A 45,481-nucleotide genomic window follows, 5' to 3' on the forward strand; every position below is an offset into this window, starting at 1 on the left:
CTCGTACATCGCCCGGAACTTCCAGGTCGTGTCCACGTGCAGCAGCGGGAACGGCGGCTTCGACGGCCAGAACGCCTTCGCCGCTAGGTGCAGCATCACCGCGCTGTCCTTGCCGATCGAGTACAGCATCACCGGACGCTCGCACTCCGACACCACCTCCCGAAGAATCTGGATGCTCTCAGACTCCAACCGCTCCAAATGCGTCAGGGTCTGCGACGACAAGCGCGGCTCCGCGGGTTGGGCGTGGGGTGCGGCGGTGTGGGTTCGGACCTCGGCGTCCATCGGCGACCTTACAGCAAACATCGATATCCGCCTGTGCGATGGCACAGGCGTCCGGCCCGGCGGCGGAGTTAGCCGCCACGCCCCGGAGGCGCAAGGCGAGGGGTTGCCAGGAATTCTCGGCGGGCTGGCAGGTGGGCTGGGCGCGTTCCGCGTCAGCCCGGACATGCGATGCCGCTTGGCGGCTCCGCGGAATGGCGCCACAACCGCGTTCGACGGAAGCGCGTACCCGCCTTTCGAGCCGGAAAACCGGCCGGGGGCGGCCGGGGGCGGCAGGGGGAAAAGGGTCTCATGGCTTCGGACGTGGCGGCGCCGGCAAAGGGCGGCTACAGGTATTTCGTCGTCTGGCTGCTGGCGGTCGTCTACACCCTGAATTTCCTGGACCGGCAGATCGTCTCGATCCTGGCCGAACCGATCCGGACCGACCTCAACCTCACCGACACCCAGCTCGGCATGCTGAGCGGGATCGTCTTCGCCCTGTTCTATACAGGCTTCGGCATTCCGATCGGCTGGCTGGCGGACCGGGTGAACCGTGTGTGGATCATCTCCGGCGCGTGCGCGCTCTGGAGCCTGTTCACGGCCCTTTGCGGCACGGCGACCAATTTCGTCCAGCTCGCCCTCTACCGGATGGGGGTGGGGATCGGGGAAGCCGGCGGTTCGCCGCCATCCTATTCGCTGATTTCCGACTACTTCAAGCCGGAGGAACGGGGCACCGCACTGGCGATCTACTCCCTGGGCGTGCCGGTCGGGTCGATGCTGGGGTCGGCGCTGGGTGGCTGGATCGCGGCCGAGCATGGGTGGCGGGTGGCGTTCTACGTCATGGGCGTGCCGGGTGTCGTGCTGGCGGGACTGGTCATGCTGCTGGTGCGCGAGCCGAAGCGCGGCGGGCTGGACGTTCTGGCGGCGGGGCAGGCCGAGGCGACCAGACCCCCGTCCATCGCGGAGGCCTTCGCCGGCTTCTTCGGCAACCGGACGCTGTTTCTGACGGCGCTGGCGGCGGGCCTTTCGGCCTTCGTCGGCTATGCGGCACTCACCTGGAACCCGCCGTTCCTGATCCGCGTGAAGGGCATGAGTCTCACGGAGGTGGCCGCCTACTACAGCCTGGTCCTCGGGATCACGGGGATGATCGGCACCTTCGGCGCCGGCTGGTTGGTCGACCGGCTGAGTCGGCGCGATGCGCGCTGGTTCGCCTGGCTGCCGGCGATCGCCTTCGTGCTGACCGTACCGTTCTGGTTCGGCCTCATCTATGCGCCGACGTGGCAGATCGCCCTTGTCTGCGTGGCGATTCCGGCCCTGCTCAACAACTGCTATCTCGCGCCGGCCTTGGCGGTTGTGCAGAATTCCGTTCCGGCCAACCGCCGGACCATCTCGGGCGCGGTTCTGCTCTTCGTGCTCAATCTCATCGGCCTGGGTATCGGCCCCGTCTACGTCGGCCGCATCTCGGACGCGGCGAAGGCGGAGTATGGCGACCAGTCCTTGGCCATCGGCTTCCTCTGGCTGATCCCCGTGGTGTTCGTCACCATCGGCGCGCACCTGATCGCAGCCTGGTCGATCGGTCGGGACCGTAAGCTGGCGGCGGCCGGAGCCTAGGGGCGCTCAGCCGCGCGGGTGGCGCGGAGCAGGGTCAGGGCGTCCCACAGGCGCCACAGGCGCAGCCGGTAGAGCATCCCGATGGCGGACAGGCGTTGCCCCACCGTGTTCAGTTCGGGACTCGTCAGCACCTTGGGGGTATGCGCCACGGCCGAAAGGGGCATCAGGAGATTGCGGACCAGCCAGCGGGAGCGTTGGCTCCTTTGGCCGGCCATCAGGCCGAAGGTCTCGGCGTTGATCCGCCGCCACTTGCCCGAAAGCTGCTCCCAGGTGACACGTGCGGGGTGGCCGATGGCGGCTGCAGGCACATAGCCCAGGCGCGCGCCGGTCGCGACCGCGCGGCGCGACCAGTCGACATCCTCCGAGAGGCCGACGCCGAACGCGCCGACCCTGTCGAAGAGAGGACGGCGACAGAACATGTTTCCGGCGCCGGTGAACCCCTTCTTTTCGATGTAGGTCTTGAAATCGAAGGCGAAGACCCGCTCGAACGCCTCGGCCGGCGTCATGCGCTCGGGGTCCGAGACCAGCACCCGGACGCGCCCTCCGACGAGGTCGAAGCGGTCCAGGGCCTTGACGCCTTCCTCCAGCCACTGGGGCTCGGCCACGCAATCGGAATCGATGAACGCCAGCACGTCGCCGCGCGAAGCGGCGACTGCGCCGTTGCGCGCCGGCCCCGCGCCCTTCTCCGTGATCACGACGATCCGGGCCCGTCCCCGGACCACCGCTTCCACCGCGGCCAGTCCTGCCGGCGAATTGTTGTCGCCGATCACGATCTCGAAGCGGTCTTTGGGATAGGTCTGCGCGTCCAGCGCCGCGAGCCCGATCTCCAGCCCCCCCAGATCCTGATAATGGGGCATGATGACGCTGACGAACGGCAGGGCCGCAGTAGTTGCTGTCGTCATGGCGTTTCCCTGATCGACCAAGATGTGCGCGACTCCTTACGCGTAAACCCTGCGCCATGGGTAAATTGCGCGCGCGAACCTCGCCCCGTGCGTTCACGCGGGCTCCCTTCGCGTGCTAGAGGGCCGTCGCGACGTTACGTCAAGGTGGCGCCGCGGCAGGTGGAGGGGCGCGGCTTGGCCAATATCCGTTCGATCGAGGAGGCCGACCTTCCCGCCGTCGTAACGCTCATGTGCGAGAGCTTTCCGCGCCGCGACCGGGCCTACTTCGAGACTGGCCTGCAACGGCTGGCGCAGCGCGAGATCCCGGAGGGAACAGAACCCTATGGCCTTCTGATCGACGACGATGGCGTGAAGGGCGCGGTGCTGGCGATCTCGTCGTGGCATGGCTCGGCCGAGAAGAGGCAGCTATTCGTCAACATCTCTACCTGGTGTGTGGCGCCCTCGCACCGGGGGGAGATGGCGCGTGAACTCTATCGTCGCGCCGGCGAACGAGACGACGCGGTGAATACAAATCTTTCTGCGGCAGCTCACACGTTGAAAACCCTGGGACGGTTCAACTTCCGGCCCTGGACGACCGGCCAGTTCATCGGTGTCGCCTTCCGCAGCCATCGCAAGGCAGCCAGGATCCTTTCGCCCGAGCAAGCGCTCCTGCGGGGACTGCCCCAGAGCGAATTCAAGAAGCTGCAGGATCATGTTTCCCTGGGCGGGCTGGCGATCTGCGTCGCCACCGCCGACCGCATCATGCCGATCATCCTAGTGCGTCGGCGGGTGCAGAAGGTCGTGCCCGCCGCGCAGTTGATCTACTGCGAGAATGTGCCGTGGCTACTGGAGCACGGGGGCGCATTGCTCTGGTGGTTGCGTGCCCGTGGCTTCATAGGTCTCATCATCGACGCCAACGAGCCGCCACCCGGGATGGTGGGCAAGTTCTATCCCGGCAAGGCCGCCAAGTACGTTCGAGGCCAGGAACCCGCTATCGACGTGGACCACACCTATTCGGAGCTGTTGTACTTGGGGTTGTAGATAGCCCTCAGCGTAGTCGCTTGAGTGTCGATTTCAGATTCTGCTTCTGCTGACGAACATATGAGTAGCGCTCGGCTACGCGCTGCTGCACCGTTTCCTTGGTCCAACCGGTGGTGTAGCTGATCCGGGGCACGAACCGCTGGTTCTGCGGACCAGCTCTGGTCTGATCGCTGTTATAGATTCGAGTGTAAGTCTTCAGGGCTCCGAGGACGCGCCGGTCGTAGCTGCCGAACGGAATGGCGAAGCGATCGACGGGCCTGCCCAGCGCTTCGCTCAGGGTCTGCTGCGAGCCTGAGGTCTCCTGGCGGAGGGTCGCAGCGTCGGCGCGGCGCAGGTCTACATGGTTCCGGCCGTGGCTCCCGACGACCATGCCCATGACCTCCAAGCTCCGCAAGCCTGCGCCGTCGAGATATCGCGGGTCGTCCAGACGGCCGGAGCAGGCGAAGAATGTCGCCGACAGGCCTCGATCGGCCAAGATGGGAGCCGCGATGTCGAGGTCGCTCCGGTTGCCGTCGTCGAAGGTGATCTCGATCGAACGCCCCTCGCGGAGCAAGTCGGCCATGGCGTCGGCCAGGTGCATGAAGAGGTCGGTCGGACACCAGTACGGCGCCTCGTCCGCCGGAACCCCCGCGTGCGGTACGCCAATCCCGTGGAAGTTGAAGACCGTTCTCTCCAGGGGGGGCTGATGATCCGTCACGTCCCTCGTTCCTAACCGTACTTCACGGCGAAGGGATGTCCGTCTGCCGCGAAATTCGCACGGAGAATGCGGCGGAGGCCGCGGTGAAGTCCAGATTTAAGTATCGGAGATCGACGGTCTCAGGTCTCCTGGCATGTATGTCCGAAAATCGCGAGACTTGCCGCGACCGAGTGCTCATCCTGTCTGCATGGAGATGGACTTCGAAGCCTGCCGGCGCGCCTTCGTCACCCGCGACCCGCGGTTCGACGGCCGCATCTTCGCCGGGGTGAAGACCACGGGCATCTACTGCCGGCCGATCTGCCCGGCGCGGACGCCCAAGGCCGGGAACATGACCTTCTATCCTACCGCCGCGGCGGCGCAGGAAGCCGGATTCCGGCCCTGCCTGCGCTGTCGGCCTGAGGCCTCGCCTGATCTCGGCGCCTGGCGGGGAACGTCCAACACCGTCTCGCGGGCCCTGGCTCTCATCGAAGGGGGAGCGTTGGACGGCGACGATGTGGATGCGCTGGCCACCCGTCTGGGCGTGGGCGAGCGCCAGCTTCGCCGGCTGTTCCGCCAGCATCTCGGCGCTTCGCCGGTCTCGGTGGCCCAGACGCGGCGCGTACTGCTGGCCAAGCAGCTCATCCAGGAGACGCGTCTCCCGATGACAGAGGTGGCGCTAGCGTCCGGCTTTGGCAGCGTGCGCCGGTTCAACGAGACTTTTCAACAACTCTTCCGCCGCCCGCCGGGGCAGCTGCGCCGCTCGCGTCAGGCCGAGACACCGGCGGCCGATGGCGTCACCGTACGCCTGCCTTACAAGCCGCCCTACGACTGGGACGGGGTCATCAGTTTCCTGGCCGATCGTGCGATCCCGGGCGTGGAACGTGTGGAACCGGGACGATATGCGCGGACGCTGTCGATCGATGGTGTCCGGGGTGTGGTCATCGTCACGCCGCGCGGCGACGACGCGCTGTCGGCGGAGATCCGGTTTCCGCGGCTCCAGGCCCTTCCGGCCGTGATCGCACGTATTCGCCGCGTGTTCGACCTTTCGGCGGACCCCGCGCTGATCGGCGCGCATCTTTCGCAGGACGCCACGCTTGCGCCGCTTGTGGCGGCGCGGCCGGGACTCAGGGCGCCGGGCGCATGGGACGGGTTCGAGCTCGCCGTACGAGCCATCCTCGGACAACAGATCACCGTGGCCGCGGCGCGCAACCTCGCCGCCAAACTGGTGGAGGTCTATGGTGACGCCATCCATGATCCGGCCGCCGCGGCGCTGGGGCTGGACCGGGTCTTCCCGTCGCCGCGGCGGCTTGTGGGCCAGGATATCGCCGCCCTCGGCATGCCGCGCGCGCGGGGCGCGGCCCTGGAGGGGCTGGCCCGCACCGTCGCCGCCGATCCGGCGATCTTCACCCCGCGGGCCGATCTCGCCAGCGCCATCGCCGCCCTGACCGCTCTTCCGGGCGTCGGCGAATGGACCGCACAGTACATCGCCCTTCGGGAACTTCGCGAGCCCGACGCCTTCCCCCAGGGTGATGTGGGCCTGATGCGGGCGCTGGCCGGCGATGAGGGGACACGCCCCTCCGCGGCTGAACTCCTGGCTCGCAGCGAGGCCTGGAGACCCTGGCGGGCCTATGCCGCACAATACCTCTGGGCCGGAGATCCCGGCCCGGCGCCCCGAAAAACAGCCCGTCCGAGAGCGACCGATGACCGACAAGCCGCCGCCTGAAATCCTGACCCTTGAGCGTGTGCCGACGCCGATCGGCGAGGCCCTCGTCGTCAGTGACGAGGCGGGCGTGCTGCGCGCCTTCAACTGGCGCGACTATGAGCCGGCCATGCGCCGCTGGCTGTCGCGCCGGTACGGCTCCGTACCTGTCTCCGAGGGGCGCGGGCCGCTGCGCATGAAGATCGAAGCCTATTTCTCAGGCGACGTGGGCGTCCTGGGCGTAATCCCGTGGCAGGGGGCGGGCACGGCGTTCCAGCGATCGGTCTGGGCAGCGCTCTGCAGCATCCCGCCCGGGGAGACGCTGAGCTACGCCGGCCTCGCCGCCCGCATCGGCCGCCCCACCGCTGTTCGCGCCGTGGGGCTCGCGAACGGCTCCAATCCCGTGTCGCTGGTGGTTCCCTGCCACCGGGTGATCGGGTCGAATGGATCGCTCACAGGCTATGGCGGCGGATTGGAGCGGAAGCGCTGGCTACTGGAGCATGAGGGTGCGCGGTTCGTCGGCGCGCCCTAGTCACATGCGGCTGTTACTCGTCGTACACTTATGGATAAGCTCTTTGGCGCCATTGCTGCGGACATCTGAATTGTGAGCTGTGTGGAAGCCTGATGACTGGGACCGCGACTGAGGTGGCCGGAAGCTCTGAAACGTCAACCATACGGTCGATCTACGACGACAAGCCGCTCAGCTACTTTTCAAATGCTCGGCTCGACATCGTGCGTCTTCTGCCCGCTGATCCACACGCCGCCGTTCTTGAGCTTGGATGCGGCGCAGGAGGCACCGGCAGGGCTGTCCTGGAAGCGGGGCGTGCTGGCCGGTACGTGGGAATCGAACTCAGTCCGTCCGCGGCCGAAGTCGCCGACAAGCACCTGACTGAGGTGCTGGTCGGCGATGTCGAAGCTATCGATCTCCGGCCTCTCGCGGACGCCTTCGATGTCTTGATCATCAGCGAAGTGTTGGAGCACCTCACGGATCCCTGGCGAACCTTGCAACGCCTCGCGGGCTGCCTGAAACCTGGGGGACGTGTCTATGCGAGTTCTCCAAACGTCGCACACTGGTCGGTGATCCGCAGCCTTCTTCGGGGGCGCTTCGACTACGGCGAAAAGGGCGTGATGGACCGGACACATCTGCGCTGGTTCACGCCGGCGACCTATGGGGAACTGTTCCGCTCGGCGGGGTTGGAGGTGCTTGAACTCGGGCCGGTCACACCGCTCCGCTCGAAATCGCTTCTGTTCGATCGACTGACGGCAGGACGCCTGCGGCACCTTCTTCACACGCAAACCATGGTCGTCGCGCGACGGCCACTGACTGCAGACGCCTAACGGGGGGCATCCAGTTCCATCAGTTCAAACCCGATGCGCCGGGCGATGACGGAGGGATCGTCGCACGGCTCAGGGGGCCGTTCGCGTCCCTTGTGACGGCGACGGATCCGCCAATCGCGCAACATCAGCGTGAACGGTGATCGCGTGATTGGACAGACGAGGTTCGGAACCGGCAGCTGGGCGCGCCACTTGCGCTGCATATAGCGATAGGCTTGACGATAGCCGCCGTCGAGCGCCACGACGGCGCGGCTATGATGGACGGCGGGCGTGTGCACGACATAGCTGCGCAGGTCCCTCGCCTTGGCGGAGAGCACGGCGTCGGCCGCGTACAGGTGAAAACTGGGGAGTTCAGGGTCGAAACGCAGTTCCGAGCGCCGATTCACGAAAAGCAGCATCTCGTCGAGCGTCTCGATCTCGACGGGAGTCTCGAACGGCTTTCCAAGCACCGCACCGAGGCCGGATGACCACGTCCTTCCGCGGAATGTCCCGGCTCCATCCAGGCCGGATACGCCGGCCAGCGCCCAGTTCCGGTCCAATATGTCGAGCTTTGAGACTTGTTCCAGGGCGCCTTCGAGGAAGCCCATTGGCAGGTACACGTCTTGGTGGGCGAAGATCAGGACCCTGGCCGCCGTCTCGTCCAAGGCCTTGTTGTAGGCTTCTCCGGCGGTGCGGAAGCCCTCGTAGGTCCGCAGGTTCAGACGCCCTTCCGAGATGTCGGGCGACCGCGCCAGGCAGTTCGATAGAACGGCGTGATTGTTCACCGCAGCGGCGATCTCAAGGTCGGGAACTGCGCCGGAACGCTGTGTCATGTCGCCTGGCTCTCTCCAGTTGGCGTGCTGGGTCAATGGCGTGCCGCCAAGATTGCGCGCGCTCGAGCGACCGCTGAATGCTTGAGGTCAGAAGGCAGGTTCATCCAACTCGTTGCGGCCGACGCGCCGACCAAGCTGGCCGCGCCCACCCACCAGGCCAAGTCGCGCACATCTAGATGCTCGCATAGCACTAGCGCAGCGAGGAGTAGAAACAGGTTGAAAGCCAGAAGGACGGGATTGTGGAAACGTCGCCCTGACACGGCGGCAAGCAGGACATAGTCAAGCATACACCGGCCTGCGAACACCATAGCACAGCCGATAAGGCCCATATGGCTCATCGCCCAGTAGAGGCACCCCAAATAGATGGGTATCTCTATGAGGTGCATCTTGGGCGGAAGGTCCGGACGCCCAGAGGCCTGTAGGAATATGAAGGGCACCAGCGCGAAGGCGTTCGCCCAGTAGCCTAGGAAGAGGAGGCGGCCAGCAGGTGCGGCTTGCCCGCCGATCTCGGGGCCGACCCAGATTCCCAGAAACGGTTCGAGCAGGAGAACCCCGACCAGGACAATCGGGCTGACGATACAGGCCAGGGTCTGGGTAGAGCGTCGGGCCAGTACGTCCCGCCGCTGCGGGTCGCTGGCGGTCATCCGGGGAAACAGGGCGTTTACGAGCGCGCCAGGAACGATCGCGATCCGCTGGGCAAGTTGGAATGGCACCGTATAGATGGCGAGCGCGGCCGAACCGAGAACGCCGCCGATGGCGAAGCGGTCGGCGATGATCAGCACCGGGCCTATGATCGAAGTGAGGTTCGCCCAACCGCCAAACTTCAGCAGTTGTGGAATTTCAGCCTTCTCGAAGCGGGGGCGCAGGCCCTTTAGCAGTTCCGCGTGCGCTCTGTAGCCAAGAGCGACGATCGCTGCGAGGCGGGCGCCTATCGCGGCCGCCAGCAGAAACGGCAGGTCAGGCCCGTGGAAATAGGCGACCGAGAGAGGCAGAAGCTGGAATAGCGCCGTCGAGACCACCGAGATCGCGTTTGTCTCCAAGAACTTCTCTCGGCCTTGGAGGGCTCCGCTGAGCACGCCCGTGAGCGTAGCAATGGGAACGGCTGTCGCCAGCAATGGAACACCGGCCATGATCTCCGGTCGAAGAGCATCAGGAGTCTTCAGGACGTTCTGAAAGAAGAAGCCAGCTACGCCCCAGAGGACGAACCCCCCGGCGACGCCCATACCCACGTTGACGCAGAGTGCGGACCAGAGCGCAGCGGCGCGCGCTTCCCTGGGCGCCTCGCGGAGGCTAGCGATCCGGAAGGACGTCGCGCGCCCCAAGCCCATGTCGAACAGGCCAAAGTAGCCGAGCAAGATCCAAGCGATGGCCAGGACACCGTATCGATCTGGGCCGACAAGCTTCAAATAGAGCGGGACAGTGAGCAGCGACAGCGCGATGGGAACCAGCGAGCCGATGAGATTGTAGCCCGCGTGACGCTTGACGCTCAAGGTGATCGTCCATGGCTGTGGTCCGGGCGCTTCAGCACGCCGAGTCGACCGGACCCATAGGTAAGGTGTCGAACCCTCCCGTTAGACCCGGTGAGTTGCAAATGTCTTGCCTGACGCGACTGATCGGAAGGCGAAGCGACCTGCCGAGAACGGCGGGAAGATCGACCTCGAGGTGTCCATTCGATCTTCGGGCATGTGACAGCAAACGCCCGGTCCGATGTCGAGCCTGGGGTCATTAATCCGCGATAAACCCTCTATTTTAGCCGGCCCATAATTCGATGGTTCTACGTTGCCCGTCGATGGGCGTCCGCAGAAGAGGCGCGTGAAGCAAGGACCTCTTGGCGTGGCGACAATTCTCGTAAACAGCACCAGTTCACTTGTCAGTGCGCTCAACGCAGCGAAGAGTGGCGATGTCATCAAGCTGGCTTCGGGAACCTACTCGGGCTTCACCTACGGCAACAAGTCGTTCGGTGAAGGGGTGACGATCACCTCGCTCGATCCGACCAAGCCGGCGGTCATCACGGACTTCACCCTGAGCAACGTCCAGGGGGTCACGTTCACCCAACTGGAATTGGCGACGATCGATCGATCGAAGGAAGTTGCTGAAGGCTTGAAGCACTTTGCCTTCAAGATCCAGAAGAACTCGAGCGACATCACGTTCGACAAGGTGAACGTACATGGTTCTCTTGACGGGAATCCGGGTAATGATGTCTATGGGATACAAATCCGGGACAGCAAGAATATCACCGTTAGAGATTCGGAATTCCACGAACTTCAAAGGGCTTTGGCCATTGGTCAAAGCCAGAACGTAGTTGTGGATGGAAATACGGTATACAATATCAGATCCGATGGATTCAATTTCGCGGAAGTCGTAAATATAGAAGTAACTAATAACACTTTCAGAGATTTTAACCCGGCTAAGGGGGACCATCCGGACGCAATTCAGTTTTGGACTTCCAGTACAAAAACTCCAACGACAGATGTTCTTATATCTGGAAACATAATCCTTCGGGGAGATGGAGAATATACTCAAGGTATATTCATGAGGGATGAGGTGGGGACGCTTCCATACCAGCGTGTCACTATCTCAGATAACCTCATCGTTGGAACTGGATACAACGGGATTCGAATCCAGGGCGCCGAGGATCTTACGCTCGCCCGTAATGAGCTTATCTCGTTCGCGGGTGACAATCAGACGCTCATCCTGATCCAGGGGGCGGATCGCGTTGTGGCGACGGACAATCAGGCAATCTCCATTTCCTTCGGTAACTCCACAAATGTCGTGGAGAGCGGGAATGCTACGAACAAGTTCGTCAAGGATTTCGGCCTCGAAGCCATTCAAAGGTGGATCGGCAAGAATGACTTGAGCGGAAGCTCGGACCTAGCCTCCGCGCTTGATGGCGTGAAGGCCCAGATAGCTGCGGCCCCGCCTCCCGAGTTCCATCAGTACATCGTCGGCACCGGCAAGGCTGACCTGTTGGAGGGCGGGCAGGGCAACGACACGCTCGAAGGCAAGGGCGGGACCGACACTCTCATCGGGGGTGACGGGGACGATGTTTATGTTTTGCCCACAATCCAAACGCAGATCGTCGAACACGTGGGAGGGGGGCATGACACGGTCGTTGCGATCGGCCACTACGTCCTGCCGGCCAATGTGGAGGATCTCATCGTCTTTGAAGACGGGCGCGGATGGCGCGGTACGGGCAACGAACTCGACAACCTGCTGACGGGCAACAGCGCCGCGAACCTGCTCGACGGGGGCGCTGGCAACGACACGCTCCACGGTGGTGACGGTAACGACACGCTGGTCGGAGGTGCGGGTGATGATGTCCTCGTCGGCGGCGACGGTTCGGACGTCTTCCGGTTTTCGCCCGGCGGCGGCCACGACGTGATCGTGGATTTCGGTTTCGGCCCTGGTCCGGAAACCATCGACATCTACGCCTACACCAAGGCTGGGCTGGCGCCGAAGGTGATAGAGGTCGACGGTGACGCCGTCATTACCTTTGCGAATGGCGACACCATTACAGTGCTGGGGATATCCGCCAGTGAGCTGGGGGGTGCGACAAAGACTGGTTGGATACTTTAAGCTGGCGCTCCGCGCGCAAGACTATATCGTGCCCCGGATTTGTACTTTCCCGCTCGCTGATCGTAGCGGCTGGATGGTGCGAAACTCCCGGCGACCAATTGCCGGGAGGGCGGGAGCCGCGCCGCGCGCAGCACGTCGAATCTGCTCCTGACTACATCGGAGGGCGCAGTGGCAGGTATGACGGTAAGCAACACGCCTGAACTCATGGCGGCGATCAATGCCGCCAAGGCCGGAGATGTCATTCTCCTGGAGCCAGGTGTCTATGCCAATTTTTCGTCGAAAGGCCTGAACGCGTCTTTCGACACCCCTGTGACAATTCGGTCCGCGGATCCCGCCAACCGGGCCGTCATCAACGATTTCACGTTGGCGAACGTGAAGGGGCTGCGATTCCAGGAGTTGGATTTCGTAGCCCTCGACCGTCCAGACCTCATTGCGCAGGGGACGAGTTACTGGGCCTTCAAGGTCGGACGGTCGGAGGACGTCCACTTCGACCGGGTACATTTCCACGGTTCTCTCGATGGTGATGCTTCGAACGATGTTCTGGGGCTTCAGATACGAGACAGTGTGAATGTCAGCGTTACCAATTCAGAATTTCAACAGTTGGCGCGAGGTCTTGCCATAGGGCAAGCAAAATATGTCAAGGTATCAGGAAATTATGCCCACGACCTTCGGTCTGACGGGTTCAATTTTGCTGAAGTCGGGCACGTAGAGGTTTCAGACAATATCTTCAAGAATTTCGTTCCACAGGCGGGCGATCATCCGGATGCCATTCAATTCTGGACATCGAGCACCAAAACTGCATCCCACGATATTGTCATATCTGGGAATATAATTCTAAGGGGAAGTGGAGAATATACGCAGGGAATATTTCTCCGCGATCAGATTGGAACGCTCCCTTATGAGCGCGTTACAATCTCCGACAACTTGATAGTTGGGACGGGGTACAACGGTATTCGCCTTCAGGGTGTCAAAGATCTTGTTCTCGAGCGCAATGAACTCGTCTCTTTCTCAGGTGAAAACCGGACGTTCCTTCTCATACAGGGGGCGGACGGCGTCATCGCCAACGACAATCGCGCGGTTTCCATTAGCTTCGACAACTCCGCGAACGTCACGCAGAGTGGCAACGTCACAACAGAGTTCGTAGAGGATCTGGGCGCTGCGGCGATCGAGCGGTGGATCAACCTGCGCCCGGAACGGGCCGACAATCTGCAAGAGATTCTGCGAATAGATGTGCCCGTCGTGGTTGAGCCGCAGACGGATCTGGTCACATGGAGTGAACTCCAAGACTTTCACTTTCTGACATCCGACAGTCTGCCAGTATTCGTCGGCTTCGATGGATTTCTTTTTGCGTAGACGGGATGTGGTGAGCGCGGCGCGCTGGGGTATTCGCCGCATGACAAAGAATTCACGTTCCGGCCCCTGCCGCGACCGGTTGACCCAGCGTATAGCTGCAACAGGCGGAATCCGTGGGGGCGTTCCATGGCGACATTGACGGAGATGGTGGCCGCGGTCGTCGTGCACTCGTCCGTCGCTGCCTTGTCGCATTTCGGCGTTGCGCTTGAGACGCCGCGGCTCGAGCGGCCTGCGCCGCCTCCCCCGGCAGAGCAGCGGATTGTCGCGCGCACGCCGCGTAAGGCTGGCGACCGGGCGGACAGGCCGTCCTCCGGCGAACCGATCCAGAAGGGCGCGGGCGCGCAAGCCTGACCGCCGGGGATCGTTCCGCGATCCTCCCGGACGTTCATCGACGTCCCCCGAGCGCTTTCCGTTGTCGACGTCAGGGGGTAGGTTCGACCTGCGGAATGCCAGACGGACCGCAGTGGTGTCCGGCCCGGGTCCTGGCGCACCCGAGAGGGAGCCGGCGTTAGGTGTAGAAGTCGAGGTCAGGCATGAAGGTCTCCAGGCGATCGCGGCCCATGGACTTCGCGAGCGCCGACACTGCGCCCGAAGCGCTCGAGCCGGAATCCGGCAGTGTCGGCTTTCGGCCAGTCGACGCAGACAGCCTCGATCTCCCGCCGGCGCTACGGGCGACCCGGCAATCCCTGTCCTATGAGGTGGAACAGACGGCGCCGGCGGGCAACGACGCTCACCTCGCCCGCCCGGCTGGCTGGCCTATCTGGCTGGCGGCTGTCGCCGTGGCGGGCCTCTGGGCGTCGGCTCCGATCGCTTTCGCCCTCGGCTATCGCAGCGGCTTGGCCCCCTTCGGCTACGAGCCCTTCGCCTTGGCTGTCTTCGCGCTGATGGCGGTGGGACCGGCGGCCTTCGTGATGTTCGCGGCCTGGCTGGCGCGACAGGCCCAGCTCCTGGCGCACGAGGCGCGTCGCGAGCGCGCGGCGGCGGAGGACCTTCTGGCGCCCACCCTGATCGCCGCCGCCCGCGCCGGGGACGTGACGCATATGGTCCGCGACGAGATCGCTCGGGCCGGCGCGGCGGCGGACGAGGCGCGGGACACGCTGATGGCCCTCCGCGACGCGCTGGCCTTCGAGACCGACAAGCTGACGGGGGCCACCGCGCAGTCGGTCCGCACCGCGGGAGAGCTGGCTTCCACCCTTGGTCGGGAGCGCGCGGAGATGGGCGCGTTGGCCCAGACACTCGATGCTCAGGCCACGCGCCTTTCGGATGCCGTGACTCAGCAGGCTCGGATGGTGGCCGAGGCCACGGGCCTGGCCGAGACGCAGATCCGGGAGGCGGAGACCGCGCTGGGAGCCAGGGCCGCCGAACTCGCCGCCGCCGCGGGCGAGGCGAGCGGAGCCGCGCGCACGGCCGGTGAGGATTTGACCCGTCACATCGCCCGTCTGGAGACGGCCGGGACCGGCGTCGCCGAACAGATTCTGAGCTTGGAGGCGGGCCTGTCCGGTCAACGGAGCGCTCTGACCGCATTGACCCAGGCTCTGAAGGGCGACCAGGCCGGGTTCGCGGCCGAGGCCGAGGCCCATGCCGCCCGCCTGGGCGGCTTCATCGAGGATGCGCGAACCGCTGCCGGAGAAATGAGCGAGCGGGCCGCGGCCGGCGGAGAACACCTGCGACGGATGATGTCGGATGCGGCTCTGCAGTTCCGCGACCTGGCCGAGACGGCGCGGGCCGAGCGTGAGGAGTTCAGCCAGTCGACCTTGCAATCGCTGGAAGCCGTCTCGACCGCCGCCGCCCGGGAGCGGGCTGAGCTCGAGAGCCAGGCGCGTGCGGCGATAGACGCCCTGGCCCATGCGGCGGAAGAGACGCGCGAGGCGGCCGCACGACATGCGGCGGCGGCGCGTGAGCAAGTGGATACGTTGTCGGAAGCCGCCTTCGGCGCCGGACAGAAGGCGAATCAGGTGTTCGAGGCGAGGCTGGAGGAAGCGCGCGCCCTCATAGAGGCGTCCTCTCGCATGGTGGAGGAAGCGGGCGCAGCCACCGCCCGCAAGCTGGCCGACGGGGCGGTGGCTGCGCGAGCGGCCATGAACGACCTGTCGGCCATGTTGGTGGAGATCGAGCACAAGACCGCTAGCCTGCCCGACATCGCCGTGGATCAGGCCGGCCGGGTGCGCGCCGCCATCGCCGACAGCCTGGATGAACTCATGGATCAGGCGCGACGCACGGCGGACCAGGCCCAGGCCATCGATGCGGCGTTCCAGGAACGCGTGCGGCGCAATTTCGAGATGCTGTCCGAGGCTGTGCGGCTGATGGGTGCGGCGGCGGCGCCTGGGGGCGCTCCAACCTTGAGCGCGGGAGGGGGGCAGCCGGAGGCGTCGACCGAGCCTGCGCCGACACCTCCGCGGCGACGGATGGCCCAGCCGGCCGAGACGCAGGTCCTGGGCGCCGACTTGGCCGATGGCCTCGGGTTGCGCAACCGCATCCGATTCACGCCGACCGCGACGGATCGCGAGTTCTCTGCCGTGTTCGAGGCTGCGTCGGGCGGAACCGCGCCGGCGGGACCGCCGCCGGACGGTGAGGAGTCCGCCGAACGTGATCCCTGGAGCTGGAAGGACCTCCTGGCGTCGCTGGACGGCGAGGATGATTCTGAAGGTGGGCTGGAGAGTCAGATCCTCTCGGACCTCGGCGACATGGGAGTCGATCCTGTGCGCCTGCTGCCGAGCGGGCGTGTGGCCGAGTGCGCAGTGCAGCTGGCCGACGGGGCCTGGGAGGCCGCGAAGGCGACGGTGCGCAAGGCGGCTCCCGCGGCCACCCGGCGGATCGGGCGTCGGCTGCAGACGGACGAGGCGGTGAAGGCGCGCGCGGACCTGTTCACCCGGAGGTACTTGGCGCTTGTCGACGAAGCGGCGGCGCGCGGCGGCGACCAGGCGGTGCTGGGGCTGCTGGATACGCCGGGGGGGAAGTTGTTCCTCCTCCTGGAGGCGACGTCCGAGACCCTCCCCTGACGAACGTGTGGAATGGAACCGTCCCGTACAACATCGGCGTTGGCGCGGAATGAGTTCTGAACGGGATCGTGCGCATCTGGCGTGGCGGCGCGCGGAGCGCCTGCGAAGGTTGTCGGATCGCGTCGTGGGGGTCGGGCCGTGGGGGCTCGGAATCGACGGGGTCCTCGCCTGGGTTCCAGTGGCGGGGACGATCTATTCCGTCGGCGCCGCCGGGCTCCTGCTCTACGAGGCGGTACAGGCGGGCGCTTCCCGGGCCACGCTCCTGCGGATGGCGACCTATCTGGGACTGGACAGCGTGAGTTCGGGCGTGCCCGTCCTGGGATGGGCTGTCGACACCCTCTTCACTGGCCACGCCTTCGCCGCGGGGGCGCTCAAACGCGACATCGAACGTCGCCACGGCCGGCCGTCTGACGCGGCTTCGAGGGAGACGATTTAGAGGTGACGGCGCGTTAGGCTTTTCGCGGCAGTCTCGCCTCGCGCGGAAGAGGTATGGCCTTGAAGCCATCGCCTTTCATAGTAAGGGAGGCCGTCGCCTCGCATCGCCGGGAGATTTCGTTGAAGATTCTGATCACAGGCGGAGCCGGGTTCATCGGGTCCGCCGTCGTCCGCCGCGCCATCGCCGACGGCCATCAGGTGGTGAACCTGGACGCGCTGACCTACTCGGCCAATCTCGAGAACGTGGAGGGCGTCGCGTCGGACGCTGCGTACGCTTTCGAGCATGTGGACGTGTGCGACCGGCCGAAGCTGGAGGACGTGTTCGCCCGCCATGCGCCCGACGCGGTGATGCATCTGGCGGCCGAAAGCCACAACGACCGCGCCATCGAAGGCCCGCTGGATTTCGTGCGCTCCAACGTGATGGGCACGGCCATCCTGCTTGAAGTGGCCCGCGACTACTGGAACGGCCTGGATGCGGCGCGGAAAGCGGCTTTCCGCTTCCACCATGTCTCGACCGACGAGGTGTTCGGCGCCCTGGGCGAGGACGGCGACTTCACCGAGGCGACGCCCTACGACCCGCGCTCGCCGTACTCCGCATCAAAGGCGGCGTCCGACCATCTGGTGCGCGCCTGGGGCCACACCTACGGCTTTCCGGTGGTGATCACGAACTGCTCGAACAACTATGGCCCCCACCAGTTCCCCGAGAAGCTGATTCCGACGGTGATCACCCGCGCCCTCGAGGGCAAGACCATCCCCGTCTACGGTGATGGCCGGCAGGTGCGCGACTGGCTGCACGTGGACGACCATGCTGAGGCGCTGCTGCTGGTCCTGCACAAGGGACGGCTGGGCGAGACCTACTGCATCGGCGGCGACGCCTCGAAGCGGAACCTCGAGGTCGTGAAGCTGATCTGCGCCCATCTCGACAAGATGGCTCCGGCGAACACGCCCCATGCCGACAAGATCAGTTTCGTGACCGACCGGCCGGGACATGATTTCCGCTATTCCATCGACTCCTCGAAGGTCGAAGCCGAGTTGGGTTGGAAGGCGCGCATGCCCCTGGAGGCGGGCCTTGAGAACACCGTGCGCTGGTATGTCGACAACTATGGCTGGGTGGAGCGGATCCGCGAGCGCGGCTTCCATTCCGACCGCCTGGGCCTGGTGAAGGCATGACATCCGGAGCGACGAGAAAAGGCCTGGTGCTGGCCGGCGGCGCCGGGACGCGACTGCATCCGCTGACCATGGCGGTGTCGAAGCAACTCCTGCCTGTCTACGACAAGCCGATGATCTACTATCCGCTGTCGGTCCTGTTCCTGGCCGGCATCCGCGAGATCCTGATCATCACCACGGCCGAGGACCAGCCAGGCTTCCAACGCCTGCTGGGCGATGGCTCGCGGTTCGGTGTGCGGTTCGAATATGTGATCCAGCCGACGCCGGGCGGCCTGGCCGAGGCCTATCTGCTGGGCGAAGAGTTCGTGGGAGGGCAGCCCTCGACGCTGATCCTCGGCGACAACATCTTCTTCGGGCAGAACTTCGTGCAGATGCTGAAGAGCGCGGACAAGCGCACCGAAGGCGCCACGGTGTTCGGCTATCCGGTGCACGATCCCGAACGCTATGGCGTGGTGGAACTGTCCCCGGACGGGCGGGCGCTCTCCATCGAGGAGAAGCCCGCGAAGCCCAAGTCGAACTACGCGGTGACCGGCCTCTATTTCTATGATGGCCGCGCCAGCGAGATCGCCAGGACCCTGACGCGGTCGGCGCGTGGTGAACTCGAGATCACCGCGCTGAACGATGTCTACCTCCAAGAGGGCCAGCTTCATGTCGAATTGCTGGGGCGCGGCTTCGCATGGGAGGACGCCGGCACCCACGACAGCCTGATCGGCGCCGGCGAACTGATCCGCGTGTTCGAGCAGCGCCAGGGCCTGCGCATCGGCTGCCTGGAGGAGATCGCCTTCGAGAACGGCTGGATCGACCGCGCCGAGCTGATGAAGTCGGCCGAGGTGCAGGGCAAGAGCGAGTACGGGCGTTACCTGCGGGGACTGGCGGAGGGTTAGGAGATCCGCATCAGTGTGAGCGCCGACCACTGAAGACTCGCGCCGGAAAAATCCTATTCCCAACCTTTCTTTCATGAGATGGTTTTCTTGAAGAAGAAAAACTGGGCCCCTACGGAGGCATCATGAGAGTTTCTGTACTGCGCAAGCCGTTAAAGAGGGCTCTTCACGGTACGCCTTTCTATCGTGTAGCCAAACGATCCTGGGATCTCCTGCGGGTCATGGAAGATCGAGCGGCGTTCAAGGCTCAGTATCCGTCTGCAGAATATGTATCTTATAGCAAAGATAGACTTTCTCAGTTGCGGTCTGACGGATATTATTCACAGTTTGGACAGGATTACTATCTCTGGAACACCGTGTTCCGAGGGTTGGAGCGCCCGGGATTCTTTGTCGAAGTGGGCGCCAATCATCCTCGTGCGAACAGCAATTCGCTGTTACTTGAACAGAAAGGGTGGAGTGGGGTGGCATTCGATCCGATCGCATCGTTCGCGCCGATGTGGGCTGAACAACGTCGGACGCCGTTCCATAATGTCGCCGTTTCGGCCAAGCGAGAGACGCGCAAATTTGTCGAGATCCTGGCCGACGTCGGATGGGAGCATCAACTCTCAGGCTTTGAAGGTTATCTACGCCCTGACGACGTCGCCATCCACAAGAGTCGCACCTATGATGTAGAATGTGGACCTCTAGCAGACTATATCGACGATGGTCAGGTCGTGGATATCGCCTTTGTTGACGTCGAGGGCGCAGAGGAACTGGTGCTCGCGGGCATTGATTTCGAGCGAGTTTCTCCCAGATACTTTCTAGTTGAAAATATGTCTCCTCCTGGCGGCGGCCGCCAAGTGCGAGATCTGCTCGCCAAGCATGGATATCGGCTCGTCGCGCGCGTAGGTGCCACGGACGACCTGTTCGAACTGGATGTGCAGGGATAACGGGCCGGGGCCCGTTTTGTCGCCTAGCTTAGAAGGCCCTACGGCTATTTCACCCATGCGGGCCGGCCAGCTTCCCCTCGCAATCCGGCGACCACGCCCTGCAACACATAGCCCACCTGACGCCAGGCGCCGCGGCGCGCATAGCGCCAGAGTGAATGCAGGAGGATGCCGACAACCGCTGTCGGGAGGTGTAGAGGCATGAGCTGAGCCGTCATGCGTACGCGGTTGCGTGCGTCCAGATATATCGGCAAGCGCGGCCATTTGCGGAAATCAGCGCCGCTCCACCCCGTCGTAGTGCCAAGATGGTGCAGCACTCGCGCGTCGGGGGTAAAGCCGAGTCGCATCCCTTTCTGACGAGCTCGGAGGCACCATTCGACCTCTTCAGCGTAGAGGAAGTAGTCGTCACGCATGAGGCCCGCCACCTCTATGAAGCGTGCGCTGACCAGCATGGACGCACCGCTCAGGAAGCCCAGCCTACGCTCGATCGCGGCGGCGTCGATGGGAGCGTCGACCTTCGAGAACATGCCCATCGAGGCGCCGATGCCCAGCCACGGACGCCAGAGGCCGCCATAGCTTTGCACGACATCTTCGTTCCAGGTGATCACGCCGCCGACTGCATCGACATCACCCTTGTCCAGCCGTCGCAGGAGTGCTTCCAGGGCTTCCGGCTGCGGCTCGGTGTCGGGATTGAGCACCCACACGGCCTTGTAGTGCGGATCCGCCTCCTTCAGACAACGGTTCACGCCGCCGGCGTACCCAAGATTGTCGCCCGCATCGATGCGGATCACCCGCTGACCCGACGGGAGTCGCTCCGGCGTCTCGTCGCAAAGTCTGCGGAAGGCTTCACCGCCTCCGTTCTCGCAGACGTAGACTGAAAAGTTGGGATAGGTCGATCGCGACAGAGCCGTCAGGCAGCGCTTGATATCATCGGCGTTCCGAAAAGCCACGATCGCGACCACCACATGGCCGGGACCTGATACCGTTCTCTGCATGTCGCCATCTTTCATCGAGCTAGGCCGCTTCGTACAGGCGCTCCAAGCTCGGCGCGAAGGTGGGCGCCAAGTCTCAATGCCATTGCCACGATGGTGAGCGTCGGATTGGCGTGGCTAGAGGTCGGGAAGGTCGCCGCCCCCGCGATATAGAGATTTGGCACGTCATGCAGACGGCAGGCCGCATCGACCACACCTCGCGACGGCGAGGCCGCCATCCGCGCCGTTCCGATGTGGTGTCCGCCGACGGGCTTGACGTTGTCACGGACGAGATCGTCGAGGTTCTCGTCGTCAAAGGCCACATCCCCGCAGCCCGTGCGCCTGAACGCGGCCCGCAGTTCCCGGAGCGTGACGGTGACCGTCCGGTAGTCGGCCTGGGTCAGCCGCCAGTCGATCCGTAGGCGCGGCGTTCCATTTCGATCAAGGGAGTCGGTGAGCAGGACGCGGCTGGCCAGGTTGGGTTCCTGCTCGGCGTTGAGGTCCAGCGGGAAGACGCCCGCGGCGCTCGGAAGGGCGACGTACGGGATGCGTCGACGGGACAGATAGCGCCGATAGGTCCAGTCCAGGACGAAACCGGCAAGGGCAGGGGCGCCAAGCGTAACATTGCGAATATGGGCCACCAAATCTGACCGAGCCTTTCGCGGATTGTCTTGGTCCGCCTGAGCGGCGAAGCGTCTCGCGTACTCGGGAATGATGAATCGCTTGGCGAGGAACATCGCGGAGAGCACGGGGTGACCGTGCGACGGATCGGCGACTCCCGGATGATGGGGGCGCACGGCCACGCTCATCACGCCCAGTTCGCGCTGCCGCTCCTCGGCGAGGGTGAAGCGGCGTCGGGCATAGACGCCGTCATGTGTCCGCTCGAATCCGTACCGGATACCTCGTGTGGCTGGCGCGAGCCGCATTTCGCCGAGATTGGATTCGACGTGACACATATAGGTTCGGCCCAGCAGGCCATGGGTGTCGCCCATGCCGGAGTATCCCAGAAGCCTTACGGTCTCTAGGCCGCCTGCCGCCACGACGAAGACTCTGGCGCGGACATCGAAACTGCCGCCACCGGGTCCGACACACGCAAGGGCCGCGGCAGCGTCGCCGCCGCCGCGGCGGAACTTCACCGCCGTGGCTTCGGCGATGACCTGTACGTTTGGAGACGCGGAGATTTCGCGTCGGTACTCGCGCCAGAAGTTGGTGGGCAGACTGAAACGTTCGAGACTGTCGGAGAGCACGTTCGGATCGTCAAAACCGCTGACGAGCGGGGCGCCGCCGATGGCTGAGGCCGCGGAGTAGTCGTAGGTTCCAGCCTCCAGCAGTTCCTGGGCGCGTGGGTAGTAGGCTTCCAACTCGGAGTAGTTGAATGGCCAGCCGCTGAGCTCCACGTAGCTCCGGCGTTCAAAATCGATCGGATCAAAAGGGATGCATCGTCCCCCCCAGATCGCCGTCGATCCGCCCAGGCGACGATGGCGATAGAGGTGAGGCGCGGCGTGCCGGGGGTTCACGACTTCGCCTTCGTAGAGGTCCTGACTGGTCTGCCCTCCATCAAGGCGTCCCGGATCCACAAGCAGGACCTTGTGGGCAGTTCCGATGAGGTCGAGCGCCAGCGTCAAGCCGGCGGCGCCGCCGCCGACGATACAGATGTCGCAGTCCAGCGCCTGATCGGCAGGCGGCGGTGAGATCGGGCGAACCATTCTAGTGTCTCGCGGCCTCAACCGCCTGTCGCAAATGATCGATATTTCCGGTGCCGACCAGCGTGAACATCACGTGGGGATGTCCGGTGCTGAAGCGCACGGCGTCCGCTGGACTTGGCCGTGTGACACCGGCATCGGCAGAAAGCACCTCCCGCGCGATGATTAGGGCGCCCCGGGCAGAAGCGCGGGCGAGGCTGGATTCGAATGCGCGCCGGGCAATGCCGAACGGGGCCTGGATGACATCCACCCGCGGATCGTCCGCAACCCGTTCCAAGACGCTTTCATCATCCACCGAAACACCGACCGTCCGGGCTTTTCCCGATTGTTTGAGGCCGGTCAGCGCGTCAAGAGCCACACCGTCCGAGATATGTTCGATGCGCGGACTATGAAGTAGAAAGGCCTCCACCTCGGTTCGTCGCAGGCGCCGGAGAGAAGCTTCGAGAGCAGTCTTCAGATGCTCCGGCGAATAGTTTCTTGGAAGTCCCTGGCTGCGCGCGGCCCTTACACCCGCCTGAGCGGACCTTGAGTGCTTCAAAAGCGCCGACACCGGCCCCTTCAGAGGTGAAAGCAGACGGTGTTTCAGTGGGAACACCTGCCCGGCCTTCGTCACGATCGACACGTCGCGGCGGCCTTGCAGCGCCTGCCCCAGAATCTGCTCACTGCGACCTTGGGCATAGATGTTCGAAGTGTCGAAAAGGGTTACCCCGAGGCTGAGGGCGGCCGTCACGAGTTTCCGGGCTTCCGCCGGCGAGTGTTCCGAGGTCATGGAGCCGAGGCGAGAACAGCCCAGGCCCAGGATCGATGCGGTCGGTAGGCCGGGCGCAATTTCGATCTGTCTCATGGGAAGATCCTGTGGGCCAAGTTCGGCGACCTGCTGGAGGTGCGGCGCATCCAAGTTGCGGGGTACATCATATCAGTTCCCGGTACAGCCCCTCTGTATCGCGAGCCTTGTCATCCCAGTCGCCGAGTTCTTTCATCCGTCTCCGAACTCCTTCCGAGTACCGGACAAGCAGTTCAGGTGTAGACGCAAGACTGCGAATGGCCGCGGCGATATCCTTTGGGAACTGCTGCGGGGTAGTCACCGGAATCCGCAAGCCACTTTTCTCATCGACGATTGCGACGGGGCCTCCGTAGTCAGCCGTCACCACCGGCAATCCCCACCGCATCGCCTCGAAGAAGACGCCGCCCATGGGTTCTCGGAAGGTCGGGAAAGCGAAGACGTGATGGGTGGCGTAGAGCCGCTCCACGTGCGCGCGAGGAATCTGGCCGAGAAACTCGATCCTGTCGGCGACTCCCAGGGCTGCGGCTTCGGCGCGACAGGCCTCGAGATCTGGGCCGTCGCCGGCGCTGGTCAGCCGGACGTTCGGCAGATCGTCAAGCTCCGCCATCGCTCGGACCATATCCCGCAGACCTTTGGTCCGCACGACGCGGCCAACATGGAGGAGGCGAAGTTCTCCGCCTTGAGGCGGAGTCCACCGTGCGTCCGGAGCGGGGTCTCCAGCGCGCTCCAGTCTGGTGGCGAACCGTCGCAGGGGGACATCCGACAGGACATCTTTGACATAGGGCGCGACGCCGAGCACGAGCGCGGCGTTTTTGTAGGTCGCCCTTAGCCCTGGATCGTACCTGAGGCGAACTCTGTCGATGGCGCGAAGGCGAGTCATCAGGCCGTCCCGGACCTCACTCTTCATGCCCTGCGGCGTCGGCAGGCTGCCATCCTGCGGTCCGATCACGTAGGGAATGCCGAAGGAGCGTAGTGGCGAGGCGTGTCGCATGGCCTGCGGGTTGATATGATGCGCGACGTCGAAACGTTCACCCTTCTCCAGGGCGTCGGCGATCCATCGCCGTGCGCGGTATGCAAACAGCGGCCAAGCGGGTTTGAGTTGCGCCCGGACGCGTTCGAACCGAGCCAGGAAGCCCGGTTCGGGCCAACTCACCACCCTCACGTGCGGAAGCTGGCGCGCCATGGGGACGCGTCCGGGCCGTTCGAGGCAGAGCAGTGTGAGGTCGCAGCGACGGCCCAGCGCCTCGACCCATTTGAAGGACGCATATGTGCCGCCGACATCAGTTCCATCGAGCAGTAGACCAACCACGAGAACCCTCAGCTTCTCGGCTGGATCTCCAGACTCGGCAGGTTGCATTGTCGGCTCCCGTACACCTCCCGAGGAGGGATTCTGCTTCTGCTAGCCGCCAATAGCTTCCCAAAGACCTAAGGCAAGGTGTCTACACGTCTATTGCGTTTCAACATGGCTTTCATACACGTTGCGCTACAGACTGACTGTGGCGGTCCGCCGGTGCGTCCGAAGGAAGTTCGGTAGAGCACCGTTCCGGCAAGCCGTCGCCGATGTTGCTTTGACACTTGCCGGACCGACGTCGAGGACGCGGTCAGTGTTCCAGGAGGGGAACTTGATAAATCGCACGCTGGTAGTCGCGGGCGCGGTTTGCGCGACGCTGACACTTTCAGGCTGTGAGCAGGTACGCGGGCTGATCGGAGGAGGAGGGGAGCCCAAAGGACAGGTCGTCGCAACGGTCGATGGCGAGGAGATTACGGCGCTTGAGCTTCGCGCGGAACTGGGAAACTTCAGTGCCCGCGACCCGGCGGTAATCAAGGCGGCGCAGCAGCAGGCGTTGCAGCGCATTATTCTCCGTAAGCTGTTGGCGAAGGCCGCGCGCGACGAGAAGTTGGACAAGAGCTCTGACTACACGATCCAGGTTGGGCGCGGGCAGGAGACTCTTCTGGCTCAACTCTATCAGCGCAAACTTGCGAGCAAGGTGGCCCAGCCGACCGAGGCGGAGATTACGGCTTTCATCACTGATAATCCCAATCAGTTTGAAAACCGAAAGGTACTGTTCGTCGATCAGGTGATCGCAGCACCGAACCAGATCCCTCCTGAGCAACTGCGCCCCCTCAAGTCCCTGGCCGAAGTGAAAGCCCTGCTGGACAGAGAAGGAATACGCTACCAGGACAACGCGGTTGCGCTGGATACATTGACGGCGAATCCGGCGCTTGTCCGGGGTGTCATGGGCCTGCCGCCGGGCGAAGTGTTCGTGATCCCACAGGGTGGCGCCCTGCTGTTCAATCACGTTGCGTCATCACGGGATGCGCCGCTCCGCGGCGATGCAGCCAAGGCTTATGCAACGAACATGCTTCGTCAGCAGAAGGCCGGCCAAACCGTCCAAAAGCAGGTCGAAAGCCTGAGGAAGGCGGCGGAAGATAAGATTCAATACAATGCGGCCTACAAGCCGGCGCCGGAGAAGAAGCCTGCGGCCGCTCCCGAGAAGAAGACCCCGGCGACGGAGGAAGGAGCATCCGCCGCTCCCGGAACAGCGGCTACGCCCTCGCCGTAGCACCTGCGTGGTGTCGCGCGATATCCCGTGACACCACGCCACTATCCTGTGAAATCGGACTGAGCTCTGTGGCTGGCCAAGCGTGATTGGAGACTAGATGGAACCGTTCTCGCTGGCGATCCTCTTCGGATCCATCGTCTCCATAATCGTGTGGAGCTATCTGGACGGACAGAAGAATGGCCGGGAGGTCAGGCGCCACGGAGATAAAGGCGACCGCGCGGGGTGACGCCGAGCGACGCGTCAGGTCGCTGGCTCGTCATTCCCGCCCGGCCTCGCCAGGCTGACGGTGCGTGTCCCGCGAGCCTGGCCTTTTATGATGCCGCTGCGCGGGGGGCGGGTGTCGCAGCTCCGCCGCTGTTCAGGTTCCGCTGGGCCCACATCATCCAGATGAGGGTCGGCATGCCTTCTTCCACGAAGCTGTAGCGCGGCCCGGCCTCATCAGGGTAGACGGGTTTCAGCAGACGCTCGGCGAGCAGGATCTCGATGGCGTCCTGCGCCTTCCGGGCCGAGATTCGATTCGAAGCTTCGACATCAGAAGCGTCGAAGACGCCGTCGGCCGACAAGGCGGCGCGGGAAGTCATAGCCAGAACGTCCTGTCGTCCCTGATCAAATAGACGCTGCACGTGCTGTTGGACGGGTGTGCCGATCCGGCCCTGGAACTCCAATATGGTGCGATCGACGGCGCTGGCTACGTCGGACGGTTGGACCGTACTGCGGCCCGCATCGAGAGAGGCGTGGCCGGCATGGTGGCAGACCAGGTTGGCAATGTACGGCGAGCCGCGGGCCACCTCGACCACGAAGGCGCTCGCCTGGGGGTCGAATTTAAGATCCGCCTCGCGCTCGCCGTTGGCCACGATCTGCATCACCTCGGCCTCCGTCATCTTCGGCACGCGGAGGGCGAAGATGTTGCGGCGGATGGAGGGAATATGCTCCACCAGTTCGGTCAGGTCGGCGGCAACCCCGGCAAGCACGAGTTGCACACGACCCAGGCGGTCCGAAAGGTTCTTGATCACTTCCGCCACGTCGCGCCGGAAAGTGCCGGATTCAGCTCGATCGAACTCGTCCAGGATGATCAGGACGCGGGTGCCCGTAAGGCGCGCGCAGAGGTCGCCAAACTTACGCGGTGTGAGCGGCTCGTTGGGCAGAAGGTCGGCGAGAGAAGCGCCTTTCTCAGTCTCGGCCGCTGTCGGCGAGAAGCCGGAATGGAACAGCAGCGGAATCTCCGCGGCCGCCGCGCGGAACGTCTCGTCGAAGTTCGAGTTCGCGCCGCACGACGTATAGACCACGATATAACGCGCCTCGGTGGCGGCCTGGGTAAGGATGTGCATCAGCGAAGTCTTGCCGATGCCCCGCTCGCCATAGAGCACCACGTGGAGGCGCTGATCCTCGATCGAACGGATGATGGTCTTCAGCACCTCATCTCGGCCGGCGAATAGCCGGCGGTCCGCCACCGGCTGCGATGGCGTGAAGGCGTGACGCAGTTTGGCGCGCACCAAGGCGAAGCGGTCGGAGCCGCGACCGCTCATCTGGTCGCTGGCGGTGGTGTTGAAGCGCGGAAGGCCCGCTTGCTCCGGCGCGCGGCGGTGCGCCTCGCGGACGAGCGGCTTCACGATTGCCGAAGGCGTAGCTTCGGCGCGGTTGGCTTTGACCGGTTTCACCCCCGGGGCCTTCGCTCCGGGCTTCTTCCGCTTGAACGGGTTCCAGCCGGCCAATTTGTTCTCCATCAATCGCGCGTGCGAGATCATACAACGCGTACGCGCGGGATGCGCTCTCGGACGCGTGACATATAGTGCGCACGTTGCCTTCCGTTTGCTTAACCGCCGAGGAGAGACGATTCTGAGGCGCTGTCGCGAAAGCCCGCTCACTTGAGAGGCCTGACTTTCGCGCGGCTCGCATTCATCCTGCGCCCGTGGTACGGTTGGCGCCGACCTTGCAGAGCTGGTCGTCGACGATGTGCCGCAGCCTTCGGGAACGATGCAGAGTCGCGATGTTTGGGTGGGGGCGCTCGTCGTACTCGCCCATTAGGGGAAGCTGGGTGACAGGCGTCGCCGCCCCCCTTACGGTGAACGCTAAGTTAATAGGGGTGCTAACAGATGAACGGTTTTACGAAGTTTTTCGCGGGCGCAGCTGTCGCCCTGTCCATGACCGGTGCTGCTCACGCGACTACGTTTGTGCAGGTGGCGACCTCCGGTTTCGCTGGCCCGAACCAGATCACCTGGGATGGTACGGCGCCGGGTGAAGGTACGCTCACGGTCTCGAATCTGATGACCATCATCAATTTCGACGATGCCCTGTTCAACGACGGGATTTTTGGTCAACAAGCTGTCCTGACGCTCCAGGCCTCCACGAACGGCACGGGCGTGCTGGCGCAATCCCTTCCCAACTTCACCCAGGCCGGCCTTGACGGTTATTTCGAGTTCCGCAGCTTCAGCGATCCCAGCGTTGTGCTGCTGCGCGGTGACTTTACCAACTTCTGGCTCACGGGCGTCACGACCGACACCTCGGGCAATTTCACGTCGGTCGGCGGCCAACTGCAACTTACGTCGGATGTGGTCGATCTGTCCTTCCTCAAGGGTGACAACGCGGTCTTCGGTTTCACCAACGTCAACCCGGCCTACGGGATCACGGGCGGCCAGCTGAACGACTTTATCGGCTCGAACCTGGTCGGATCTTTCGCAGGCTACGTTCCGGAACCCAGCACCTGGGCTCTGATGATCGGCGGCTTCATGGGGGCGGGCGCCATGCTGCGCCGTCGCCGTGCGATGGGCGCCTTCGCCTAACGACAAGATGGCACTCTATGGAACGGGGCCGCGCCTGAAAGGGCGCGGCCTTTTTCTTACCTGACGTTGTGAGCATGCACACCGTAGGGGACTCGAGTGGATAAATAGGAAGGGAATTCGTATAGGCTGGTGCAGCCTGAACGGGGGTATCCCTGTTCAGGAAATTTGGCGTCAGGGAGTTGGAAGGCCTTTGATCCTGAAGTCGATCCTGGGCGTCCTGCGTGCGCGGTGGGTGATTGTGGCCGCCGCATTCGGCGGATGCCTCATCGGAGGGGGCTTCGTTTACGCAACGTCGCCCCCAAGGTACCAAGCGACGGCGAAGGTGATCCTCGACTACATCAAGCCTGATCCGGTGACGGGTGAGTACGTCAACAGCAAGATGGCGCAGGCCTATGTGAACACCCAGCTGGAGATGGTTCGGGACTTCCAGGTCGCGGTCCCGGCGGCCGAAATGCTGGGGTTGCTTGATGACGTCGGGTTGCAGCAAGCGTACGCTGCCGAGCCGGGCGCCAACGCTGCGGACTTTCCACGATGGGTCGCCCGACGTCTCATCAGTGGCACTGGCGCGCGCCTATTGGCCGACAGCAACATCATCATCGTCAGCAGCGTGGGCACGACGCGCGAAGGCGCGCTTGATTTCGTATCCGCGATCCGGACGGCATATATCCGCGCCACGATCGACAGCAAGCGCTTCGGGGCGACCGACGGCGCCACGAACCTCGGTGCGCAGGCGGAGAAGGCCCGGGTGGAGTTGGGGGCTCTCGAAGCCGCGAAGCGGACCCTTGAGGACAAGACCGGCGGCCTGCCACTGATGGAGTCTCGGAGACTCACCAAGCTGGTCACCGATATCCGCACAGGCTTCGTCACATCTCGAGATGAGTCGGCGTCAGCGCCGCGCCTGGCAACTGTGGAGGCGCAGCTTCAGGAGGCCGCGAAGACGCTCGGGCCCAACCACCCCGCGCTCAGGGCGCTCGAGATATCCCGCGACGGGCTGAGAGCGCAGGTCGAACTCGAACGCAGCACGGCCGGGGATGGCGCCCGCCAAGCCGCAATGATCGAGAAGGCGCGACAGGCCGCGATCGACGTTCAGGTGGACAAGGTGCTCTCCACTCGCGAAACGGCCCTTGAGATGCGTCTGCTGGACGAGGAGATCGAGCGGCGGCGGGACATACTGAACTCGCATTACAAGAAGATCGCCGAGCTTAGGCAACTGGCCAATCTCGAACAGTCCAACCTCACGCCGCTCGGAGCGCCGGAAGTCAAGTCAGCGCCCGTATTTCCCAACCCCTGGCTTATTCTCGGCGGAAGTGGCTTCCTGGGCCTGCTTCTGGGCTGCCTAGCGGCTTTACTCGTCGAATTGCTGAACCGGCGCGCCCGCCATCCGCATGAACTGCTCCAAGGACATGGCATTCCGGTTTTGGGCGTGGTGCCGACCTTCGGTCCGTCCTCGGGACGACGGTGGACGCTCAGTGCGCCCCGAACGCGGGACCGACTTCCGCTCGCTGACGTCCAGACGCCATGAGGTTACCGAGACTTGGCCGGAGGCTGGGCCGGTCTGGAGCCGAGAAGGAGACCTTCGGCGGCCAGGGCTGTGAACGTCTGTCACCACTGATTTCGAACCCCGTGTCAGGAGCTGCGGTGTCGCTGCGCCGGATCGCAGGGCAACTCATTGACCGGCACATTGCCGTGGGGCGTCGTGGGGTCGTGATCTGCGGCGTATCTGCGGGCGTAGGAGTGTCCTCCATTGCCGCCAACCTGGCGATCGCAATCGCACAGCAAGCTGTCTCTACGCTCTTCGTAGACACCAACCTTCGTTCAACCCCGGCTTACGGCTTGCATACGGCGACCGAAACCCAAGCGGGGCTGGTTCAGCATCTGCGGGGAGAAGCGACCCTCAACGAGATCATTCAGCCGACGCGGATCGACGGCTTGTTCAGCATTGGATCGGGAGGTCCGGCGGCTGACGCAGATGCGTTGCTCGCTAGAGATGTGTTCCGGGATTTCGTTGAGTCGATCATGCGGAGTCATGAGTTCGTGATCTTTGATTCTCCGCCGGCGAACCGGTTTGCCGACGCCCGTACGATCGCGGCGGGAGTAGGCTATGCGGTCATCGTCGCGAGAAGGGGGATAACATTCCTGGACGACGTATCACTACTCTCGGAACAGTTGGCTCAGGATGGCGTTCGCGTGATCGGGACGGTCTTCAATACAGGGTGATCATGCGCAGGCGCGGGCAGCCTCCCCGTTCAGCGAGCATGTGAGCCAGTCACGCCGGTCTTGGTGTTCAAGCGGTACGTCAACGCGACGATCGCCCCCAGGACCATGAAGGCAAGTGCGTGGTTGGCTTCCTGGCTGAAAACCATCTTCACGATCACGAAATTCAGCAGCATGACCGACATGGGGATCAACAGGGACAACTCTGGATCGTTCCTTACTTCCATGGCCCCCCTCATCGCCTTGTACGATCCCCGCAGCATCAAGCCGTAGAAGACAATGAAACCCAGCACGCCGATCTCGAGTAGAACGCTCAGCCAGTAGGAGTCGATAGTCAGGACGCCAGCAAGGTTCGTCCAGCCAAGTGTTGAGGCGCCTTGGCCTATCCCGTGTCCAATCGGATTCTTTAGGATCATCGGCGTTGCATCAGCCCACTGGTCGAGTCGACTCTGCGTGCTGAACTGTTGCTCCCCTGTTCCCCAGAACTCGTTCCGCAGTCTCCGTACGACGAACGTAGCGGTGAGAAACGCCACAAACACCGCAGGGTAACCGAGCACGATCGCAGGCGCGAAGATGCTGGATTTCACCTGCCTCCAGCGCAGGATCGCCCAGAAGAGGACATAGAAGAGTACGGAGGCGCAGGCGGCCACGAAGCCCAGTCGGGAGTCGGTCAGCAAGATCACCCACACCGAGAGTGGTACGAGAAGCGCAGCCAACCCACGGGTGATGAGGCCATATCTGCTGAAGCTAAGGTGCATAGCAAAAGGCAAGCTGAGACCGAGAAGCTCGGCCAAGCCAAGAGGAGTCGTTTGAGTCGCTGCGGTTCGATAGATCCCGGTTCTGCCGAAGCCGGCACTAAGAATCTTCTGTACCACCGGATCGTCTATCTTGAGGAAGGGTGGAATATGCTGTGCCCAGGGAAGCTGGTGTATCCTCGACTCCCAGATCGCAAACATACAAACGACGCCTAGTGAAAGGAGAAGTATCCGGGTCCACAAGAGGGCGAATGTTGGTCGGCTGAACAGATAGCAGCTGAGGAAAAATATCCCGATCAGGTTCACCAGCGCGACAGCGTATCGGTTCACTGATGATCCGATGTCCGAGGACAGCGGGATTGTCAGCGTCCACAGGGCTAGAAGCGCAATTATCAGCCGAACCTGTATTCTATCGGCGTTGAGGATTTCCTTCATCTCGGATCTGAAAGTCTTTGAGATGGAGATACAGGCTAGAAACACCAGCATCAGGGGAGCCCCCGTGACGCGGAGCATCGTCATCCACGGCAGATTGAGGACGGAAACCGCCAAGTAGTTCGGCCAGAGGATCAGTGCAGCAAAGAAGGCGATGAAGAGCGGCTCGAGAAGGCGGGTCGGCGCGTACTCGCCCGGCGGCAGCGCCCACAGAATGAGGCCTGCCAGGAGGATGATTGGCAATGTGAACGGCATCATCCGCGATGGCGCCAGCGCACCAAATGCAAAGCCGTACGCGATGCAACCCGCTGCGAGGGCGGTGAGCAGGAGGATTCTGAGGGCTGGAGGCGGCGAACTCCTGAAACCCGCCAGGACGGGCAGGGCGGCGGTGTCCGCCTCTCCCCGAGAGAACCAGCGCCGGACGCGTTTCGCCAACCCGGATATCATGATCCTTGGTTCCGGAGCCTCTTCCGAGACTTTGCGGCCGCAGGCCGCCGGATCCGGCTCAGACGTGTCCGAAGGAAATTCCGAAGCTCGACTGGGTCAGTCGTGGCAAGAACGGCGTCGCGCGTGCGCGCGGTGGCGAGCGCTTTGCGGAACTCTGCCTCGTCGTGCGCTACGAGCACCAATCCCCTATCGCGGAACGCGGCGGTGATCTCGGATTGATGGTCGTCATAGTGTTCCTGGAGGCGGGAAAGTCGTGGCATCGCGATAACCTGGCAGCCGGCGCGGAGGGCGGTGATCAGCGACCCCGTTCCGCCATGGCATACGACAATCCTGGCCCGCTGTAGAATAGCTTCGACCTCATCGAAAGGAAGCGTCTCGCTGGTCTCGATTCCTTCGGGTGACCGACCGCCAACTCCCGTCTGGACGATGATGCGTTCTGGGATTTCGCCATCCCTCCGCGCCGCGTCCACGGTGTCGACGAGACGGTCGAACGGCAATGTTGCGCCGACGGTGGCAAACAGGAGATCTTCCTTCGGTGGAATCTCGCCCTCCAGGCGTCGAAACGGATCGAAGACTTCCGCGCGCGGATAAAAGCGAGCGAGTTTAGGTGACTGAACCACCACGTCGTGAGCGAATGGCGCGGCGATCCGGCCGAACAGCGACGGACCGTCGAAGCGCGCAAACGACTCGATCACCACCACGCGCGCGCCGAACAGCCGCGCCCAGATGACCGGGAAGATAACTGCGCCCGCTCCGGTCGAGATGATCACGTCCGGCCGCTCCCTGGACATGAACGCAAGAGACCGGAACAGGCTGACCAGCGCGCCCGTAAGCATCTTGAGCGGGCTCCCGAACCGGGTCTGTCCCCAGGCGAAATGCGGGACGAAATAGGTACGATGCTCGCGCGCCAGTGTCTGGCCCAGAGCAGTGTCCTCGGTGACGAAGAAGTAGTCATGCTCGGACCAGACTTCGCGGAGGTCGAGGAGTTGCCGGACATGCCCTCCTCCCGACGCGGCCAGGCAGACCTTCAAACTCGTGGTGCGGGGGCTGGGCTCGGCTGTCGCCGGATCGGACATGCTTGAGGCCTTGGAATGAGGTGGCGCCTACTTATCCACTTGAAGCGCGTAAAGGAGTGTTGAACCAACTCGCGCTTACTTCGCGTCGGGTTGCCGCTGAAAACGCGCCGCGGCACTGATCGGCGTCCTTGTGGGGTGGTTTTGATGCAGCATGGGCTATCCCGGTCGCCAACGATCGATCGCGTCCTTCGCGGGGAGCTTTGTACCGGCTGTGGCCTGTGCGCCGCCATCGCACCCGACGCGATCTCGATGCATGACGAGGCGCCGGGTTATGCCAGACCTGTCCAGTCTGGTGACCTGTCTGTCGAAGCGGAGCGCCAGATCTCTGCTGCGTGTCCTGGCGCGGTGGTGGCGGAGTGGCCCGCAGGGAAAAGCGTGCATCCCATCTGGGGCCCCTGTGAACAGGTGCTCACCGGGGCGGCGAGTGATCCCGAGACTCGTTTCGAGGGGTCGTCCGGCGGCGCGCTGTCCGCTTTGCTCGTGCATGCGCTTGAACGGGGCGACGTTGATCGGGTGCTTCACACCGGGGCCGACCCTGAGCGACCTTCGAGGAACCTCGTATTCATCTCGCGAACGTCAGCGGAAATCGTCGCCCGGGCCGGTTCACGTTACACTGCGTCATCGCCGATGGCGGCGATTCGCGAGGCGCTCGACGAGGGTGGGCGGTTCGCGTTCGTTGGCAAACCCTGTGACGTGTCGGCCCTGCGCAGACTCGCTCGCACCGATCCGCGTATCGGGCAGTGTGTTCCGCTGGCACTGTCGTTCTTCTGCGGCGGCATTCCCAGCCACGCAGGGGTTGATCGCATACTTGAAGCATTCGGCGTCAAGGCCAACGACCTCGTCCAGTTCCGCTATCGGGGGCGGGGCTGGCCCGGCATGTGCGAGGCTCGGACTCCATCCGGCGCGGCGCAGATGACCTATGCAGACAGCTGGGGACGGTTCCTTTCGAAGGAGGTTCAGTTCCGGTGCAAGATCTGTCCGGACGCCGTCGGCGGTGTCGCCGACATAGCATGTGCGGACGCTTGGTACGGAGACGAGGCCGGATACCCGAGCTTTGATGAACAGGAGGGGCGCAGCCTCATCATCTCGCGCTCCGCAGTGGGACGGAAACTGGTGGAGTCCGCCGTTGCGGCCGGTCAGATCGAGGTTTCGCCGTTGGATATAGGCGAGATCGACAAGATGCAGCCATCGCAGGCGAAGCGGAAACGCCTGGTGCTGGCGCGCACCACAGCGCTTGCATTGCTTGGGCAACCAAGCCCCAGGTTTGCTGGGTTGAAAGTCCTCAAGGCGGCGTCCCGCGCCGCGCCGGCGGAAGCGGTCCGAAACTTGCTAGGCACGATCCGGCGAACGCTGAAGGGGACAAGGAGCCGCCTTTGAGCGGCCCGCGTCGACCTAGGTTTCCTGGGCCGTAGCTGGTACGTAGCGAACAAGGGGATCATTCTGCGTTATGCTGGAGGCTATGAGATGCGACTGAGGCCTTTCGTCCTTGGCCCGCTCATCTATGCCGGCTGCGCAGGGGTGGCTGCCGCCCAGCCTGCGATGCCCACCGTCGCGGGTGATAGGCAATTCAACGTCTCGACGAGCGTCAGCGCCATCTATGACAGCAATTTTGCCCGATCCAGCAGTGCGCTCGCGGCTCAGCGGGGGATCTCGCGACGTGAGTACACGCTCCGCCCGCAGGTCTCCGTGGATATCATCCAGCCGCTCGGAGGTCAGGCGTTGTTCCTGCGGGGTGGGGCTGGCTATGACCTTCACCGAGAGAATTCGCAGTTGGACAGGCCGCGCGCCGATCTTCAAGGCGGCTATCTCACCTCGCTCGGCTTCTGCCAGCTCGCTGCGTTCGGGGCCTACCGAGTATCGCAGAGCGACTTGGCGCTGATCGATTCCCCCGCGATCAAGAACACTCAGCAGTCCACGTCGATCGCTGCGGGCGCGACGTGTGGCCGCCCGCGCGGGTTCGGTGGCTCAGCAATTGTCCAGCGGAGCGAGAACATGAACTCCGCCGCGATCCAGAAGGAAGCCGACAGCACCACCGAGAACCTCCTTCTGAGCCTGGGTTACACGAACCCCACGCTTGGGCGGCTGGCCGGTACGTTCAACTATTCGAACAACGAGTTTCCCAACCGCATTCTTCCAGGACGCCCTGTGGGCGACGGTTTCTTCACGACGGCCTACGGCTTGTCCGCCGAGCGGCAGTTCGGTTCTCGCATCACGGTTCGGGCGGCCGCGGGGCGGACCACGGTCAAGCGGGAGTTTGCGCCACCCGGGAGCGAGGCCAAATTCACCAGCACCACCTATTCCGCAGCGGCGACCTACAGGGCGGGAAGCCGGTTGACCTTTGACGTCCTGGGTGACCGGGCGGTCACGCCCAGTCCGCGCGCCGGTAAGCTCTACGACATCGTCACTTCCGGTGAAGTGCGAGGCAGCTACAGCCTGGGATCTCGATATGTCGTAGGGTTCGGCCATAGAATTCAGGATATCGACTCCAACGTGGACACCACGCTGAACGTGCCCGTGCTGACAAATTCTCGCACCAATGCGACGTTCGCTTCGCTTCGGTATCGCCAGAGCCGTCGCGCCAGCCTGCTCCTGGACGTTCGTTATGAGGATCGCAACGCTAATCTGCCCGAATTCAACTATACTTCAACACGGGTGGGCCTCACCGCAGAGGTCGGCTTCTAGGTCTGGATGGTATCGGATGATGTCGCGGATATTCTCGGTCGCCGTCGTGGCGATTGTGGCTCTTTTTGCTCTTCCGGCCGCCGGGCAGGCGCAGAATCCGGCGAGCGACGGGGCGGTTGTCGGGCAGGGTGCGACTATGACGCCACCAGCCCCCACGTCCTCGGCCTATGTTCTGGGACGTGACGATGTCGTCGAGGTCGGTTTGCTGGGCCGAACCGACTTTGGGGGGCGCGCGCGGGTTCAGGCTGACGGCACGATCCAGTTGCCCTTCGTCGGAAAGGTTCCTGCGGCAGACCGGACGACCGCCGAGTTGTCGGACAACATCCGCGAGGCGTTGCGCGCCGGGGGATATTTCGCCGATCCGGTGGTGACCATCGAAGTCGTGGGCTATGCCAGCCGGTATGTCACGGTTCTGGGATATGTCGGGTCGCCTGGTCTCGTGCCCATCAATCGACCTTACCGGCTTTCCGAGATACTCGCCCGCGTTGGCGGTGTCCGGGAAGGGGCGGCGGACTATCTGATCGTCCGACCGGAGGCGGGCGAGGAGAAACGGTTGCTCATTCGCGACCTGGCCACCGGGGACGCCAATCAGGATCCCCACGTCAGCGCCGGCGACAAAATCTATGCGCCGGTCGCTGAGACTTTCTACATATATGGGCAGGTAAATTCGCCGGGCACCTATGCAATGCAGACCGGACTGACGGTTCGCATGGCGTTGGCGAAAGCGGCTGGCCTCACAGAGTCAGGCTCAGATAAGAAGATCAGCGTCACGAGAGCTGGTCGTAAAGTCAAGGTGAACGCGGATGATCGTGTCGAGCCGGGCGACGTCTTCGAAGTGGGAGAGCGCCTCTTCTAGAGGTGTTTGGTCCTAATGAATATTGTCCAATTCTTTCGGATACTTCTGGCTCATAGGGCCTTGATCGGTGCTTGCGCGGCGATCTGCCTCGTCGTGGGTGTAATCGCAATCAACGTAATTCCGCCGAGGTACGAAGCCTACTCGCGGGTCATGCTTGATGCGATCAAGCCCGATCCAGTCACGGGGCAGGTGATTTCCCCTGCCTATCTGCGAGCCTATACGCGGACACAGATCGAATTGATCAAGGATCAGCAAGTCTCGCGACTGGTCGTGCAGGATCTCAAGTGGCAGAGCGATCCCGCTCGCCAGCGAGCCTATCGAAACCGGGAAGGCGGACGTGATCTCGACTTCGATACATGGGCGTCGAAGACGATCTCCGAAGGCGCGCAGGCGAACGTGATCATGGGCAGCAATATCCTTGAGATCGGATATAGCTCCACTTCGCCAAGTGAGGCGCGGCTGATCGCCGACGCGCTTCAGAAGGCATACATGGACGTTACCCTGCAGACGCGTCGAGAGGCCGCGCGCCGGAACGCGGACTGGTATGAGGGGCAGGCCGAGAAGGCCCGCAAGATCCTGTTTGACGCCGAGGCGTCCAAAGCGGCCTACGAACGTGAGACCGGGATCGTGCTCCAGGAAGACAAGATCGACATCGATAGCGCCCGCTTGGCGGCGCTGGCCTCTCAGGGCGCGGCGCCTGTCTTCGCTTCGGCGGGCAGCGCGACAGCCGCAAGTGTCGCGCAACTCGGCCTCCTCGATGCCGAGATCGCTGAACAGACGAAGGTCCTCGGGCCCAATCACCCGACACTTCAGCAGCTCAAGGTCCGACGAAACCTTCTGGCGCAGCAGGTCGAGCAGGAGCGGAATAGTTCGGCGGCGGCTACGGGCGCGGCCATGAACGCTTCACGGGCTACCAGCGGTATGCTGGAACAACAGAAGGCCAAGGTGATGGCGCAGCGGGAGCAGGTCGAGCGGCTGCGGCTGATGCAGGACGACATCGACCTCCGTCGCGAGCAATACAAGCAGTCCGTGGCCCGCTCGGCGCAGCTTCGGCAGGAGTCCGACGTGGCTGAAGCCGGAGTGACGCCGTTGTCGAGCGCCATCACGCCGCAGTCGCCGGTCTTCCCCAACAAACTGCTTATTGTCGGGGCTTCGGTTCCAGGCGGCGTCGCGCTCGGGATTCTGCTGGCGCTCCTGCTGGAACTCATGGGCCGGCGCGTCCGGAGCGCCGACGATCTCGTCGCTTTGGCGGAAGCCCCCGTGTTGGCGGTCATCCGCAACCCCAATCTGAAGTCAGTACAGTTCCGTTTCCCGACCTTCCGGCGCGGAAAGGGGGGGCCGATGCAGGCCGCCCGGGCATGAACGAAGAACGTGCGACATCGAACGGCGCCGCGCCGATTGCCGCTCTTCCACCCGGTACAGCTGTCCCCGCGGCGCCAGAGGAGAGGTCTCTGCGTGTATACGAGTTCTCACGAGATCTCGTAACGCTCTCGGAAGGTCGGGAGGCTGAAGCCGAAGCCGTTCGGACAATCCGCACCCATATCATGGCGCGGCACGTCGAAGACGGGCGCCGTGGGGTCGCGATATGTGCGCCCACCGCCGGTGTGGGATGCACCTACACGGCCGTCAACCTCGCCGTCGCGCTTTCGCAGGCTGGCCTGTCCACCTTGTTGATCGATGGGGACCTGCGCTCACCGCAGCTTGGCGACTACATCCGGGCGGAAGCCGCGCCCGAGGGGCTGATACAGTGCCTGACCGAACCGGGTAGGCGCCCAGGCGACGTCATCCATCACGAAGTTCTCCCGAACTTATCTCTTCTCTACTCGGGCGGTTTGGCCGACAACGCACAGGAGTTGCTCGCCAGCGACGGTTTCAAGAGCCTGATCGAGCGCTGTCTACGGGACTTCGAGTTCACGATCGTTGACTGTCCAGCGGCGAACGATGTCGCCGACGCCCTGAGAATCTCGAGCGTGGTCGGCTATTCCCTCGTCGTGGCGAAGGCGCACATGACCCGGTCGGCCGACGTGGCGAATCTTGTGAAGCAACTCAAGGAGGACGGGGCCGAGATCGTCGGCACGGTCCTGAGCGAAGTCTGACTGGGATGGCTGAACTCGCAGATAAGGGGGCGAGCAGCCCACCCTTGCTCCGTCGATTGGCGGAACACGCGCCGCTGTTCATCGCGGCGGCCATCTTCGCGGGGCCGACAATTGTGCGCCTCGGCGAGCAGGTGTGGTCGCGGGAGTTCGGGGCTCACGGGCCGATCGTTCTGGCGACCGGAGCCTGGCTTCTCTGGCGGCGGCTTCCAGCCATGGCCGAATTGCGGGAGGAGGGGCGGTTCGGGCTCACGATCGCGGCCGTTGCGGTGTCCCTTGCTGTCTATATCGTCGGCCGGGCCTACGACTTCATCAGCCTTGAGGCGGCGGGACTCTACGGATTCGGCATTGCGATCCTTCACGATCGCTTCGGCCTTCGGGCCATGCTCCAGAACTGGTTTCCGATCTTCTATCTTGGACTTCTGCTGCCTGTCCCAGGTTGGATGTTGGACGAATTCACGGCGCCGTTGAAGCTGTTGGTGTCGGCGCTGTCGGCCTGGATCGTGCAACTCATGGGAGTGCCGCTCGTCAGAGAGGGCGTCACCATGACCGCCGGTCCCTATCAACTTCTTGTTGAGGACGCGTGTTCAGGCCTGAACTCTCTCATTGGGCTCATCGCGATCACGCTGTTCTACATATACCTTCTTCGCGACGCGGGCTGGAAGTACTCGGCGTTTCTAGTCTCACTCATCATTCCGGTCGCTATCGCGGCCAACGTCGTGCGCATCGTGATCCTCATCCTGCTGACGTACCATTTCGGTGACGCCGTCGGGCAAGGCTTCCTGCACGTAACAGCGGGTCTGTTCCTCTTTGCGGTCTCTCTGTTGCTCATGTTTGCGATTGACAGCCTGGTTTCGAAGCTCTGGCCATCGGCGAAAGGCAACGCGATCGCATGAGAAAGCGAGATTTGATCCTAGGGGGACTGGCTCTCGCGTCGCTCGGCGCTGCCGAGGCGTTGCGGCCCCGCAATCGCTACATCCTCCTCAAGAACACGACGGTCGATAAGACGCTTCCTCTGCAGTTCGGGGCTTGGGAGGGCCGACCTGTCGAGGATCTCATTGGGCCCGAGCTTGCGGGCCGGCTTGCCCAGACCCTCTACAGCGAGACGGTCGCCCGCGTTTACTTCGACCCGAATACAGGCGCCAGCGTGATGCTCCTGGCCGCTTATGGGGATACACAAAGCGACCTCCTCCAACTGCATCGGCCCGAGAGTTGCTATCCCGCCGTGGGTTTCAGTCTCGAGTTTGCGCAATCCATCAATTTGCCCCTTCCCGGTGGCTCCCTGCTGCCAGCCCGGCGCGTGATCGCCACGACCCAGGAGCGAAGGGAAAACATTCTCTACTGGACGCGCATGGGCGAACGCCTGCCTCGGACAGGAGGGGAACAGCGCGTCGCGCGGTTCGAGAATTCGGTCCAGGGCTACATCCCGGACGGCATCCTCATCCGCTGCTCGGCCATGGGGGCCTCGGAGCAGGGTTTCGCCGTATTGGACCGGTTTGTTCCCGAGTTGCTCAAGGCCGTGGCGGTGGACAAGAGGCCGGCGCTCGTGGGCACTCGTCTAGCTCGAGAGATCGGCTGACGCGGATTTGCACGGGGGGCTCAAGTCGTTTGATGCACCCCTGTTCGAGGTGATTTCCCCGGGCGCGCTTTTGAGTCTCCAGTGTCGGCTCATCGGCCGAGCGACAAGGCTGGGACGATCATCTTGGAGCTCGATAGAGAGCAATCAGCGTACGTGATCCGTACGCTCAGTTGTAGATGTGTGAAGATGGGTCAAATCAAGATCGGGCTGTTGTGGCACTGTGACGCCGCCGGCAACCTGGGTGTCGGCGCTCTTACGGTCGGGAACATCGCGTCAGCCCGTCAGGCTGCGCAACGGCTTGGAGTCTCTCCACAATTCACCCTGCTTCAGTTCCCCGGGGATCTCGCTCACCCGTATGTGAGCGGCCCCGACATCCGGACATTCAACATCAGCCGTCGGTCGTTGCAGTCGCCCGGAGGGTACTGGCGCGAATTGGCGGACTTGGATTGCATCCTCGATATTGGGGCGGGGGACAGCTTCGCCGACATCTACGGTTCCACGCGCTTTGCGTTCATGATCCTGACCAAGGAACTGGCCTTCCTCCGAGGTAAGCCTTTGCTCCTGAGTCCGCAGACGATCGGCCCCTTTTCGCGCCAGCCCTATAAGGCGCTGGCGCGGCGCGCCCTCGTCAAGGCCCACGCAGTCGTCGCCCGGGATCCCGAGTCGATGGCGGCGTTGACATCTTTGGCGCCGCGGGCGCGCGGCGTGCAGTCCATTGACGTGGCGTTCCGTCTGCCCTTCACGCCGCCGGCGCCCCGGAAGGAGGACGTCCTGGAGATCGGGGTCAATGTGTCGGGCCTGCTCTATAATGGCGGGTATGGCGGTGGGAACGACTACGGGCTGGAGGTCGACTACGCTGAGTTGATGCGCCGCTTCATTCGCCATCACGCGGCGCGCAGCGATGCGCGGGTCCATCTCGTCTGCCACGTCCTATCGGAACGTCTGGCGCGGGACGATGATGCCCGGGTTGCTGATGTGCTGGCTCAGGAATTCCCTACAGTCGTGCGCGCGCCAAACTTCCGGTCTCCGGAGGAGGCGAAGTCTTACATCGCCGGCCTGGACTTCCTCGTGGCCGGAAGGATGCATGCCTGTATCGCGGCGTACTCCGCCGGAGTGCCCGTGGCGCCTATCGCCTACAGCCGAAAGTTCTCAGGGCTCTTTTCCGGCGCTCTTGGATACGACCATCTCGTGCCTGTCCGAGGTATGAGCACCGATATGGCGTTGGAATTTCTCAACGACCGTCTGACGAAGCGCGAGGCCTTGCGCCAAGACATAGCCGTCGGGTCTGGCGTGGTTGCGCAGGGTCTCGCGACCTACGATGCGGTGCTGGAGGAATTCTTCTCGCGCGCGTTGGCAAGATAGAGGGCTTTCGTCGCCCGTCTCTCAGCCCCGCTTCGCCAGCCCCGGCTGGAGCGCGCGCCAGGCCTCGACGACGGGGGCCAGGCGGGGATCGTCGGTTGCGGTGAGGTCGTGGCGGCGTTCGAACGCCATGCCGGCCAGGTCGCCGCGGCGCCACTTCAGGACCACTTCGTAGGCCGCGTTCTCCTGGAAGTGCAGGAGGATGAAGCGGGGCGGCAGGCGGTAGAAGTGCGAAAGCTCGACCTTGGCGCCGGAAGCGCTCAGGTCCTTGATGATGCAGTCGGCCCAGATGCCCATCCGCTCGCCGTGCATGACGCGGCCCGGGGCGCTGACCGACACACGCGGTTCGGCGCGGCGCTCCATATAGTTCGGGGCGGGCTTGGACGTCATGCGTCCCAGGTACCGTCAGGCTGGTTGAGAAGTCGTTCCTTTTTCCCGGCGTTCGCGTGACAGGGGTGCGGCGGCCTGCCGCAGGCCCATCTCAGGCGGCCCATCTCAGGCGGCCCCTCTCAGGCGGCCCGGCGTCAGCGGCGCGGCTGGAACAGGACCTCGCTCACCTTTCGGGCGCCGTCGAGGCGGTCGAGCTGGACCACGATGTCGATCACACGACTGACGTAGGTCTGCACCTTGTCCCAACCCAGATCGACGCCCGAGGTGAGGGCCAGGAGCGCGATCTGGTCCAGCGCGCCGGCCGGGCTGTCGGCGTGGATGGTGGTGAGCGAGCCTGGGTGACCGCTGTTGACCGCGCGCAGGAAGGCGAAGGCCTCCCGGCCGCGCAGTTCGCCGAGCAGGATGCGATCGGGCCGCAGGCGGAGCGACGCCGCCAGCAACGTGTCGGCATCGACGCGAGCCTCGCCCAGCTCGCCGCGCACGGCCACCAGGCCCACGCTGTTGGGGTGGTCCAGGCGCACCTCGGGCGCGTCCTCGATCACCACCAGCCGCTCGCTGCGGTCGATCTCCTTCACCAGGGCGTTCAGGAGGGTGGTCTTGCCGCTGCCCGTGCCGCCCGAGATGACGATGGTCTTGCGGCGGCGCACGGCGGCCTTGAGGAAGGCGGCCATGTCGCCGGCGGCCAGCATGGCCTCGAGTTCGGCGTCCGCCTCGGCCGTGCGGGCCGGATCGCTGCGGGCGGTGGTCTCGAAGAGCCCGTCCCGCGCCAGGTCGGTGACCGACAGGTCGGATATCAGGTGCTTGCGGACGGCCAGCGCCAGGCCGCCCCGGGTGGCGGGCGGCGCCACCACCTGCACCCGTGCGCCATCGGGCAGCGTGGCCGACAGCAGGGGCTGCTCGCGGTTGACGCCCTGATGGCTGGCGGCGGCGATCTGGCGGGCCAGCCGCTGGAGCGCCGTCTCGGTCAATTCGTCGGCCGGCTCGCGGGTGATCGCGCCGTCGGTGGTCTCGATCCAGACCTCGCCGGGCCGGTTGATCAGCACGTCGGTGACGTCGGGCCGCGAGAGCCAGGGCGAGAGCGGCGCCAGGTAGGCGCTGAGGTAGACGTTCGCACTCATTGGGGCGCACTCATGGCCGGGTCACCGCACCACGCCGGCGAAGTCGAGGTCGCGGGCGACAAAGACCTGCACCGGCACGCCCTGGGGCACCTTGATGGTGTCGGGGATGTTCACCTGCGACTGGAGGGCCGTCGCGCCCACGTTGCTGACCTGGGCGGGGTTGCCGATGATCACGGTGGAGCCGCTGCCCTCGGACGCCAGCGCCGTCGTCCCGGCCTGGAGCACCGTCAGCAGGATGGCGGCGCCGAAGCGCTGGAAGAAATGACGGTCCACGTCGCCCTCCAGGCCGCCACGGCCCAGGCGGTCCGCGGCGGGCGAGCCGATGTCGATGGTGACCCCCGTGGGGCTGATGATCCGTTCCCAGACGACGAAGGCGCGGGTCTGGCCCTGGGCGGCGGCGCTCTTGTACTGGCCCACCAGCTTGGAGCCGCGCGGGATCAGCACCCGGCTGCCGTCGAAGCTGCGCACATCGCGACTGACCACGCCACGGACGGAACCCGGCAGGTCGGAGTTGATCGCGGTTTCCAGAACCGCGGCGATGACCGTGCCCTGAGGCACGGTGCGCCCCAGGTCGCGCATCTGGCTGGCGCGCGCCGTGTCGCCGAGGCTGCCCGTCAGCCGGGCGGAGAAGCGCTCGTCGGCCGACTGGCGGCCATCGACGCCGGCCGGTCCCGCCGGCGACCCGGTCGCCGGGCCGGCGGCCGTGGCCTGAGCCGCCTGGGCCGCGGACTGCGCATCCGGCGCGCCGCTGAAGTCGACGACCATGGTGGGCGCGCGCCAGTGGGCCATTTCCGGGTCGACGGCCGGGCCCACCATTGCGTTCGCCGGCGGCGCCGGCGCGGCGGAGGGCGCGGGCGGGATGGCGGCGGGGGCCGGCTGTGCGACCGGAGCCGGCGCCGCTTCGGGAGCTGGAGGCGGCGTCTGGGCTTGGGCCTCGCGGCTGCTCGAGAGGCCGTTGAAGACCATCAGGCCCAGAACGGCCGCGCCACCGACGCCAGCCCAGACGGTCCAGGGCGAATCCGGCGCCTGGACCCGAGGACGCGCGGACACGCCGCGTTCGAAGACGGCGCTCACGGGGCCTCCGCCCACTGGCCGTCCGCCCTTGCGCTTCTTGTCGGCCTCGAGCTTCATCGGCGCCACCAGGGATCCTTCTTGCGCGGCCTGAGCGCGCTGGCCTCCTCGACGCGGAAGCCATCGTTGTAGATGCGGGTCACTTCGCTGCCGCGTCGAAGGACGAAGCCGGGGGCGATGCGGTCGACCACGACGTAGCCGTCGCGCTGGCGTGTGTTGACCACCGCCTCGCCGCCATCGGGATCGAGGGCGTAGATCGCGGGCAGATCCTCGCTTGCGCGGAAGCTGAAATAGGTGTCGAGGCCGTCGTCGAAGACCTTGACCGGCAGGGTCCGCGACGAGCCGTCGTAGGAATAGGCGCTGTTGCGCTCGACCGGCGGCGGCGGCGGCGGCGGCGGCGCGATCACCGCCATGACCGGCGGGGCGTACAGGAACCGTACGCTGAACGGCGCCGTCCTTGCGGCGGCCCGTGGGCGCAGGCCCAACTCGAAGTTGTAGCGGCGCAGGTTGGTGACCACCGTCATGTTGGTGGCCGGCCGCTGCGACATGGGCTTGAGGAACAGGAGGTTCGCGCGCCGGTTCGGCGTCACCTGCCAGCCGAGGGAATCGCCGATGGCGACGTTCTCGATCCGCTCGGCAGGGTCGAACTCGACCGAAAGCTGGTAGCCCAGGGCCACGCGCAGCTCGACCACCGCCTCGGGGTCGTAGTCGACCACATGGATGCGCGGGTCGCCGGGGCCGGGGCGCGGGACGACCGCGAGGGCCGGCGTGGCGGCGAGCGCCAGGGCCACGGCCAGCCCGCGGAAGGGGAAGGCGCGGCTCATCGGGCCACTCCGGCGCGGCGTGCGGTGAAGCTGTTGCGGCGATAGGCGTCGCCCAGGCGGCGCGTGTCGTCGAAGGTCACGGATACCTGTCTCGGGGATGTGGGGTTGGCGGCGGCGGCCACGGCCGCCGCCC

The 45,481-nt window shown here is 64.2% G+C and carries 42 protein-coding genes; 26 read left to right on the top strand and 16 right to left on the bottom strand.

The genetic code is table 11. The annotated features are described in order from the left end of the window. Nucleotides 1–282 (bottom strand): phosphoadenosine phosphosulfate reductase family protein (locus WG212_RS19875; RefSeq protein ID WP_337188898.1); only part of this gene is annotated, 282 nt, incomplete at its 3' end. A 288-nt stretch (nucleotides 283–570) separates the two neighbouring features. Here WG212_RS19875 and WG212_RS19880 point away from each other — a divergent pair. Continuing rightward, entirely contained in the window at nucleotides 571–1,869 is a 1,299-nt protein-coding gene (locus WG212_RS19880) for an MFS transporter (protein ID WP_337188858.1), read from the top strand. Here WG212_RS19880 and WG212_RS19885 read toward each other — a convergent pair. Continuing rightward, nucleotides 1,866–2,771, bottom strand: coding sequence for a glycosyltransferase (locus WG212_RS19885; RefSeq protein WP_337188859.1), 906 nt, complete (start codon nucleotides 2,769–2,771; stop codon nucleotides 1,866–1,868). The two genes, WG212_RS19880 and WG212_RS19885, sit on opposite strands and share 4 nt — an antisense overlap. A 174-nt stretch (nucleotides 2,772–2,945) precedes the next feature. On the opposite strand from WG212_RS19885, the gene WG212_RS19890 reads away from it, so the two are divergent. Beyond that, nucleotides 2,946–3,791, top strand: coding sequence for a hypothetical protein (locus WG212_RS19890; protein ID WP_337188860.1), 846 nt, complete (start codon nucleotides 2,946–2,948; stop codon nucleotides 3,789–3,791). 7 nt (nucleotides 3,792–3,798) lie between these two features. Here WG212_RS19890 and WG212_RS19895 read toward each other — a convergent pair whose 3' ends face one another. Beyond that, nucleotides 3,799–4,488: a polysaccharide deacetylase family protein gene (locus WG212_RS19895; protein WP_337188861.1), complete on the bottom strand. Its 690-nt coding sequence runs from the start codon at nucleotides 4,486–4,488 to the stop codon at nucleotides 3,799–3,801. Between the two features lie 193 nt (nucleotides 4,489–4,681). Between WG212_RS19895 and WG212_RS19900 the strand changes: the two genes are divergently transcribed. From WG212_RS19900 to WG212_RS19910, 3 genes are all read left to right on the top strand, one after another. Further along, nucleotides 4,682–6,190: an AlkA N-terminal domain-containing protein gene (locus WG212_RS19900; protein WP_337188862.1), complete on the top strand. Its 1,509-nt coding sequence runs from the start codon at nucleotides 4,682–4,684 to the stop codon at nucleotides 6,188–6,190. Further along, nucleotides 6,168–6,698 (top strand): methylated-DNA--[protein]-cysteine S-methyltransferase, encoded by a 531-nt coding sequence (locus WG212_RS19905; RefSeq protein ID WP_337188863.1) that lies wholly within the window; start codon nucleotides 6,168–6,170, stop codon nucleotides 6,696–6,698. The genes WG212_RS19900 and WG212_RS19905 overlap by 23 nt, the downstream gene beginning before the upstream one ends. 92 nt (nucleotides 6,699–6,790) lie before the next feature. Then, a complete protein-coding gene (locus WG212_RS19910; protein WP_337188864.1) occupies nucleotides 6,791–7,504 on the top strand; it encodes a class I SAM-dependent methyltransferase in 714 nt (237 codons plus the stop codon). Here the strand turns inward: WG212_RS19910 and WG212_RS19915 are convergent. Continuing rightward, nucleotides 7,501–8,313: a hypothetical protein gene (locus tag WG212_RS19915; RefSeq protein WP_337188865.1), complete on the bottom strand. Its 813-nt coding sequence runs from the start codon at nucleotides 8,311–8,313 to the stop codon at nucleotides 7,501–7,503. The genes WG212_RS19910 and WG212_RS19915 overlap by 4 nt on opposite strands. Before the next feature lie 32 nt (nucleotides 8,314–8,345). Next, the gene (locus WG212_RS19920) at nucleotides 8,346–9,803 is read right to left on the bottom strand and encodes a flippase (protein WP_337188866.1); all 1,458 of its coding nucleotides are present in this window, start codon (nucleotides 9,801–9,803) and stop codon (nucleotides 8,346–8,348) included. A 322-nt stretch (nucleotides 9,804–10,125) separates the two neighbouring features. Between WG212_RS19920 and WG212_RS19925 the strand changes: the two genes are divergently transcribed. From WG212_RS19925 to WG212_RS19960, 8 genes are all read left to right on the top strand, one after another. Continuing rightward, the gene (locus WG212_RS19925; protein ID WP_337188867.1) at nucleotides 10,126–11,889 is read left to right on the top strand and encodes a right-handed parallel beta-helix repeat-containing protein; all 1,764 of its coding nucleotides are present in this window, start codon (nucleotides 10,126–10,128) and stop codon (nucleotides 11,887–11,889) included. A 177-nt stretch (nucleotides 11,890–12,066) separates the two neighbouring features. Then, nucleotides 12,067–13,242, top strand: coding sequence for a right-handed parallel beta-helix repeat-containing protein (locus WG212_RS19930; protein ID WP_337188868.1), 1,176 nt, complete (start codon nucleotides 12,067–12,069; stop codon nucleotides 13,240–13,242). Nucleotides 13,243–13,368: 126 nt separating this feature from the next. After that, nucleotides 13,369–13,593, top strand: a complete 225-nt coding sequence (locus tag WG212_RS19935; RefSeq protein ID WP_337188869.1) for a hypothetical protein — start codon at nucleotides 13,369–13,371, stop codon at nucleotides 13,591–13,593. 209 nt (nucleotides 13,594–13,802) lie between these two features. Further along, nucleotides 13,803–16,241, top strand: coding sequence for a polar localization protein TipN (locus WG212_RS19940; RefSeq protein ID WP_337188870.1), 2,439 nt, complete (start codon nucleotides 13,803–13,805; stop codon nucleotides 16,239–16,241). A 49-nt stretch (nucleotides 16,242–16,290) separates the two neighbouring features. Beyond that, nucleotides 16,291–16,677, top strand: coding sequence for a DUF4112 domain-containing protein (locus WG212_RS19945; RefSeq protein WP_337188871.1), 387 nt, complete (start codon nucleotides 16,291–16,293; stop codon nucleotides 16,675–16,677). Nucleotides 16,678–16,796: 119 nt separating this feature from the next. Beyond that, nucleotides 16,797–17,846 (top strand): dTDP-glucose 4,6-dehydratase, encoded by a 1,050-nt coding sequence (gene rfbB, locus WG212_RS19950; RefSeq protein WP_337188872.1) that lies wholly within the window; start codon nucleotides 16,797–16,799, stop codon nucleotides 17,844–17,846. Further along, entirely contained in the window at nucleotides 17,843–18,727 is an 885-nt protein-coding gene (gene rfbA / locus WG212_RS19955; protein ID WP_337188873.1) for a glucose-1-phosphate thymidylyltransferase RfbA, read from the top strand. Before rfbB ends, rfbA begins: the two co-directional genes overlap by 4 nt. Nucleotides 18,728–18,849: 122 nt before the next feature. Next, nucleotides 18,850–19,653, top strand: coding sequence for an FkbM family methyltransferase (locus WG212_RS19960; RefSeq protein ID WP_337188874.1), 804 nt, complete (start codon nucleotides 18,850–18,852; stop codon nucleotides 19,651–19,653). Between the two features lie 44 nt (nucleotides 19,654–19,697). On the opposite strand, the gene WG212_RS19965 is transcribed toward WG212_RS19960, so the two are convergent. The 4 genes from WG212_RS19965 to WG212_RS19980 all read right to left on the bottom strand — a co-directional run bounded on the left by WG212_RS19965 (nucleotide 19,698) and on the right by WG212_RS19980 (nucleotide 24,465). Continuing rightward, nucleotides 19,698–20,660, bottom strand: a complete 963-nt coding sequence (locus WG212_RS19965) for a glycosyltransferase family 2 protein (protein WP_337188875.1) — start codon at nucleotides 20,658–20,660, stop codon at nucleotides 19,698–19,700. Beyond that, on the bottom strand, nucleotides 20,657–22,327 hold the full coding sequence (locus WG212_RS19970; RefSeq protein ID WP_337188876.1) for a GMC family oxidoreductase: 1,671 nt from the start codon (nucleotides 22,325–22,327) through the stop codon (nucleotides 20,657–20,659). The genes WG212_RS19965 and WG212_RS19970 overlap by 4 nt, the downstream gene beginning before the upstream one ends. A 1-nt stretch (nucleotide 22,328) precedes the next feature. Next, nucleotides 22,329–23,168, bottom strand: a complete 840-nt coding sequence (locus WG212_RS19975) for an aldo/keto reductase (protein ID WP_337188877.1) — start codon at nucleotides 23,166–23,168, stop codon at nucleotides 22,329–22,331. 67 nt (nucleotides 23,169–23,235) lie between these two features. Next, entirely contained in the window at nucleotides 23,236–24,465 is a 1,230-nt protein-coding gene (locus tag WG212_RS19980) for a glycosyltransferase family 4 protein (protein ID WP_337188878.1), read from the bottom strand. A gap of 265 nt (nucleotides 24,466–24,730) precedes the next feature. Between WG212_RS19980 and WG212_RS19985 the strand changes: the two genes are divergently transcribed. Next, complete coding sequence (locus WG212_RS19985; RefSeq protein WP_337188879.1) at nucleotides 24,731–25,672, top strand: hypothetical protein; 942 nt, start codon at nucleotides 24,731–24,733, stop codon at nucleotides 25,670–25,672. A gap of 97 nt (nucleotides 25,673–25,769) precedes the next feature. Next, nucleotides 25,770–25,898 (top strand): hypothetical protein, encoded by a 129-nt coding sequence (locus WG212_RS19990; RefSeq protein ID WP_337188880.1) that lies wholly within the window; start codon nucleotides 25,770–25,772, stop codon nucleotides 25,896–25,898. Between the two features lie 85 nt (nucleotides 25,899–25,983). On the opposite strand, the gene WG212_RS19995 is transcribed toward WG212_RS19990, so the two are convergent. Continuing rightward, complete coding sequence (locus WG212_RS19995; protein ID WP_337188881.1) at nucleotides 25,984–27,384, bottom strand: AAA family ATPase; 1,401 nt, start codon at nucleotides 27,382–27,384, stop codon at nucleotides 25,984–25,986. Nucleotides 27,385–27,765: 381 nt separating this feature from the next. On the opposite strand from WG212_RS19995, the gene WG212_RS20000 reads away from it, so the two are divergent. The 3 genes from WG212_RS20000 to WG212_RS20010 all read left to right on the top strand — a co-directional run bounded on the left by WG212_RS20000 (nucleotide 27,766) and on the right by WG212_RS20010 (nucleotide 30,669). Then, the gene (locus tag WG212_RS20000; protein ID WP_337188882.1) at nucleotides 27,766–28,452 is read left to right on the top strand and encodes a PEPxxWA-CTERM sorting domain-containing protein; all 687 of its coding nucleotides are present in this window, start codon (nucleotides 27,766–27,768) and stop codon (nucleotides 28,450–28,452) included. Between the two features lie 190 nt (nucleotides 28,453–28,642). Beyond that, the gene (locus WG212_RS20005) at nucleotides 28,643–29,974 is read left to right on the top strand and encodes a hypothetical protein (RefSeq protein WP_337188883.1); all 1,332 of its coding nucleotides are present in this window, start codon (nucleotides 28,643–28,645) and stop codon (nucleotides 29,972–29,974) included. A 116-nt stretch (nucleotides 29,975–30,090) separates the two neighbouring features. Beyond that, complete coding sequence (locus WG212_RS20010; RefSeq protein WP_337188884.1) at nucleotides 30,091–30,669, top strand: AAA family ATPase; 579 nt, start codon at nucleotides 30,091–30,093, stop codon at nucleotides 30,667–30,669. Between the two features lie 29 nt (nucleotides 30,670–30,698). Here the strand turns inward: WG212_RS20010 and WG212_RS20015 are convergent, their stop codons facing one another. Beyond that, nucleotides 30,699–32,288, bottom strand: a complete 1,590-nt coding sequence (locus tag WG212_RS20015; RefSeq protein WP_337188885.1) for an O-antigen ligase family protein — start codon at nucleotides 32,286–32,288, stop codon at nucleotides 30,699–30,701. Nucleotides 32,289–32,296: 8 nt separating this feature from the next. Next, the gene (locus WG212_RS20020) at nucleotides 32,297–33,376 is read right to left on the bottom strand and encodes a glycosyltransferase (protein ID WP_337188886.1); all 1,080 of its coding nucleotides are present in this window, start codon (nucleotides 33,374–33,376) and stop codon (nucleotides 32,297–32,299) included. Nucleotides 33,377–33,625: 249 nt separating this feature from the next. Here WG212_RS20020 and WG212_RS20025 point away from each other — a divergent pair, with 249 nt between their 5' ends. The 8 genes from WG212_RS20025 to WG212_RS20060 all read left to right on the top strand — a co-directional run bounded on the left by WG212_RS20025 (nucleotide 33,626) and on the right by WG212_RS20060 (nucleotide 41,948). Continuing rightward, a complete protein-coding gene (locus WG212_RS20025) occupies nucleotides 33,626–34,753 on the top strand; it encodes a Coenzyme F420 hydrogenase/dehydrogenase, beta subunit C-terminal domain (RefSeq protein ID WP_337188887.1) in 1,128 nt (375 codons plus the stop codon). An 87-nt stretch (nucleotides 34,754–34,840) separates the two neighbouring features. Continuing rightward, on the top strand, nucleotides 34,841–36,058 hold the full coding sequence (locus tag WG212_RS20030; protein WP_337188888.1) for a hypothetical protein: 1,218 nt from the start codon (nucleotides 34,841–34,843) through the stop codon (nucleotides 36,056–36,058). 16 nt (nucleotides 36,059–36,074) lie between these two features. Next, a complete protein-coding gene (locus WG212_RS20035; RefSeq protein WP_337188889.1) occupies nucleotides 36,075–36,914 on the top strand; it encodes a polysaccharide biosynthesis/export family protein in 840 nt (279 codons plus the stop codon). Nucleotides 36,915–36,929: 15 nt separating this feature from the next. Beyond that, nucleotides 36,930–38,276 carry a Wzz/FepE/Etk N-terminal domain-containing protein gene (locus tag WG212_RS20040; protein ID WP_337188890.1) on the top strand — a complete coding sequence of 449 codons (1,347 nt, stop codon included), beginning with the start codon at nucleotides 36,930–36,932 and terminating at the stop codon, nucleotides 38,274–38,276. Further along, a complete protein-coding gene (locus tag WG212_RS20045; RefSeq protein ID WP_337188891.1) occupies nucleotides 38,273–39,010 on the top strand; it encodes a CpsD/CapB family tyrosine-protein kinase in 738 nt (245 codons plus the stop codon). Before WG212_RS20040 ends, WG212_RS20045 begins: the two co-directional genes overlap by 4 nt. Before the next feature lie 5 nt (nucleotides 39,011–39,015). After that, entirely contained in the window at nucleotides 39,016–39,903 is an 888-nt protein-coding gene (gene xrtV, locus WG212_RS20050; RefSeq protein ID WP_337188892.1) for an exosortase V, read from the top strand. Next, nucleotides 39,900–40,586, top strand: a complete 687-nt coding sequence (gene epsI, locus WG212_RS20055) for an exosortase-associated protein EpsI, V-type (RefSeq protein ID WP_337188893.1) — start codon at nucleotides 39,900–39,902, stop codon at nucleotides 40,584–40,586. The genes xrtV and epsI overlap by 4 nt, the downstream gene beginning before the upstream one ends. 186 nt (nucleotides 40,587–40,772) lie before the next feature. Then, nucleotides 40,773–41,948, top strand: a complete 1,176-nt coding sequence (locus WG212_RS20060; RefSeq protein ID WP_337188894.1) for a polysaccharide pyruvyl transferase family protein — start codon at nucleotides 40,773–40,775, stop codon at nucleotides 41,946–41,948. A gap of 21 nt (nucleotides 41,949–41,969) precedes the next feature. Here WG212_RS20060 and WG212_RS20065 read toward each other — a convergent pair whose 3' ends face one another. The 4 genes from WG212_RS20065 to WG212_RS20080 form a co-directional block, all read right to left on the bottom strand. Then, nucleotides 41,970–42,335: a PilZ domain-containing protein gene (locus WG212_RS20065; protein ID WP_337188895.1), complete on the bottom strand. Its 366-nt coding sequence runs from the start codon at nucleotides 42,333–42,335 to the stop codon at nucleotides 41,970–41,972. Nucleotides 42,336–42,469: 134 nt separating this feature from the next. Next, nucleotides 42,470–43,453 (bottom strand): P-type DNA transfer ATPase VirB11, encoded by a 984-nt coding sequence (gene virB11, locus WG212_RS20070; protein ID WP_337188896.1) that lies wholly within the window; start codon nucleotides 43,451–43,453, stop codon nucleotides 42,470–42,472. 21 nt (nucleotides 43,454–43,474) lie between these two features. Then, on the bottom strand, nucleotides 43,475–44,584 hold the full coding sequence (virB10, locus tag WG212_RS20075; RefSeq protein WP_337188899.1) for a type IV secretion system protein VirB10: 1,110 nt from the start codon (nucleotides 44,582–44,584) through the stop codon (nucleotides 43,475–43,477). Further along, complete coding sequence (locus tag WG212_RS20080) at nucleotides 44,581–45,348, bottom strand: TrbG/VirB9 family P-type conjugative transfer protein (RefSeq protein ID WP_337188897.1); 768 nt, start codon at nucleotides 45,346–45,348, stop codon at nucleotides 44,581–44,583. The genes virB10 and WG212_RS20080 overlap by 4 nt, the downstream gene beginning before the upstream one ends. Nucleotides 45,349–45,481 lie beyond the last annotated feature (133 nt).

Source organism: Phenylobacterium sp. (assembly GCF_037189685.1).
GTDB lineage: Bacteria > Pseudomonadota > Alphaproteobacteria > Caulobacterales > Caulobacteraceae > Phenylobacterium.

What these genes read in the sequence shown, in the direction of transcription:
- WG212_RS20020 (WP_337188886.1), bottom strand. Translation starts at nt 33,376, where the DNA reads ATGTCCGATCCGGCGACAGCCGAGCCCAGCCCCCGCACCACGAGTTTG.
- virB11 (WP_337188896.1), bottom strand. Translation starts at nt 43,453, where the DNA reads ATGAGTGCGAACGTCTACCTCAGCGCCTACCTGGCGCCGCTCTCGCCC.
- WG212_RS19945 (WP_337188871.1), top strand. Translation starts at nt 16,291, where the DNA reads ATGAGTTCTGAACGGGATCGTGCGCATCTGGCGTGGCGGCGCGCGGAG.
- WG212_RS19975 (WP_337188877.1), bottom strand. Translation starts at nt 23,168, where the DNA reads ATGAGACAGATCGAAATTGCGCCCGGCCTACCGACCGCATCGATCCTG.
- WG212_RS20045 (WP_337188891.1), top strand. Translation starts at nt 38,273, where the DNA reads ATGAACGAAGAACGTGCGACATCGAACGGCGCCGCGCCGATTGCCGCT.
- WG212_RS19970 (WP_337188876.1), bottom strand. Translation starts at nt 22,327, where the DNA reads ATGGTTCGCCCGATCTCACCGCCGCCTGCCGATCAGGCGCTGGACTGC.
- WG212_RS19940 (WP_337188870.1), top strand. Translation starts at nt 13,803, where the DNA reads ATGGACTTCGCGAGCGCCGACACTGCGCCCGAAGCGCTCGAGCCGGAA.
- xrtV (WP_337188892.1), top strand. Translation starts at nt 39,016, where the DNA reads ATGGCTGAACTCGCAGATAAGGGGGCGAGCAGCCCACCCTTGCTCCGT.
- WG212_RS19965 (WP_337188875.1), bottom strand. Translation starts at nt 20,660, where the DNA reads ATGAAAGATGGCGACATGCAGAGAACGGTATCAGGTCCCGGCCATGTG.
- WG212_RS19990 (WP_337188880.1), top strand. Translation starts at nt 25,770, where the DNA reads ATGGAACCGTTCTCGCTGGCGATCCTCTTCGGATCCATCGTCTCCATA.
- rfbA (WP_337188873.1), top strand. Translation starts at nt 17,843, where the DNA reads ATGACATCCGGAGCGACGAGAAAAGGCCTGGTGCTGGCCGGCGGCGCC.
- virB10 (WP_337188899.1), bottom strand. Translation starts at nt 44,584, where the DNA reads ATGAAGCTCGAGGCCGACAAGAAGCGCAAGGGCGGACGGCCAGTGGGC.
- epsI (WP_337188893.1), top strand. Translation starts at nt 39,900, where the DNA reads ATGAGAAAGCGAGATTTGATCCTAGGGGGACTGGCTCTCGCGTCGCTC.
- WG212_RS20025 (WP_337188887.1), top strand. Translation starts at nt 33,626, where the DNA reads ATGCATGACGAGGCGCCGGGTTATGCCAGACCTGTCCAGTCTGGTGAC.
- WG212_RS19930 (WP_337188868.1), top strand. Translation starts at nt 12,067, where the DNA reads ATGACGGTAAGCAACACGCCTGAACTCATGGCGGCGATCAATGCCGCC.
- WG212_RS20040 (WP_337188890.1), top strand. Translation starts at nt 36,930, where the DNA reads ATGAATATTGTCCAATTCTTTCGGATACTTCTGGCTCATAGGGCCTTG.
- WG212_RS20000 (WP_337188882.1), top strand. Translation starts at nt 27,766, where the DNA reads ATGAACGGTTTTACGAAGTTTTTCGCGGGCGCAGCTGTCGCCCTGTCC.
- WG212_RS19960 (WP_337188874.1), top strand. Translation starts at nt 18,850, where the DNA reads ATGAGAGTTTCTGTACTGCGCAAGCCGTTAAAGAGGGCTCTTCACGGT.
- WG212_RS19885 (WP_337188859.1), bottom strand. Translation starts at nt 2,771, where the DNA reads ATGACGACAGCAACTACTGCGGCCCTGCCGTTCGTCAGCGTCATCATG.
- WG212_RS20065 (WP_337188895.1), bottom strand. Translation starts at nt 42,335, where the DNA reads ATGACGTCCAAGCCCGCCCCGAACTATATGGAGCGCCGCGCCGAACCG.
- WG212_RS19910 (WP_337188864.1), top strand. Translation starts at nt 6,791, where the DNA reads ATGACTGGGACCGCGACTGAGGTGGCCGGAAGCTCTGAAACGTCAACC.
- WG212_RS19915 (WP_337188865.1), bottom strand. Translation starts at nt 8,313, where the DNA reads ATGACACAGCGTTCCGGCGCAGTTCCCGACCTTGAGATCGCCGCTGCG.
- WG212_RS20030 (WP_337188888.1), top strand. Translation starts at nt 34,841, where the DNA reads ATGCGACTGAGGCCTTTCGTCCTTGGCCCGCTCATCTATGCCGGCTGC.
- WG212_RS19980 (WP_337188878.1), bottom strand. Translation starts at nt 24,465, where the DNA reads ATGCAACCTGCCGAGTCTGGAGATCCAGCCGAGAAGCTGAGGGTTCTC.
- WG212_RS19935 (WP_337188869.1), top strand. Translation starts at nt 13,369, where the DNA reads ATGGCGACATTGACGGAGATGGTGGCCGCGGTCGTCGTGCACTCGTCC.
- WG212_RS20060 (WP_337188894.1), top strand. Translation starts at nt 40,773, where the DNA reads ATGGGTCAAATCAAGATCGGGCTGTTGTGGCACTGTGACGCCGCCGGC.
- WG212_RS19905 (WP_337188863.1), top strand. Translation starts at nt 6,168, where the DNA reads ATGACCGACAAGCCGCCGCCTGAAATCCTGACCCTTGAGCGTGTGCCG.
- WG212_RS20035 (WP_337188889.1), top strand. Translation starts at nt 36,075, where the DNA reads ATGATGTCGCGGATATTCTCGGTCGCCGTCGTGGCGATTGTGGCTCTT.
- WG212_RS19900 (WP_337188862.1), top strand. Translation starts at nt 4,682, where the DNA reads ATGGACTTCGAAGCCTGCCGGCGCGCCTTCGTCACCCGCGACCCGCGG.
- WG212_RS20080 (WP_337188897.1), bottom strand. Translation starts at nt 45,348, where the DNA reads ATGAGCCGCGCCTTCCCCTTCCGCGGGCTGGCCGTGGCCCTGGCGCTC.
- WG212_RS19880 (WP_337188858.1), top strand. Translation starts at nt 571, where the DNA reads ATGGCTTCGGACGTGGCGGCGCCGGCAAAGGGCGGCTACAGGTATTTC.